The sequence below is a fragment of the Bradyrhizobium sp. 2S1 genome (genome assembly GCF_011516625.5).
In the GTDB taxonomy this organism is placed as follows: Bacteria; Pseudomonadota; Alphaproteobacteria; order Rhizobiales; family Xanthobacteraceae; genus Bradyrhizobium; species Bradyrhizobium septentrionale.
The window spans coordinates 4636758-4694428 of record NZ_CP147717.1 but is presented as its reverse complement, the minus strand read 5'-3'; the positions used below and the strand labels follow the sequence as shown (position 1 = coordinate 4694428).

Genomic DNA, 57671 nt, shown 5'->3' with positions numbered 1-57671 from the left:
TGCCGGCGAGCGCGATCCTGAGGCGCTGGCGTGCTTGCGCCATTATAGTTGCCGCTCCAGCGCCGAGACGATCGCGAAGGCGCTCACCGGAAGCTACCGCGCCGAGCATCTGTTTGCGCTCGAGCAGGCACTTGCGCTTTACGACGCCTACCACGAGAAGGCATCTGCCTGCGACGCCCGAATTGAAGCCGTGTTGAAGGAACTGAGCTTCCATCGGGGGCATGGCCACGGATCAGCGCCGCGGGTCTCGCGGCGTCGGAATCGAACCGATCAGGCGAACGCTCCAGCTTTCGATGTCCGCGAGGCGCTGTTCGCGTTGCTCGGAAAGGACCTCACCGCGATCGACGGCCTCGGTCCTTACCTCTCGCTGAAGCTGATCGCTGAATGCGGCGACGACCTCTCCTCGTGGCCAAGTGCAAAGCATTTTACCTCCTGGCTGGGACTGGCGCCGAGCAACAAGGTCTCCGGCGGCAAAATGCTCTCGTCCCGAACGCGCCGATCCGGCGGCCGAGCGGCGGCACTTCTGCGCCTTGCTGCCGTGACCGTGGGTCGTACAGACACTGCGCTCGGCGCCTTTTATAGACGGCTCTCAGCGCGCATCGGCAAGGCCAAGGCCGTGACCGCCACGGCCCGGAAGATCGCAGTTCTGTTCTACAATGCTGTGCGATACGGAATGGACTATGTCGATCCCGGGGCCTCGTCCTACGAGACGCGTTACCGGACGCGAGTGGTCAACAATTTGCATCGGCGTGCCAAGGCATTCGGCTTTGTTCTCCATCCCTTGGAGCCAAAAGTAGATGCTGCCGTTTCTTAGGAATCGTTCTCCAGCGTCAGTTCGCCGATCTTGGCGTGCAGCGACTTCACGTCGATGGCTGCTTGCTCCGCTCCGGAGCCGCCGCCGGGACCGAACGCATCGGCGGCCTTGCTTTCAAGCTGAGCCTTCCACGCCGTGATCTGATTGGGGTGGACGTCGAACTGCTCGGCAAGCTGAGCCAGCGTTCGATCGCCCTTCACGGCGGCGAGCGCCACCTTCGCCTTGAAGGCCGGTGTGTGGTTCCGGCGTGTTCTTCTGCTCATTGTCGCTCCTGATTCGCAGGCACAGCGTGCCCGCTGTCAGCCAGAAACTCCACTTATCGCCCTGTGCAGAATTCCGGGGCCGGCTCTGGCCCCAGCAACCTTGGGGCCTGTAGGGGCAGGCGGTTGCTGGGGCCATCTACCAGCCCGTTTGGTGCGGGCGGGCTAGCCCGTCCTATTCGTGAGAGTGCTTTTTTTAGTCCGATTGATGTGGCCGCACATCTGCTCTGACGAGGCGCGCGGGATTGCCTTCGGCTTTTCACCGCCTGACCGACCCGTACTTTGCAACGCGCTTGAGGTGTAGGTTGGGCGAACGGGGGGCGGACGCCCCGCCGGTCAAGGACCGAGAGGCAGCAGCGCGCCTGGCAAGCCGCGGATCAGGTCGGCTTCGGGACATGCCGCGGCAAACGCAAGGCGAATGCGGCTCGTGGTCTCGACCACACGGGCAGCGAGTTTCAAGAGACGAAGACGCAGCGTCGCGAACTCGGCTGTGGCCAATTCCCGGGCTTTGGGAATCGCGTCGCGCACGGTCAGCATCAGCCAATAAGCGGCGGTGTGGAGAACGAGGCGGACTTGATTGGCGAGCGCCGAACGGCAGCTGGTGCGATCGGAGGCGAGCTGTGTCTTATGCAGCTTGATCAGATTCTCGGCTTGGCCGCGCGCGCAATACAGGCTGTCGTAGATCCACTCGGCCGAGCCGACATCGAGGCTGGTGACGACGAAACGGATGTCGAGGCCGAGCATCGTCGCCTCAATACGGGCGACGGTACGCCGTTCGCGATCCCAGGACTTGGCCTTGTGGCGCGTCTCGGTATAGCCACGCAGAACCGGCAGGTTCTCGATGGCGCGTCGCGTGCGGATGTCGTCGGCGGCCTCGTCGACTTTTCTGGCGAGCGGCTTGGTGCCGGACAGACCGAAGATGTAGTCGATGCCGTTGGTCTCGCACCACGCCATGGCCTCCGGCCGGGCATAGTGCCCGTCGCCACGGAACGTGATTCGCGTGTTGTGCCACCGCGTCCGGATATGCCGTATCAGGCGGCGCAGATGGGCACGCACCTCGACGCCGCCCGGCGTCTTGCCGGGCCGCAGCACGACCGCCACGGGCCGGCTCTTCTCCGTGTCGTAGACGTGGATCGGCAGGAAGCAGCGTTCGTCATAATGAGCGTTGAACAGCGAGAGCTGCTGATGGCCGTGGACGACATCGCAGGTATCATCGATGTCGAGCGTGACGGATGCCGGCTCGCGCGGGTAGCTATCCATCCATGCGTCGACCAAAGTGTAGGTCAGTCGGATCACGTCGCGCAGGCGCGGAGCATTCTCCAGCCGCGACAGCGTCGGTTGGGAACACAGATCGCGACCCGTGTCCGGCAGCCGTCCGCAGGCCAGCTTGAATGCGGGATCGGACCGCAGATGATCGAGGTCGTCGGCGTCCTCGTAGCCGCAGCAGATCGCGAACATGCGCGCGCGGAACATATCGACAAGGCTGTGCACGACCCGCGTCGGATCGCGCCGATCCGGGAACACCCGGGCCAAATTGTCGGCCAAGCCGAGACGCCGCTCGGCCATCGCCAGAAGCATCACGCCCCCGTTCGAGGTCAGCCGACCGCCATCGAAGGCAGCTGTGACTTTCTTGGCGTGAACGGCTGGAAACGAGAAGGGCAGAAAGTATCATCGGTCATGGCGGGCCTGGCGTTCGCGGTTGAGGTGATGGGGTTGGCTTTGCAACCGAATCCTACGCCGCATCAGCGCTTTACACCACGCTCGCCAGCCTCTCAGGCGCACTCTGACGAATAAGACGGGCTAGGTAGTCAGATGAACAAAGCAAATGCAGCAAGGGCGACCGGGCAAATTCCCAGCACGACAATGCCGATGCGAAAGAAAATCTCTGGCATAGAGCAATCCTCCGGTGCTTGCTAAATCAGCACACGGCTCAGCTCTCGTCTGAGCAAAATTGCTCACTTCCTCTTGCAGAGGGGCGCTCGACTACATCGTCAGGATGAAAACTAAGATCAGCACGGAAAGTGCAATTGTGGCGCAACCGGCTATCGTTATCCCGTCCCATTTCATGCCGTGAACGCTGAAGGCGTTGCCGCGCCGCTCGTTGATCTACTAGGCCCACGGACAGCCTGCACCTGATTTGCTAAAAAATCCATCCCCTCCCTTCCAGGGAGGAATTGCGTTCGCCTGCCCGTTGGGGTTGAGTCCGATGGGAGGCCGCAATGGGGCAAAAGAAGATTCGAAAAGCGCGGTTTCTGGCGCTTCATCCGCGCTGCTGTTTTTGCGGGGGCAACGAGCGTACGGCTGACATTGATCACCAGCCGGCACGCGCCTTGTTTAACGGTCGGGTTGGTCCGGAAGATTTCGAATTTCCTGCCTGTGCCGCGTGCAATCAGAGCAGCCGCCATCATGAGAATGCCATGGCCGTTCTGGTTAGGCTGCGCGACACGCGAGATGACCTCGAAGTTTACCAAGAGGATCTACGGAAATATTTCACCTCGATGGGCAACAACTTCCCAAGCCTGGTGCGCCCGATGACCAGCAACGAGAAGCGCTCGTTTCTGAAAGATGAAGGTGTCCAAAGACCGCCAGGGTATGTGCTCAGCGACCTGAAGATGGTTACTGGCAGCGACTTTGCCATTGACGCCATTGAGAACGTCTTCAGGAAATTGTTAGTCGCCTTGCACTACAAGCATTCTGGCAGGATCGCGGCTGCGGGAGCAGCAGTGACTCTTGTCTGGTTTACGAATGCCTATGCTGACCGGGCGAAAGAAATCGAGCAGTTCATCTCGGCGTTAAATGGCCGAGGAATCGTCAAAAGAGGCAATCAAGATCTCTCTGATCAGTTCATATTCAAATATGGCGTTGACCACGCGGAGGAGTTCTCAGCCTTCGCTTTTGCGTTTCGAAACTCGCTCATTGCAATGGGTTCTGTCTGGAGCAGCAGCGAGGCCGTCGCTAAGGTCGAAAACCTGGGATCAAATATAGATGCAACGTTGAGTTCGACGAAATGATCAGCAAACCACTCGTCCTCGTTGTAGGCGCCGGCGCCAGCTACGATCAATACAAATTACCACTTGGCGGCGAACTCGCCGCTGGGATTGCTCGTGATACCGGCATGAATTGGGACAGCGATGATGTGCTGATTCGAGGAAGCCGTGAACTCTTGGACGATTTTTTCCGCCCATCCTCCGACAGTGAAGCGATCATAGCAGCAGCCAAGAAGCTGTCGTACGTGATTGCCTCTACAGCCTCGATCGACGATGCGTTGTACCTCCTGGGAGAACATCCCGAATGCGTGAAGGTCGGAAAACTTTGCATCATGCGCGCTATTCTCATGGCAGAGGCATCATCTCCACTGCGGGTTCAATCGCGCTAGGGCTTAGAACATGATGCAGGGCGAGACGGATGGATAGAACAGATCTTCTCCATGGCAATCACTGGCTATAAGCTAAGTCAGATCGTCGAGCATGCCTTTAAGAATATCACGTTTGTCATTTTCAACTATGACCGGTGCATCGAGCATTATCTCTTCTGGTCACTTCGGCGACTTGAGGTCACGTTACCCGATGCACAAGCTGCGATAGAGAATCTGAACATCATTCGGCCTTATGGAGGGCTAGGACCAATATTTCGGGATTCAGGAAGCAATCTCGTCTTCGGCGCGGCGCCGCAAAACAACTTATGGGGTCAAATTGATAGAATTCGTACTCTCACCGACATTGAGGTGATGCATGACCCGCAAAAGTTTTCTGCAGCGTGGGAAGCTGCTCAGCTGGTGATTTATCTTGGGTTTGGATTTCATCCACAGAACATGAGCCTACTGGCAAACCACAGTTTACAGCAGCGACGCGCCGTTAAAGTGCTCGCCACTACGGTCGGCATGCCTCCGTCTTCAGAGCTACGGACATCCCTCGCTAACGTCGCGATGACGACTGAACCAAAGGTCGAATTGCACGATATGACAGCCTCAAAGCTTTTGTCCGATCTTCGTTGGAGAATTAACTCGTTCGTCGGGTAAAGCGTGCAAGAAGGCACGCGTTTGCCGTCCGGCCCGGTCAGCAGATTCCCATGTCCTGATACTCGAGCGGCCGATTGAAGTTGCTGTTACTCACCACCGGGGCCCCCACCAGGCTCCGAGAACGTCAGCGCCACTGCGTCACCCTCGTCCGGGCTAGGCATCCCGCGCTTGCGCATGTCATCCTTGCTCTCGAGCATCAGGCGGCCGTCGCTGGTACTCGCGCTTGAAGTAATCGCCTCGATCTACGCAGATATTGCATCAAGGAGATCTGGCCTCCTCGATCCGTCACAATCCGACTATCGATCAGCTTGTAGTGGAAAAGCGGCACAGGACTGGCGCTGCAATTCCGGTGCCGACCTAGCCTGCAAAGCCTGGAGAGTCCGAGAGTCCCCGACCTAGGAGCTTGTCTGGATAGTCGCTGTTCAAATCTGGTCGGGTCTGATTCAACATTGGGCGATGAGCAAGTATTTTCGGCCTTGGAACATCGATCAGACGCTGCTTCTGCCGCCGAATGTGCAGGACTTCGTGCCGAAAGGCCATGTCTCGCGGTTTATGGTTGATCTGGTGCGGGAGAGCCTCGATCTCAGGGAGATCATGGGCAGCTATGTGAGCGGGCTTGGGCAGCCGCCGTTTGATCCGCGGATGATGGTGGCGCTGCTGCTGCATAGCTATGCGAGTGGGCTGTATTCGTCGCGTCGGATTGCCAAGGCCTGCCGGGAGCGGAACGATTTTGTGATGATCGTGGCGCTGGATGCGCCGGATTTTCGGACGATCTGCGACTTTCGCAAGCGACATTTGAAGGCGCTCGGCGCGCTATTCGTGCAGGTTCTGAAGTTGTGCGAGACGGCCGGGCTGGTCAAGCTCGGTCATGTCGCGCTGGATGGTACGAAGATCAAGGCGAACGCGTCGAAACACAAGGCGATGAGTTATGAGCGCATGAAGAAGCGCGAGGCGGAATTGAAGGCCGAGGTCGCTTGCATATTTCAGTGATGGTGAGCAGCGATTTCGCGCGATCATGAGCGGCGAATTCAGACGATCGTGAGCAGCCCGCTCCGGCCGAGGCGGTGATAGAGTCAGCGTTCTGGCTGCTCGTCAAGGGTGATGGTTCTGGCGTTGCGTTTTCGCATGCTTTCGCCGGCAAGCTGGAGGCGGTGAGCGTTATGGACGAGGCGATCGAGGACAGCGTCGGCGTAGGTTGGGTCTCCGATAACTTCGTGCCATGTGTCCACAGGGAGTTGGCTGGTTACGATGGTGGAGGCGCGGCCATGGCGGTCCTCAAGGACTTCCAGTAGATCGCGCCGTTCGGCAGCGGTGAGCACTGACAATCCCCAATCGTCCAAAATCAGAAGCTGGGCGCGGCCAAGGGTTTTGAGCAAGCGGGCATAACGTCCATCCCCCCGCGCGAGTGCCAACGCTTCGAACAATCTTGGGACGCGATGATAGAGAACCGAGCGATTGTCGCGGCAGGCCTTGTGGCCGAGGGCACAGGCTAACCAACTTTTGCCCAATCCGGTCGCTCCGGTTATGAGCAAATTCTCGTGGCGATCGATCCAGTCGCCGCTGACCAGCTTGGCGAAGACGGCCCGGTCGATACCCCGCGGCGTGCGCAAATCGACGTCCTCCAAGCAAGCATTCTGGCGGAGCGCGGCCAGCTTGAGGCGCGTAGTGAGCCGCCTGGTGTCGCGTTCCGCGGCTTCCCGGTCGACCAGCAGGCCGATGCGATCTTCGAACGGCAAGGCTTCGAGATCAGGTGATCGTCGCTGCTCCTCGAAGGCCTTGGCCATGCCGCTCAAGCCGAGCTCGATCAGGCGTTCGTGGGTGGGATGGGTGAGCATACAGGTCTCCTTGGCTTCAGTGGAAATAATCCCGGCCGCGGATGTTGCCGTGGCGCAGGGGTTGGGGTTCGGAGGGCTCGTCGAGAAAGGTGCGATCCAGGCCGTTCTGGAGGATGGAGCGGATCGAGGCGACGGATCGCGCCTTGATCAGAATGCCGCGCCGGCAGGCCGCGTCGACGCGCTCGGCGCTGTAGCTTTTGGCCAGCGACAGAATGCCGAGGCAGGTGCGAAAGCCTTGCTCGGGATGCGGCCGGGCCGCGATCACGGCCTGGAAGAAGGCGGCGGTCGACGGACCGATCCGCTCGCCGGCGGCGATCACTCCGGCGGGCGTCCATTGGCCGTAGCGCCGATGGGCGCTGGGCATGTGGTCGGCGGTGGTGGTGTGGCCCCGCCGGTTGGGCGCGCGGGCGTGGCTGGCGATCCTGCGGCCGTTGTGGAAGATCTCGACCGTCCTGTCGTCGATGCGGGCATCGACAAGCTCACGGATGAGCCGATATGGCGTGGAATACCAGTGTCCATCGATCTCGATATGATAGTCGGGGCCGACCCGGCATCGCTTCCAGCGCGCGAAAGCGTAAGCCTGATCCGGCAGCTTTGTGAGCTTGGGCTTGTCGAGTTCGGAGAACAGTTCGGCGCGGCTGGCGCCAAAGTCGCGCATCTGCCGGGCATTGAGTTCGACGACGAGTATTTTGATGGCTGCGTTCAGCTCCGCCAACGAAAAGAAGCGTTGGTTGCGCAGCCGCGCCAAAATCCATCTCTGGGCGACTTGCACCGCAACTTCGACCTTTGCCTTATCTTTTGGGCGCCGCGGCCGGGCTGCGAGAATGGCCGTGCCGTAATGGCTCGCCATCTCGGCATAGGTTCGGTTGAGGCCAGGATCGTGGCGGTCGGGATTGGTGACGGCGGCCTTGAGATTGTCGCAGACCACGAATGTCGGCGCGCCGCCGAGGAAGGCGAAAAGGTTGATGTGGACCCGGATCCAGTCGGCGAGCCCCTCGCTTGGGCAGGCCTCGGCGTAGGTATAGTTGGAGGCGCCCATCGCTGCGACGAACAGCTTCATCGACTGCACTTCCCCACTTGAGGGGGCGATGACGTCGATGGTGTCGCCGGCGAAATCCACGAAAACCTTCTCGCCGCCCAGATGGGTCTGCCGCATCGAAGGCCGGGCTCGCCCCTTCCAGGCCTCGTAGGTCGTGCAGAACCATGTGTAGCCGAATCCATCGGGATGGCTGGCGCTATACTCGTCCCACAGCAGCCGGCGGGTCACGTTGCGCCGGCGCAGCTCCTTGTCGACATAGCCCCAGTCGGGAACGGGCCGCTGTGGGCTCTGTGACGCAGGCCTCGGCGCAGGGAAAAGCAGCAGCTCCAGGTCTTCGTCGGTCATTCCGACCGGCAACGGCCAGTTCAGTCCGGCAGCCCCGGCTCGGCGCAGATAGCTGTGCACGGCTCCGTTGCTGATGCCCAGGGTGCGCGCGATGGCTCGCTCCGGCAAGCCTTGAACATGTTTTAAGCGGAGAACCTCTTTGATCCGGCGCATCGACAATCTCTGGGTGGGCATCGGCCTTCCTCGTTCACTGACGAGGCAGTTCCTAAGCCGGTTGAGTTGTCGGCCGAAGCGGGCTGAGCCGCTGAAAAGCTGCTCACGATCCCGCGAAATCCGTGCTCACGATCGTCTGAAATCTCTGCTCACGATCCCCTGAAATCCGTGCTCACGATCCCGCGAAACATGCAGTCGCTCGCATGCTGGCGGCCGCCGAGGCGGCGGATGCCTCGGAGGATGAGACTTTCGGCAACAGCGACGAACTGCCGGACTGGACCGTCGACAAGCAGAAACGGCTGGCGAAGATCCAGCGTATCCGTCCGAGGGCGGCCGTCTTGCGAGTTTTTCCGATCTGTAGCTGACTGTCCTTATGGACGGACATAAGGACAGTGCGGTGCTGAGCCGCATGGATTTGGTGGAGACCGGTCGGCGGCGACGCTGGACGCGTGCGGAGAAGCTCAGAATCGTAGAGGAGAGCTTCTCGGGGCCACGACTGGTGTCGGCGACGGCTCGCCGGTATGGGATATCACGTCAGCTTCTGCTGAGCTGGCGCAAGGCTTGGACCTGTCATGATCCGGCCGAAGAGGATTCGATCGGCCCGACATTCGTCCCTGCGATAGTTGCGGCAAGTACGCCGCCAACGACGGAAGCTGTCGAGACAGGTCAGATCGAAATCGTGAGCCCTCAGGGGCTGCGCGTGGTCTTCGGCCCCGGTGCGGATATCGAGGCGGTCGTTCGAATTGCTCGGGGCCTGGCGCGCCGATGATCCCGATCCCGACGGGCGTGCGGGTGTGGCTGGCGACGGGCCATACCGACATGCGGTGCGGCTTTCCGAGCCTGGCTCTGCGCGTGCAGGAAGTGCTCAAGCGCGACGCCATGGGCGGCGGTCTTTTCTGCTTCCGGGGCAAACGCGGTGATCTATTGAAGGTCATTTGGCACGATGGCCAGGGCGCCTGCTTGTTCACCAAAAGACTCGAGAGAGGCAGGTTCATCTGGCCATCGGTTGCTGGTGAATCGGTAACGATCTCTCCGGCGCAGTTGAGCTATCTGTTGTCCGGGATCGATTGGCGCAACCCTCAAGAAACCCAGCGTCCGACGCGGGTCGGATAGTCGTTTTACGGTTTGAATCTGCTGCTTGATCTGATTCAATGGCTCCATGATATCGAAGCCGGATGATCTTCCATCGGACCTTGTCAGTGCCCTGGCGGCGCTGCAGGCCGAGCGTGAGGCGCGACAGAAAGCCGAGGCGAAGGCCGCCAACTGGCAGGCGCAAGCCGCGAATGCGCAGGCGAAACTGTCGGATACCGAGGCGCTGATCGCTCATCTCGAGTTGCGCATCGAGAAGCTGAAACGCGAACTGCACGGGCAGCGATCCGAGCGCTCGGCACGGCTGCTCGAGCAGTTGGAGTTGGAGCTCGAAGAACTCGTCACCACGGCGAGCGAGGATGAGCTTGCCGCACAGGCCGCAGCGGCGAAGACGCAGAACGTCCGCCCCTTCATGCGCAAGCGGCCGGTGCGCAAGCCATGGCCTGACGATATCGAACGCGAGCGCGTCGTCATTGAGACTCCAACGACCTGCGCCTGCTGCGGTGGATCGCGGCTGGCGAAGATCGGTGAGGATGTGACCAAGACGCTGGAGGAGATTCCGCGCCGCTTCAAGCTGATCGAGACGGTACGCGAGAAGTTCACCTGCCGCGATTGCGAGAAGATCAGCCAGCCGCCCGCGCCGTTCCATGCCACGCCGCGCGGCTTCATCGGCCCACAATTGCTGGCGACGATCCTGTTCGACAAGTTCGGCATGCATATCCCGCTCAACCGCCAGAGTGCGCGCTTTAAGGCCGAGGGGATCGACCTGCCGTTGTCGACGCTGGCCGACCAGGTCGGCCACGGGACCTTCGCCGTCATGCCGCTCTTCCACTTGATCGAACGCCACGTGCTCGCTGCCGAGCGCCTTCATGGCGACGACACCACCATCCGTATTCTGGCGAAGGGCAAGTGCACGACCGGGCGGATCTGGACTTATGTGCGGGATGACCGGCCGTTCGCCGGGCCTGCGCCGCCGGCAGCGGTCTATTACGCCTCGAGCGACCGACGAGGCGAGCATCCACAGAGACATCTGGCCGCCTTCGCCGGCATCTTGCAGGCGGATTGCTACAGCGGCTTCGAGCCGCTGTTCGACCCGCAGAAGAAGGCGCTGCCGATTACGCCGGCGTTTTGCGTGGCCCATGCGCGGCGGGGCTTCTTCGAGCTGGCTGATATCGAGAAAAATGCTCGGGAAGGCAAGAAAGGCAAACCGGTCTCCCCGATCGCGCTGGAGGCTGTCAGACGCCTCGATACGTTGTTCGAGATCGAGCGCGCCATCAACGGCCGCGGTGCCGGCGAGCGGCGTGCCGCTCGCCAGGAACAGAGTAAGTCACTTCTCGAGGACATGCATGCCTGGCTGCTCCGCGAGCGCGAAACCCTCTCGCGTTCCTCCGAGGTCCTGAAGCCGATTAACTACATGCTCAGGCGCTGGGACGGCTTCGCCCGCTTCCTCGACGACGGCAGGATCTGCTTGACCAACAATTGCGCTGAGCGCGCATTGAGAGGCATCGCCTTGGGAAGGCGCAACTGGACCTTCGCCGGCAGCCAGCGCGGCGCCGACCGTGCCGCCATCATGCTGACGATGATCACGACCTGTCGCCTCAACGACGTCGATCCCAAGGCCTGGCTCGCCGACGTCCTGGCCCGTATCGCCGATCATCCCGCATCGCGTCTGCACGAGCTCTTGCCCTGGGAATGGAAGCTCCTGCGCCAGGCCGACAAGCCAGCCAATCAGCAGGCCGCCTGACCTTCACCCTTCACCCAATGCCATCATAGACCTCGCCGTGCCCGCGCGCATGCGTCAATCAGGCGGCCTCCGTCGTATGCGTACGATCCAGCAAGCGATGGCGGCGCTGGAAGCGGACGCCAAACTGGCGGCGGAGGAAGAGCGCCGCATCGAGGCCGAAAAGGAACAGCAGCGCCAGGCCGAAGGCCGCAAGAAGCCGGGCAAACCGGCGGCGCTGCCATCGGAGGAACCCAATCCCAAGGCGCAACGCAACTTCACCGATCCGGAAAGCCGCATCATGAAGTCGAAGGATGGCTTCGTTCAGGCCTATAATGCCCAGGCGGCCGTCGATGCACATGCCCAGATCATTGTCGCGCAAGAACTGACCCAGCACGGCAGCGATCAGGGCCAGTTGGTGCCCCTGATCGAGGCCATCGAGAGCAATCTTGGCCGCAAGCCGCGGCAGGCCTCAGCGGATTCCGGCTACTGCAGCGAAGCCAATCTCGAAGCGCTCGACACACGCAGCATCGATGGCTATGTCGCGCCCGGTCGCGCCAAGCACCCGACAGTAGCGAACGGAAAAGTCGGCGGCCCGCTGACACAGGCCATGCGAAAGAAGATCGACGATGGCGGCTTCGAAACACCCTACCGATTGCGAAAGCAAGTGGTGGAGCCGGTGTTCGGGCAGATCAAACAGGCAAGAGGCTTCCGCCAGTTCCTGTTGCGGGGCATCGAGAAAGTGCGCGCCGAGTGGACAATGATCTGCACCGTCCATAACCTCCTCAAGCTGTTCAACCTCGCAAACGCAGCCTGAGCCTGCTACTCTACAACAAATGCCCGTCACGAAAACATATCTGGACGGGCTCCTAGCCCGTCTTATTCGTCAGAGGGCGCCTGAGAGGCTGGCGAGCGTGGTGTAAAGCGCTAATGCGGCGTAGGATTCGGTTGCAAAGCCAACCCCATCACCTTCAGCCGCGAACACCACGCCCGCCATGACCGATGATACGATTCCGCCCTTCTCGTTTCCAGCCGTTCACGCCAAGAAAGTCACAGCTGCCTTCGAAGGCGGTCGGCTGACCTCGAACGGGGGCGTGATGCTTCTGGCGATGGCCGAGCGGCGTCTCGGCTTGGCCGACAATTTGGCCCGGGTGTTCCCGGATCGGCGCGATCCGACGCGGGTCGTGCACAGCCTTGTCGATATGTTCCGCGCGCGCATGTTCGCGATCTGCTGCGGCTACGAGGACGCCGACGACCTCGATCATCTGCGGTCCGATCCCGCATTCAAGCTGGCCTGCGGACGGCTGCCGGACACGGGTCGCGATCTGTGTTCCCAACCGACGCTGTCGCGGCTGGAGAATGCTCCGCGCCTGCGCGACGTGATCCGACTGACCTACACTTTGGTCGACGCATGGATGGATAGCTACCCGCGCGAGCCGGCATCCGTCACGCTCGACATCGATGATACCTGCGATGTCGTCCACGGCCATCAGCAGCTCTCGCTGTTCAACGCTCATTATGACGAACGCTGCTTCCTGCCGATCCACGTCTACGACACGGAGAAGAGCCGGCCCGTGGCGGTCGTGCTGCGGCCCGGCAAGACGCCGGGCGGCGTCGAGGTGCGTGCCCATCTGCGCCGCCTGATACGGCATATCCGGACGCGGTGGCACAACACGCGAATTACGTTCCGTGGCGACGGGCACTATGCCCGGCCGGAGGCCATGACGTGGTGCGAGACCAACGGCATCGACTACATCTTCGGTCTGTCCGGCACCAAGCCGCTCGCCAGAAAAGTCGACGAGGCCGCCGACGACATCCGCACGCGACGCGCCATCGAGAACCTGCCGGTTCTGCGTGGCTATACCGAGACGCGCCACAAGGCAAAGTCCTGGGATCGCGAACGGCGCACCGTCGCCCGTATTGAGGCGACGATGCTCGGCCTCGACATCCGTTTGGTCGTCACCAGCCTCGATGTCGGCTCGGCCGAGTGGATCTACGACAGCCTGTATTGCGCGCGCGGCCAAGCCGAGAATCTGATCAAGCTGCATAAGACACAGCTCGCCTCCGATCGCACCAGCTGCCGTTCGGCGCTCGCCAATCAAGTCCGCCTCGTTCTCCACACCGCCGCTTATTGGCTGATGCTGACCGTGCACGACGCGATTCCCAAAGCCCGGGAATTGGCCACAGCCGAGTTCGCGACGCTGCGCTGGTTCCGGTCCTTCGTGCCCGGGGGCCCAGGCCGTCGGCGTGAGCCGCTCCAGCCTGAGCTATCCGCCCATGGCGACATCAGCCCCTGAGTCGGTTCTGCAGTGCCTGCCGATTGGCAACGAGGTTGCTGAGGTTCAGCAGGTCTGGTTCCCGTCCTTGCTCCAATTGCCTAACCAGCGCCCGCGTGCCGTCCACCACGAAGACGCCGCAATCATACCCGTTCCGCTGCCGGGCCATGCCGGCTGGCTCCAGGCGGAGGTCCAGCCGACCTGCGAGATGTTCTGCATCCTTGTGGTTGAGTCCCCCGTAGGAATCGTAGTGATAGGCGACCGGCCGCCCCCGGTCTCTGCGATCAACGAACAGCAGCGACCAATGGTTGCCGAGGCTATTAGGATCTTCAGGATCGGCATTAATCACGGGCAGGAACAGGAAGTCGGCTGTATCGTTACCATTATCGTAGACGATGCGCTGGAATTCGGTTCGCACGACGCCATCGTCGTTAGAGCGCAGATAATTTAGGACGATGAGGGGATTCACGAACCGCGTCCGGGCGGCGAGATCCGGATGGTTCCTCCGCAAATCCAGCTCCTGGAGCCGGTAATCCCTGTCGATATGCTCGTCGCCCAGCCATTCCGTGTCCTCGAGCACCAGCCCGCGGCCGTGGGAGGAGGCTGTCGGACCTAAAGCCCCGATCTGAGCATCAGCGGAGGTGCTCGGAAACGGCCGTACAGAATTAGCATCGTCGCGTGGTTCGGACGGCGTGGGCGCAGTCAGATCAACCAATGGAAAACCACGGTAGGTGTCTGAGCGAGCCCTGGCAGCGGGCGCCGGCTCAAAGTGAGCATCGTCGCGCAATTCGGACGGCGGGGGCGCATCCAGATCAACAAAAGACTCAAGACCGCCGTAGGTGTCTGAGCGAGACTTGGCAGCGGGCGCCGGCTCAAAGTGAGCATCGTCGCGTGATTCGGACGACGTGGGCGCATCCAGATCAACAAAAGACTCAAGACCGCCGTAGGTGTCTGACGGAGCCCTGCTGGTTGATGGTGAGGCCGGCTCTTGCATCTGCCGCCGCGCCAGCTCCTCGCGCAACCACGCCAAAGCTTCATCATCCGAGAAGGCTGGCGCCGGAGAAAGCCCCTGCGGCGAGCCGGGCTGTCGAACGCCCTGGTGATGACCCGGTACTGGCCCGGCAAACGGCGGCGGAAAGTCAGGCGCCGGGCTCCAAGCATTGTCACGCAACTCGAACGGTGCGGGCGGATTCGGATGAACCGCTGCCTCAAGACCGCCTTCGATGTCTGAAGGAGCCCTGGCAGAGTGCGCTGACGCTGCTTCCAGGGTCGGCCACATACTCCAATCAAAGTTGAGCGGCATCTGCGGCGACCAGGTTGAGGTGGACCTGGCAGGTTCCTGCTCTCGAGCTTGGACTATCTCCTGCGCCTGCTCAGGGGGAACCCCGGACCACGGTGGGCCGTCTTCCACCATCAAACGCAGATCCTGATCGTAACCTCCCTGCGGCGCGCTGTGCGCAGGGGCGCCTCCGACGTACGTCGCGACCGCATGCGGCGCCGTGGCATCTTCGTGCCCGCTCGCCTGCATCATCGGCTGCGCCTGCCATGGCGATGCACCCTGTTGATGGGTGGGGGCCACCGACGTCAGCAGGCGACCGCCTGAATTGGCGATCTCGCTCAGCTGCCGCTCGCTGGCAAGGCCGTGCAGATTGTCTAGGGGCCTCGGCCTCTTCGCTGGCCTCAACTCAGCTGTGTCATGCTCATCGTTGATGAGGACCTCCTCGCTTGGCAGGAGGTTGCTCCTGGCAAGTGCAGCCATCGGCTCGTCCAGGAACTGCTGGCGGTCGTAGCCCCAGTTCAAGGGACGAATGGTCTCTCCGGGATCCGATGACTGGTCATGGCGCGCGGCTGGCTCGAGAGATGACGACGGGCCGGGTTCGTCCATCAGCTCCCAAAGCAAATCCTGATCGTAGCCTTCCGGGAGGACCAATGGCCGACTGCCCGCGTCCTGCGACGCGCTGTGCTGCGCAGCGGCGTCGCCGACGCGCCACGGCTCCATCAGTACCGCGTCTTCGAGATCAGGAACGGGGGAAATATGGCGCTCGAACTCCATCGCTTTAGCGCCGGCCTGCGATTTTCGGAGATCGGCCAGCGCGGCACCGATACGCCGATTACCCCCGGCGTCCTTCCTATAGCGCTTAACATCTTCATCCAACGTGTTGCCGGAAAGCCGACCAGCAATGCCCTTCTTGTTGTTTTCACGCAGGTAGTCACTGAAACTGCGTAGAGCAACTGCATACGTCTTGCTGGTCCCTGTCGCTGCTTCGTTTTTGTACTCTTCGATGAGAGCCACGTCCTGGGGGGGAGGATTTAGCTCAGCGCGGCCTGTGATCGGCCCGACTCCGCCCGTCGACTGGAAGGTCCGGAGATGGTCTATTGCCGGACGGAGTCTCCTGTTATGACCCTTTTCGATGGCCTCGCGCGCATCATCGGTCAGCGACTGGTCGTCGAGCCGAGCAGCAATTGGATCTTTGTTATTTGCGAAGAGCCAGCGGCCAAAGCTGCGAAGAGAACTTACATAGGCGTAGGCGGTTTGGTTGGCGGCGTTGCCATTGCGGAGGGCCTCCTCAAGCCCCGAAATAAGGCGAGCGTCCTCGGAATAAAGAGGCTCCATGCTCCGCCCTATCAAAACCCCAGCTGACTGAGCCGGCTGCAGCGCCGAGGCGGCCGGCATTGCTCCACCACCTCCATTTGAATTGGCGATCTCGCTCAGCTGCCGCTCGCCGGCAAGGCCGTGCAGATTGTCTAGGGTCCTCGGCCTCTTCGCTGGCCGCAACTCAGCTGTGTCATGCTCATCGTTGATGAGGACCTCCTCGCTTGGCAGGAGGTTGCTCCTGGCAAGTGCAGCCATCGGCTCGTCCAGGAACTGCTGGCGGTCGTAGCCCCAGTTCAAGGGACGAATGGTCTCTCCGGGATCCGATGACTGGTCATGGCGCGCGGCTGGCTCGAGAGATGACGACGGGCCGGGTTCGTCCATCAGCTCCCAAAGCAAATCCTGATCGTAACCTTCCGGGAGGACCAATGGCTGACTGACAGCTCCCTGCGGCGCGCTGTGCTGCGCAGCGGCGTCGCCGACGCGCCACGGCTCCATCAGTGCCGCGTCTTCGGGATCAGGAACTGGGGAAATATGGCGCTCGAGCTCCATCGCTTTAGCGCCGGCCTGCGATTTTCGGAGATCAGCCAGTGCGGCACCGATATTCCGATTACCCCCGGCGTCCCTATAGCGCTTAACATCTTCATCCAACGTGTTGCCGGAAAGCCGACCAGCAATGCCCTTCTTGTTGTTTTCACGCAGGTAGTCACTGAAACTGCGAAGAAAACCTGCATAAATCTTGCTGGTCCTTGTCGCTGCTTCGTTTTTGTACTCTTTGATGAGGGCCACGTCCTGGGGGTGAGGATTTAGGTCAGCGCGGCCTGTGATCGGCGCGACTCCGCCCGTCGACTGGACGGTCCGGAGATGGCCTATTGCCGGACGGAGGTTCCTGTGATGACCCTTTTCGATGGCCTCGCGCGCATCATCGGTCAGCGACTGGTCGTCGAGCCGAGCAGCAATCGGATCTTTGTTATTTGCGAAGAGCCAGCGGCTGAAGCTGCGAAGAGAATATACATAGCTGTAGGCGGTTTGGTTGGGGACATTGCCCTTGATGAGGGCCTTCTTAAGCCCCGAAATAAGGCGAGCGTCCTCGGAATAAAGAGGCTCCATGCTCCGCCCTATCAAAACCCCAGCTGACTGAGCCGGCTGCAGCGCAGCGGCGGCGGGCATTGCTCCACCACCTCCACTTGAATTGGCGATCTCGCTCAGTTGCCGCTCGCCGGCAAGGCCGTGCAGATTGTCTAGGGTCCTCGGCCTCTTCGCTGGCCGCAACTCAGCTGTGTCATGCTCATCGTTGATGAGGACCTCCTCGCTTGGCAGGAGGTTGCTCCTGGCAAGTGCAGCCATCGGCTTGTCCAGGAACGGCTGGCGGTCGTAGCCCCAGTTCAAGGGACGAATGGTCTCTCCGGGATCCGATGACTGGTCATGGCGCGCGGCTGGCTCGAGAGATGACGACGGGCCGGGTTCGTCCATCAGCTCCCAAAGCAAATCCTGATCGTAGCCTTCCGGGAGGACCAATGGCCGACTGCCCGCGTCCTGCGACGCGCTGTGCTGCGCAGCGGCGTCGCCGACGCGCCACGGCTCCATCAGTACCGCGTCTTCGAGATCAGGAACGGGGGAAATATGGCGCTCGAACTCCATCGCTTTAGCGCCGGCCTGCGATTTTCGGAGATCGGCCAGCGCGGCACCGATACGCCGATTACCCCCGGCGTCCTTCCTATAGCGCTTAACATCTTCATCCAACGTGTTGCCGGAAAGCCGAGCAGCAATGCCCTTCTTGTTGTTTTCACGCAGGTAGTCACTGAAACTGCGAAGAAAACCTGCATAAATCTTGCTGGTCCTTGTCGCTGCTTCGTTTTTGTACTCTTTGATGAGAGCCACGTCCTGAGGGTGAGGATTTAGCTCAGCGCGGCCTGTGATCGGCGCGACTTCGCCCGTCGACTGGACGGTCCGGAGATGGTCTATTGCCGGACGGAGTCTCCTGTTATGACCCTTTTCGATGGCCTCGCGCGCATCATCGGTCAGCGACTGGTCGTCGAGCCGAGCAGCAATCGGATCTTTGTTATTTTCGAAGAGCCAGCGGCCGAAGCTGCGAAGAGAACCTACATAGCTGGAGGCGGTTTTGTAGGCGGCGTTGCCATTGCGGAGGAGGACCTCCTCAAGCCCCGAAATAAGGCGAGCGTCCTCGGAATAAAGAGGCTGCTTGCTCCGCCCTATCAAAACCCCCGTTGACTGAGCCGGCTGCAGCGCCGAGGCGGCCGGCATTGCTCCACCACCTCCATTTGAATTGGCGATCTCGCTCAGTTGCCGCTCAAAGGTCGCCGCATCTGCGGACGGCGCCGCGGGTGAACTCTCTTGCGGGCCCGTGCTGTCCGATTGTTCACGCACCCACTTGATCGAGGGGAAATCCATCCCTTCTCCCTTTCAAAATATGAACCTAGCCTTCGATCTGACATGCTGGGAATCAGCAACAAACCACCCTTTACAGCCCTCGACAGGCACGCACCGTGAGCATCGGCAGCCGATGTGCTTCCAGTGCGACCAACCCTGTTAAATGGGGAAGCTGTCGAGAAACTGATGACGACAACGTGCCGCGAGCATGGTGCATGACCTGCGCGCTTCGCCGTCAACAGCCGATAGACCGAAGATTCAGAGACAAAATACTGCTTCTCATCGGTGAGGCGTACGGCCAGCTTTCGCGGCGAGGACTATCTCCAGCCAACATCTTGACAGGATGCGCTGAACGCGCGAGTCAAAATCGAAACGCAACCAACTTTTGGTGCCTTACAATTCAGTATTAATCTTGAAACGCCTATTGCATCGGCGATGTCGTCTAGCCCGTCTTATTCGTCAGAGGGCGCCTGAGAGGCTGGCGAGCGTGGTGTAAAGCGCTGATGCGGCGTAGGATTCGGTTGCAAAGCCACCCCATCACCTTCAGCCGCGAACACCACGCCCGCCATGACCGATGATACGATTCCGCCCTTCTCGTTTCCAGCCGTTCACGCCAAGAAAGTCACAGCTGCCTTCGAAGGCGGTCGGCTGACCTCGAACGGGGGCGTGATGCTTCTGGCGATGGCCGAGCGGCGTCTCGGCTTGGCCGACAATTTGGCCCGGGTGTTCCCGGATCGGCGCGATCCGACGCGGGTCGTGCACAGCCTTGTCGATATGTTCCGCGCGCGCATGTTCGCGATCTGCTGCGGCTACGAGGACGCCGACGACCTCGATCATCTGCGGTCCGATCCCGCATTCAAGCTGGCCTGCGGACGGCTGCCGGACACGGGTCGCGATCTGTGTTCCCAACCGACGCTGTCGCGGCTGGAGAATGCTCCGCGCCTGCGCGACGTGATCCGACTGACCTACACTTTGGTCGACGCATGGATGGATAGCTACCCGCGCGAGCCGGCATCCGTCACGCTCGACATCGATGATACCTGCGATGTCGTCCACGGCCATCAGCAGCTCTCGCTGTTCAACGCTCATTATGACGAACGCTGCTTCCTGCCGATCCACGTCTACGACACGGAGAAGAGCCGGCCCGTGGCGGTCGTGTTGCGGCCCGGCAAGACGCCGGGCGGCGTCGAGGTGCGTGCCCATCTGCGCCGCCTGATACGGCATATCCGGACGCGGTGGCACAACACGCGAATTACGTTCCGTGGCGACGGGCACTATGCCCGGCCGGAGGCAATGGCGTGGTGCGAGACCAACGGCATCGACTACATCTTCGGTCTGTCCGGCACCAAGCCGCTCGCCAGAAAACTCGACGAGGCCGCCGACGACATCCGCACGCGACGCGCCATCGAGAACCTGCCGGTTCTGCGTGGCTATACCGAGACGCGCCACAAGGCCAAGTCCTGGGATCGCGAACGGCGTACCGTCGCCCGTATTGAGGCGACGATGCTCGGCCTCGACATCCGTTTGGTCGTCACCAGCCTCGATGTCGGCTCGGCCGAGTGGATCTACGACAGCCTGTATTGCGCGCGCGGCCAAGCCGAGAATCTGATCAAGCTGCATAAGACACAGCTCGCCTCCGATCGCACCAGCTGCCGTTCGGCGCTCGCCAATCAAGTCCGCCTCGTTCTCCACACCGCCGCTTATTGGCTGATGCTGACCGTGCACGACGCGATTCCCAAAGCCCGGGAATTGGCCACAGCCGAGTTCGCGACGCTGCGCTGGTTCCGGTCCTTCGTGCCCGGGGGCCCAGGCCGTCGGCGTGAGCCGCTCCAGCCTGAGCTATCCGCCCATGCGACATCAGCCCCTGAGTCGGTTCTGCAGTGCCTGCCGATTGGCAACGAGGTTGCTGAGGTTCAGCAGGTCTGGTTCCCGTCCTTGCTCCAATTGCCTAACCAGCGCCCGCGTGCCGTCCACCACGAAGACGCCGCAATCATACCCGTTCCGCTGCCGGGCCATGCCGGCTGGCTCCAGGCGGAGGTCCAGCCGACCTGCGAGATGTTCTGCATCCTTGTGGTTGAGTCCCCCGTAGGAATCGTAGTGATAGGCGACCGGCCGCCCCCGGTCTCTGCGATCAACGAACAGCAGCGACCAATGGTTGCCGAGGCTATTAGGATCTTCAGGATCGGCATTAATCACGGGCAGGAACAGGAAGTCGGCTGTATCGTTACCATTATCGTAGACGATGCGCTGGAATTCGGTTCGCACGACGCCATCGTCGTTAGAGCGCAGATAATTTAGGACGATGAGGGGATTCACGAACCGCGTCCGGGCGGCGAGATCCGGATGGTTCCTCCGCAAATCCAGCTCCTGGAGCCGGTAATCCCTGTCGATATGCTCGTCGCCCAGCCATTCCGTGTCCTCGAGCACCAGCCCGCGGCCGTGGGAGGAGGCTGTCGGACCTAAAGCCCCGATCTGAGCATCAGCGGAGGTGCTCGGAAACGGCCGTACAGAATTAGCATCGTCGCGTGGTTCGGACGGCGTGGGCGCAGTCAGATCAACCAATGGAAAACCACGGTAGGTGTCTGAGCGAGCCCTGGCAGCGGGCGCCGGCGCTGCTTCCAGGGTCGGCCACATACTCCAATCAAAGTTGAGCGGCATCTGCGGCGACCAGGTTGAGGTGGACCTGGCAGGTTCCTGCTGTCCAGCTTGGACTATGTCCTGCGCCTGCTCAGGGGGAACCCCGGACCACGGTGGGCCGTCTTCCACCATCAAACGCAGGTCCTGATCGTAACCTTCCGGGAGGACCAATGGCCGAGCTCCCTGCGGCGCGCTGTGCTGCGCAGCGGCGCCTCCGACGTACGTCGCGACCACATGCGGCGCCGTGGCATCTTCGTGCCCGCTCGCCTGCATCATCGGCTGCGCCTGCCATGGCGATGCACCCTGTTGATGGGTGGGGGACGCCGACGTCAGCAGGCGACCGCCTGAATTGGCGATCTCGCTCAGCTGCCGCTCGCCGGCAAGGCCGTGCAGATTGTCTAGGGGCCTCGGCCTCTTCGCTGGCCTCAACTCAGCTGTGTCATGCTCATCGTTGATGAGGACCTCCTCGCTTGGCAGGAGGTTGCTCCTGGCAAGTGCACCCATCGACTCGTCCGGGAACTGCTGGCGGTCGTAGCCCCAGTTCAAGGGACGAATGGTCTCTCCGGGATCCGATGACTGGTCATGGCGCGCGGCTGGCTCGAGAGATGACGACGGGCCGGGTTCGTCCATCAGCTCCCAAAGCAAATCCTGATCGTAGCCTTCTACAGGAAGCACCTCCTCTGGCCAACTGCCCGCGTCCTGCGACGCGCTGTGCTGCGCAGCGGCGTCGCCGACGCGCCACGGCTCCATCAGTGCCGCGTCTTCGGGATCAGGAACGGGGGAAATATAGCGCTCGAACTCCATCGCTTTAGCGCCGGCCTGCGATTTTCGGAGATCAGCCAGTGCGGCACCGATAGTCCGATTACCCCCGGCGTCCTTCCTATAGCGCTTAACATCTTCATCCAACGTGTTGCCGGAAAGCCGACCAGCAATGCCCTTCTTGTTGTTTTCACGCAGGTAGTCACTGAAACTGCGTAGAGATACTGCATACGTCTTGCTGGTCGCTCCTTCGTTACTATACTCTGTGATGAGGGCCACGTCCTGGGGGTGAGGCTTCAGCTGCGCGCGTCCTACGATCGGCACGACCCCGCCCGTCGAATGGAAGGTCCGGAGATGGTCTATTGCCTTTAGGAGGAGACCGGACTTACCGTTTCCGGCGAACTCGCGCGCATCATCGATCAGCGACTGGTCGTCGAGCCGAGCAGCAATCGGATCTTTGTTATTTGCGAAGAGCCAACGGCCAAAGCTGAGAAGAGTATTTACATTGTTCTTGGCGGTGCCCTTGGCGCCGTTGCCCTTGATGAGGCCCTTCTCAAGCCCCGAAATAAGGCGAGCGTCCTCCGAATAAAGAGGCTGCTTGCTCCGCCCCATCAAAACCCCAGCTGACTGAGCCGGCTGCAGCGCCGAGGCGGCCGGCATTGCTCCACCACCTCCACTTGAATTGGCGATCTCGCTCAGTTGCCGCTCGCCGGCAAGGCCGTGCAGATTGTCTAGGGTCCTCGGCCTCTTCGCTGGCCGCAACTCAGCTGTGTCATGCTCATCGTTGATGAGGACCACCTCGCTTGGCAGGAGGTTGCTCCTGACAAGTGCAGCCATCGGCTCGTCCGGGAACTGCTGGCGGTCGTAGCCCCAGTTCAAGGGACGAATGGTCTCTCCGGGATCCGATGACTGGTCATGGCGCGCGGCTGGCTCGAGAGATGACGACGGGCCGGGTTCGTCCATCAGCTCCCAAAGCAAATCCTGATCGTAGCCTTCTACAGGAAGCACCTCCTCTGGCCAACTGAAAGCTCGCTGCGACGCGCTGTGCTGCGCAGCGGCGCCGCCGGCGCCCCACGGCTCCATCAGTGCCGCGTCTTCGGGATCAGGAACGGGGGAAATATAGCGCTCGAACTCCATCGCTTTAGCGCCGGCCTGCGATTTTCGGAGATCAGCCAGTGCGGCACCGATATTCCGATCCCCACCGGCGTCTTTCCTATAGCGCTTAACATCTTCATCCAACGTGTTGCCGGAAAGCCGACCAGCAATGCCCGGCTTGCTGCTTTTACGCAGGTAGTCACTGAAACTGCGAAGAACACTTGCATACATCCTGCCGGTCCCTGTCGCTGCTTCGTTTTTGTACTCTTCGATGAGAGCCACGTCCTGGGGGTGAGGATTCAGCTCAGCGCGGCCTGAGATCGGCCCGACTCCGCCCGTCGACTGGAAGGTCCGGAGATGGTCTATTGCCGGACGGAGTGCCCTGTTATGACCCTTTTCGATGGCCTCGCGCGCATCATCGGTCAGCGACTGGTCGTCGAGCCGAGCAGCAATTGGATCTTTGTTATTTGCGAAGAGCCAGCGGCCAAAGCTGCGAAGAGAACTTACATAGGCGTAGGCGGTTTGGTTGGCGGCGTTGCCATTGCGGAGGGCCTCCTCAAGCCCCGAAATAAGGCGAGCGTCCTCGGAATAAAGAGGCTCCATGCTCCGCCCTATCAAAACCCCAGCTGACTGAGCCGGCTGCAGCGCCGAGGCGGCCGGCATTGCTCCACCACCTCCATTTGAATTGGCGATCTCGCTCAGCTGCCGCTCGCCGGCAAGGCCGTGCAGATTGTCTAGGGTCCTCGGCCTCTTCGCTGGCCGCAACTCAGCTGTGTCATGCTCATCGTTGATGAGGACCTCCTCGCTTGGCAGGAGGTTGCTCCTGGCAAGTGCAGCCATCGGCTCGTCCAGGAACTGCTGGCGGTCGTAGCCCCAGTTCAAGGGATGAATGGACTCTCCGGGATCCGATGACTGGTCATGGCGCGCGGCTGGCTCGAGAGATGACGAAGGGCCGGGTTCGTCCATCAGCTCCCAAAGCAAATCCTGATCGTAGCCTTCTGCAGGAAGCCGCTCCTTTGGCCAACTGCCCGCGTCCTGCGACGCGCTGTGCTGCGCAGCGGCGCCGCCGGCGGGCATCGGCTCCATCAGTGCCGCGTTTTCGGGATCAGGAACGGGGGAAATATGGCGCTCGAGCTCCATCGCTTTAGCGCCGGCCTGCGATTTTCGGAGATCAGCCAGTGCGGCACCGATATTCGGATCCCCACCGGCGTCCTTCCTATAGCGCTTAACATCTTCATCCAACGTGTTGCCGGAAAGCCGAGCAGCAATGCCCGGCTTGCTGCTTTTACGCAGGTAGTCACTGAAACTGCGAAGAACACTTGCATGCCTCTTGCCGGTCCCTGTCGCTGCTTCGTTTTTGTACTCTTTGATGAGAGCCACGTCCTGGGGGTGAGGATTTAGCTCAGAGCGGCCTGTGATCGGCACGACTCCGCCCGTCGACTGGAAGGTCCGGAGATGGTCTATTGCCGGACGGAGTGCCCTGTTATGACCCTTTTCGATGGCCTCGCGCGCATCATCGGTCAGCGACTGGTCGTCGAGCCGAGCAGCAATCGGATCTTTGTTATTTGCGACGAGCCAGCGGCCGAAGCTGCGAAGAGAATATATATAGCGGTAGGCGGTTTCGTTGGCGGCGCTGCCATTGCGGAGGGCCTCCTCAAGCCCCGAAATAAGGCGAGCATCCTCGGAATAAAGAGGCTGCTTGCTGCGCCCTTTCAAAACCCCAGCTGACTGAACCGGCTGCAGCGCCGAGGCGGCCGGCATTGCTCCACCACCTCCATTTGAATTGGCGATCTCGCTCAGCTGCCGCTCGCTGGCAAGGCCGTGCAGATTGTCTAGGGTCCTCGGCCTCTTCGCTGGCCGCAACTCAGCTGTGTCATGCTCATCGTTGATGAGGACCTCCTCGCTTGGCAGGAGGCTGCTCCTGGCAAGTGCAGCCATCGGCTCGTGCAGGAACTGCTGGCGGTCGTAGCCCCAGTTCAAGGGATGAATGGACTCTCCGGGATCCGATGACTGGTCATGGCGCGCGGCTGGCTCGAGAGATGACGACGGGCCGGGTTCGTCCATCAGCTCCCAAAGCAAATCCTGATCGTAGCTTTCTGCAGGAAGCCGCTCCTTTGGCCAACTGCCCGCGTCCTGCGACGCGCTGTGCTGCGCAGCGGCGCCGCCGGCGGGCATCGGCTCCATCAGTGCCGCGTCTTCGGGATCTGGAACGGGGGAAATATGGCGCTCGCGCTCCATCGCTTTAGCGCCGGCCTGCGATTTTCGGAGATCAGCCAGTGCGGCACCGATAGTCGGATTACCCCCGGCGTCCTTCCTATAGCGCTCAACATCTTCATCCAACGTGTTGCCGGAAAGCCGAGCAGCAATGCCCTTCTTGTTGTTTTCACGCAGGTAGTCACTGAAACTGCGTAGAGCAGTTGCATGCCTCTTGCCGGTCCCTGTCGCTGCTTCGTTTTTGTATTCTTTGATGAGGGCCACGTCCTGGGGGTGAGGATTCAGCTCAGCGCGGCCTGCGATCGGCCCGACTCCGCCCGTCGACTGGAAGGTCCGGAGACGATCTATTGCCGGACGGAGTGCCCTGTTATGACCCTTTTCGATGGCCTCGCGCGCATCATCGGTCAGCGACTGGTCGTCGAGCCGAGCAGCAATCGGATCTTTGTTATTTGCGACGAGCCAGCGGCCGAAGCTGCGAAGAGAATATATATAGCGGTAGGCGGTGTGGTTGGCGGCGTTGCCATTGCGGAGGGCCTCCTCAAGCCCCGAAATAAGGCGAGCATCCTCGGAATAAAGAGGCTGCTTGCTGCGCCCTTTCAAAACCCCAGCTGACTGAACCGGCTGCAGCGCCGAGGCGACCGGCATTGCTCCACCACCTCCATTTGAATTGGCGATCTCGCTCAGTTGCCGCTCAAAGGTCGCCGCATCTGCGGACGGCGCCGCGGGTGAACTCTCTTGCGGGCCCGTGCTGTCCGATTGTTCACGCACCCACTTGATCGAGGGGAAATCCATCCCTTCTCCCTTTCAAAATATGAACCTAGCCTTCGATCTGACATGCTGGGAATCAGCAACAAACCACCCTTTACAGCCCTCGACAGGCACGCACCGTGAGCATCGGCAGCCGATGTGCTTCCAGTGCGACCAACCCTGTTAAATGGGGAAGCTGTCGAGAACCTGATGACCAACGTGCCGCGCCAAGACAGCATGGTGCATGTGCCTGCGCGCTTCGCCGTCAACAGCCGATAGACCGAAGATTCAGAGACAAAATACTGCTTCTCAATTCCCAAAGTCCGGGAATTGGCCACTGCCGAGTTAGCGACGCTGCGTCTTCGGCTCTTGAAAATCGCCGCCCGTGTGGTCGAGACCACGCGCCGCACTCGCCTTGCATTCGCCGCGGCATGTCCCGAAGCCGACCTGATCCGCGGCTTGCCCGGCGCGCTGCTGCCGCTCGGTCCTTGACCGGCGGGGCGTCCGCCCCCCGTTCGCCCAACCTACACCTCAAGCGCGTTGCAAAGTACGGGTCGTCAGGCGGTGAAAAGCCGAAGGCAATCCCGCGCGCCTCGTCAGAGCAGATGTGCGGCCACATCAATCGGACTAAAAAAACGCACTCTCACGAATAGGACGGGCTAGCGCATCCCCTGACGTCCAGATTCCAATAAGTTCTTTGAAAAACTCTTCGATTAATCCTGGAACATCTCCTGAAGGCGGAGCCTGATAAATAACCTGCCCAGTTTGAATATTGGCGACTTGAACGGGAACGTCGCGATATTCGCCCGGCTTGTCCAAAAGAAATAGCGTCCCGCACCGATGCAGTTCTCGAAGCGCCATTTCATTTGGAGCGTTAGGGACCTCGTTAGGTTTGTTGAAACTAATGAGAAGTGTAACCAGTGCTTCTAGGAGCTTGTCTGGATAGTCGCTGTTCAAATCTGGTCGGGTCTGATTCAACATTGGGCGATGAGCAAGTATTTTCGGCCTTGGAACATCGATCAGACGCTGCTTCTGCCGCCGAATGTGCAGGACTTCGTGCCGAAAGGCCATGTCTCGCGGTTTATGGTTGATCTGGTGCGGGAGAGCCTCGATCTCAGGGAGATCATGGGCAGCTATGTGAGCGGGCTTGGGCAGCCGCCGTTTGATCCGCGGATGATGGTGGCGCTGCTGCTACATAGCTATGCGAGTGGGCTGTATTCGTCGCGTCGGATTGCCAAGGCCTGCCGGGAGCGGAACGATTTTGTGATGATCGTGGCGCTGGATGCGCCGGATTTTCGGACGATCCGCGACTTTCGCAAGCGACATTTGAAGGCGCTCGGCGCGCTATTCGTGCAGGTTCTGAAGTTGTGCGAGACGGCCGGGCTGGTCAAGCTCGGTCATGTCGCGCTGGATGGTACGAAGATCGTAAGCGCGCATTTTACTGCACAGGCTGCGCGCGCGGCTGGCCGCGGCGTCGCGTGGCGCCGGGGCCCAGCGGGATCATCGGAACGGCTTGATTGATCCTGAGCGTTTGACGGTCAGCCGCTGTCGTTGTCAGCTGGCAGGTTTTTTTGAGCGGTGCAATTGAACGGCAACAGATCTTCGATATCGGCGTCTGGCGCGCGTTGGGGCAATTCGGTGAGCGCGTGACGTAGCCATGCATAGGGATCGACGCCGCATGCCCGGCATGTCAGCACCAAACTGTAGATCACGGCGCTTGCCTTGGCGCCGGCAACGGTGTCGCTGAACAGCCAACTTTTTCGTCCGGTGCAAAACGGCCTGATGTCGCGCTCCAGAACATTGTTATCGATCGGGGCGAGACCGTCACTGGTGTAACGGGTCAGATAATCCCATTGGTTGCGTGCATAGGCGATCGCCTTGCCGGTCAAGCTTTCGGGTAGCACCTTCGGCGCCTGGTCGTCGAGCCAGGTCCGGAAGGCGGCCAATACCGGCAGGCTATGCTGCTGGCGCAGCCGCAAGGTGTATGCGGCGCGCGTTTCGCCGTCGGGCGGCGTCTGGCGCGCCACCCTCTCGACCTCGTACAACGCCTCGAAGAACTTGAGCGCCTGCAATGGCGGACCGCCAGGCTTTGTCCTGGCCTTGAGCGCATCGGTAAATTTCCTGCGCGCATGCGCCATACAGCCGAGATGGGTCGCGCCTGTCAGCGTGCGCCAGGCGTCATAGCCGTCGCTCATCAACAAGCCGCGATAGCCGGCCAGGAAGGCCTGAGGATGTTGCTGGCCGCGACCGGGCTGGTAATCGAACAGCACGACCGGCTGCGCGCAGTCCTGGCCGCTGCGATAGGCCCACATGAAGGATTTGGCCTGCGCATCACGGCCGTCCTCTTTAAGAACCTGGACCCAGGTTTCGTCGCCGTGGACCAGGGGCTGCGACATGAGCTTTTGCTGTAGCGCGTCATAGACCCGATGCAGATGCAACTCGCTCGCCCGGATCACCCAGTTGCCCAGCGTCCCGCGGCTGATGCTGACGTCGGCGCGCCCCAGCGCGTCCGCCACACGGTACAGCGGCGTGCCGTCGACGTATTTGTTGGCGAGCACCAGCGCCAGCGTCGATGGCGTGGCGACGCTACCCGGCAGCGGCTGCGCCGGCATCGGCGCGGTCACAATCGGGGTGTTCAGCGCGGTGCGCTCGCAGTGACGGCAGGCATATTTGAACCGCACATGTTGCAGCACCGACGCCTTGACCTCGACGTGCAACTGCTCGGTGACGGTCTCGCCCATCCGATGCATCCGATTATGGCAGCACGGACAGTCCTTTTGATCCTCACCCAGATCGTGTTCGACGCGTTGGCGCGGCAGATCGTCAGGCAGCGGCTTGCGGCCGCGTGCCTTCGGCGCCGGCTTTGGAGCCTCCGGCAATCCCGTGTCCGGCACGGCGACCGCCTCGACATCGTCGTCGTCCCGGCTTTCAGCGGCGGCCTGCTCGGCTTCGTTGAAGATGCGCTCCTTGAGCTTTTCGCTCTTCGGCGCATACCGGTGCAGGCGCTCCAGGCGCAACTGCTCCTCTAGCCCGTCTTATTCGTCAGAGTGCGCCTGAGAGGCTGGCGAGCGTGGTGTAAAGCGCTGATGCGGCGTAGGATTCGGTTGCAAAGCCAACCCCATCACCTTCAGCCGCGAACACCAGGCCCGCCATGACCGATGATACGATTCTGCCCTTCTCGTTTCCAGCCGTTCACGCCAAGAAAGTCACAGCTGCCTTCGATGGCGGTCGGCTGGCCTCGAACGGGGGCGTGATGCTTCTGGCGATGGCCGAGCGGCGTCTCGGCTTGGCCGACAATTTGGCCCGGGTGTTCCCGGATCGGCGCGATCCGACGCGGGTCGTGCACAGCCTTGTCGATATGTTCCGCGCGCGCATGTTCGCGATCTGCTGCGGCTACGAGGACGCCGACGACCTCGATCATCTGCGGTCCGATCCCGCATTCAAGCTGGCCTGCGGACGGCTGCCGGACACGGGTCGCGATCTGTGTTCCCAACCGACGCTGTCGCGGCTGGAGAATGCTCCGCGCCTGCGCGACGTGATCCGACTGACCTACACTTTGGTCGACGCATGGATGGATAGCTACCCGCGCGAGCCGGCATCCGTCACGCTCGACATCGATGATACCTGCGATGTCGTCCACGGCCATCAGCAGCTCTCGCTGTTCAACGCTCATTATGACGAACGCTGCTTCCTGCCGATCCACGTCTACGACACGGAGAAGAGCCGGCCCGTGGCGGTCGTGCTGCGGCCCGGCAAGACGCCGGGCGGCGTCGAGGTGCGGGCCCACCTGCGCCGCCTGATACGGCATATCCGGACGCGGTGGCACAACACGCGAATTACGTTCCGTGGCGACGGGCACTATGCCCGGCCGGAGGCAATGGCGTGGTGCGAGACCAACGGCATCGACTACATCTTCGGTCTGTCCGGCACCAAGCCGCTCGCCAGAAAACTCGACGAGGCCGCCGACGACATCCGCACGCGACGCGCCATCGAGAACCTGCCGGTTCTGCGTGGCTATACCGAGACGCGCCACAAGGCCAAGTCCTGGGATCGCGAACGGCGTACCGTCGCCCGTATTGAGGCGACGATGCTCGGCCTCGACATCCGTTTCGTCGTCACCAGCCTCGATGTCGGCTCGGCCGAGTGGATCTACGACAGCCTGTATTGCGCGCGCGGCCAAGCCGAGAATCTGATCAAGCTGCATAAGACACAGCTCGCCTCCGATCGCACCAGCTGCCGTTCGGCGCTCGCCAATCAAGTCCGCCTCGTTCTCCACACCGCCGCTTATTGGCTGATGCTGACCGTGCGCGACGCGATTCCCAAAGCCCGGGAATTGGCCACAGCCGAGTTCGCGACGCTGCGTCTTCGTCTCTTGAAACTCGCTGCCCGTGTCGTCGAGACCACGAGCCGCATTCGCCTTGCGTTTGCCGCGGCATGTCCCGAAGCCGACCTGATCCGCGGCTTGCCAAGCGCGCTGCTGCCGCTCGGTCCTTGACCGGCGGGGCGTCCGCCCCCCGTTCGCCCAACCTACACCTCAAGCGCGTTGCAAAGTACCGGTCGTCAGGCGGTGAAAAGCCGAAGGCAATCCCGCGCGCCTCGTCAGAGCAGATGTGCGGCCACATCAATCGGACTAAAAAAACGCACTCTCACGAATAGGACGGGCTAGATGCAGCACGCGTTGTGCGAGTTTCTCGTTTTCGGCCTTCAGCGCCGCGATCTCGGCCGCGTGCGCCGCGATCAAGGCTTCCAGTTCGTGCGTCGTGGGCTTGCGACTCATCGGAGTCTTGAATCGAAGTCATGCCGCCGCGTCAACCGGGCTCCCATGTCTTCGTCATGTCTTCGGCCGCGTCATCTGAGAACGGCCACGCCGAAGCCCGATGACGCCGCCCGCATCGAACACGCTCAGCCCACGCTCTGATATTGCCGCACCGGATGACGACGCACCGCCGCGATGTTGATGCCGTCAAGCAGCCAGTGCAGCTCCTCCGTCGTCAGCGTCAGCACCGCCTCCTGACTTCGGGGCCAGTGGAATCTGTCGGCCTCCAGCCGCTTCAGCAGCATCCAAAATCCTGACCGATCATAAATCAGCAGCTTGATCCGGTCGCGGCGACGATTGCAGAACGCGAACACCGCGCGCTGGAACGGATCCAGCCCCATCGACTGCTCGACCACGATCGCCAGGCTGTTGATGCCCGCCCGGAAGTCAATCGGTTCGCGGTGAAGGTAGACCCGAAGATCAGACGCCAGTCGGAACATCGCAACGCCCCAGCGCTTCAATCACCGCCGACAGCAACTGCGCGTCGCCGCCTTCCAGCGAAAGCGTCACGCCGTTGGGCATCGATGCCGTCAGCCGCCCTGCACAGGATCGCTCCGTCGCGCAAACCGCAATCGCGCCAGCAGATCGAGTTGGCGACGGCGACGGCGCGCGAACCGGAATAAAGGCTGGCGCAATCGGCGCCCGCGCCTCCGGCTGGCCATCCCCGTTCTGAAGTTGTCGCTTGGCCACCCACTTGCGCAGCAGGTTCGCGTTCACGCCGTGTTGCAGCGCAAGCCCCGCCAGCGACACGCCAGACTGCAGACAGGCCTCGACCAGCCGCTGTTTGCTGGCCGGATCATAGCGACGCCGGCCATTGCGCAACACGCCGACCGTCTCAAGTCTCAAAGGTTCTTCTGGAGTGATCATCGATCGTGTCCACCTCGCTCATGGTGGACACCTCATCCCATCCCCGCGCTCAACTGCATAGGTGCGTAGAAAGGAGCGCTTACCGAAGATCAAGGCGAACGCGTCGAAACACAAGGCGATGAGTTATGAGCGCATGAAGAAGCGCGAGGCGGAATTGAAGGCCGAGGTCGCTCGCATGCTGGCGGCCGCCGAGGCGGCGGATGCCTCGGAGGATGAGACTTTCGGCAACAGCGACGAACTGCCGGACTGGACCGTCGACAAGCAGAAACGGCTGGCGAAGATCCAGCAAGCGATGGCGGCGCTGGAAGCGGACGCCAAACTGGCGGCGGAGGAAGAGCGCCGCATCGAGGCCGAAAAGGAACAGCAGCGCCAGGCCGAAGGCCGCAAGAAGCCGGGCAAACCGGCGGCGCTGCCATCGGAGGAACCCAATCCCAAGGCGCAACGCAACTTCACCGATCCGGAAAGCCGCATCATGAAGTCGAAGGATGGCTTCGTTCAGGCCTATAATGCCCAGGCGGCCGTCGATGCACATGCCCAGATCATTGTCGCGCAAGAACTGACCCAGCACGGCAGCGATCAGGGCCAGTTGGTGCCCCTGATCGAGGCCATCGAGAGCAATCTTGGCCGCAAGCCGCGCACGCACGCGACGCGCCATCGAGAACCTGCCGGTTCTGCGCGGCTATACCGAGACGCGCCACAAGGCCAAGTCCTGGGATCGCGAACGGCGTACCGTCGCCCGTATTGAGGCGACGATGCTCGGCCTCGACATCCGTTTCGTCGTCACCAGCCTCGATGTCGGCTCGGCCGAGTGGATCTACGACAGCCTGTATTGCGCGCGCGGCCAAGCCGAGAATCTGATCAAGCTGCATAAGACACAGCTCGCCTCCGATCGCACCAGCTGCCGTTCGGCGCTCGCCAATCAAGTCCGCCTCGTTCTCCACACCGCCGCTTATTGGCTGATGCTGACCGTGCGCGACGCGATTCCCAAAGCCCGGGAATTGGCCACAGCCGAGTTCGCGACGCTGCGCTGGTTCCGGTCCTTCGTGCCCGGGGGCCCAGGCCGTCGGCGTGAGCCGCTCCAGCCTGAGCTACCGCCCATGGCGACATCAGCCCCTGAGTCGGTTCTGCAGTGCCTGCCGATTGGCAACGAGGTTGCTGAGGTTCAGCAGGTGTGGTTCCCGTCCTTGCTCCAATTGCCTAACCAGCGCCCGCGTGCCGTCCACCACGAAGACACCGCAATCATACCCGTTCCGCTGCCGGGCCATGCCGGCTGGCTCCAGGTGGAGGTCCAGCCGACCTGCGAGATGTTCTGCATCCGTGTCGTTGAGTCCGCCATAGGAATCGTAGTGATAGGCGACCGGCCGCCCCCGGTCGCTGCGATCAACGAACAGCAGCGACCAATGGTTGCCGAGGCTATTAGGATCTTCAGGATCGGCATTAATCACGGGCAGGAACAGGAAGTCGGCTGTATCGTTACCATTATCGTAGACGATGCGCTGGAATTCGGTTCGCACGACGCCATCGTCGTTAGAGCGCAGATAATTTAGGACGATGAGGGGATTCACGAACCGCGTCCGGGCGGCGAGATCCGGATGGTACCTCTGCAAATCCTGCTCCTGGAGCCGGTAATCCCTGTCGATATGCTCGTCGCCCAGCCATTCCGTGTCCTCGAGCACCAGCCCGCGGCCGTGGGAGGAGGCTGTCGGACCTAAAGCCCCGATCTGAGCATCAGCGGAGGTGCTCGGAAACGGCCGTACAGAATTAGCATCGTCGCGTGGTTCGGACGGCGTGGGCGCAGTCAGATCAACCAATGGAAAACCACGGTAGGTGTCTGAGCGAGCCCTGGCAGCGGGCGCCGGCTCAAAGTGAGCATCGTCGCGCAATTCGGTCGGCGTGGGCGCATCCAGATCAACAAAAGACTCAAGACCGCCGTAGGTGTCTGAGCGAGACTTGGCAGCGGGCGCCGGCTCAAAGTGAGCATCGTCGCGTGATTCGGACGACGTGGGCGCATCCAGATCAACAAAAGACTCAAGACCGCCGTAGGTGTCTGACGGAGCCCTGCTGGTTGATGGTGAGGCCGGCTCTTGCATCTGCCGCCGCGCCAGCTCCTCGCGCAACCACGCCAAAGCTTCATCATCCGAGAAGGCTGGCGCCGGAGAAAGCCCCTGCGGCGAGCCGGGCTGTCGAACGCCCTGGTGATGACCCGGTACTGGCCCGGCAAACGGCGGCGGAAAGTCAGGCGCCGGGCTCCAAGCATTGTCACGCAACTCGAACGGTGCGGGCGGATTCGGATGAACCGCGGCCTCAAGACCGCCTTCGATGTCTGAAGGAGCCCTGGCAGAGTGCGCTGACGCTGCTTCCAGGGTCGGCCACATACTCCAATCAAAGTTGAGCGGCATCTGCGGCGACCAGGTCGAGGTGGACCTGGCAGGTTCCTGCTGTCCAGCTTGGACTATGTCCTGCGCCTGCTCAGGGGGAACCCCGGACCACGGTGGGCCGTCTTCCACCATCAAACGGAGATCCTGATCGTAACCTTCCGGGAGGACCAATGGCCGACTGACAGCTCCCTGCGGCGCGCTGTGCTGCGCAGCGGCGCCCCCGACGTACGTCGCGACCGCATGCGGCGCCGTGGCATCTTCGTACCCGCTCGCCTGCATCATCGGCTGCGCCTGCCATGGCGATGCACCCTGTTGATGGGTGGGGGCCGCCGACGTCAGCAGGCGACCGCCTGAATTGGCGATCTCGCTCAGCTGCCGCTCGCTGGCAAGGCCGTGCAGATTGTCTAGGGGCCTCGGCCTCTTCGCTGGCCTCAACTCAGCTGTGTCATGCTCATCGTTGATGAGGACCTCCTCGCTTGGCGGGAGGTTGCTCCTGGCAAGTGCAGCCATCGACTCGTCCGGGAACGGCTGGCGGTCGTAGCCCCAGTTCAAGGGACGAATGGTCTCTCCGGGATCCGATGACTGGTCATGGCGCGCGGCTGGCTCGAGAGATGACGACGGGCCGGGTTCGTCCATCAGCTCCCAAAGCAAATCCTGATCGTAGCCTTCTACAGGAAGCAGCTCCTTTGGCCAACTGCCCGCGTCCTGCGACGCGCTGTGCTGCGCAGCGGCGCCGCCGACGCGCCACGGCTCCATCAGTACCGCGTTTTCGGGATCAGGAACGGGGGAAATATGGCGCTCGAGCTCCATCGCTTTAGCGCCGGCCTGCGATTTTCGGAGATCAGCCAGTGCGGCGCCGATAGTCCGATTACCCCCGGCGTCCTTCCTATAGCGCTTAACATCTTCATCCAACGTGTTGCCGGAAAGCCGACCAGCAATGCCCTTCTTGTTGTTTTCACGCAGGTAGTCACTGAAACTGCGTAGAGCAGTTGCATACGTCTTGCTGGTCCCTGTCGCTGTCGCTGCTTCGTTTTTGTACTCTTCGATGAGAGCCACGTCCTGGGGGTGAGGATTTAGCTCAGCGCGGCCTTTGATCGGCACGACTCCGCCCGTCGACTGGAAGGTCCGGAGATGGTCAATTGCCGGAAGGAGTCCCCTGTTATCACCCTTTTCGATGGCCTCGCGCGCATCATCGGTCAGCGACTGGTCGTCGAGCCGAGCAGCAATCGGATCTTTGTTATTTGCGACGAGCCAGCGGCCGAAGCGGCGAAGAGAATATATATAGCCGTGGGCGGTGGGATTGGCGGCGTTGCCATTGCGGAGGACCTCCTCAAGCCCCGAAATAAGGCGAGCGTCCTCGGAATAAAGAGGCTGCTTGCTCCGCCCTTTCAAAACCCCAGCTGACTGAGCCGGCTGCAGCGCCGAGGCGGCCGGCATTGCTCCACCACCTCCATTTGAATTGGCGATCTCGCTCAGCTGCCGCTCGCTGGCAAGGCCGTGCAGATTGTCTAGGGGCCTCGGCCTCTTCGCTGGCCTCAACTCAGCTGTGTCATGCTCATCGTTGATGAGGACCTCCTCGCTTGGCAGGAGGTTGCTCCTGGCAAGTGCACCCATCGGCTCGTCCAGGAACTGCTGGCGGTCGTAGCCCCAGTTCAAGGGACGAATGGTCTCTCCGGGATCCGATGACTGGTCATGGCGCGCGGCTGGCTCGAGAGATGACGACGGGCCGGGTTCGTCCATCAGCTCCCAAAGCAAATCCTGATCGTAGCCTTCCGCAGGAAGCAGCTCCTTTGGCCAACTGCCCGCGTCCTGCGACGCGCTGTGCTGCGCAGCGGCGCCGCCGGCGGGCATCGGCTCCATCAGTGCCGCGTCTTCGGGATCAGGAACGGGGGAAATATGGCGCTCGCGCTCCATCGCTTTAGCGCCGGCCTGCGATTTTCGGAGATCAGCCAGTGCGGCACCGATAGTCGGATTACCCCCGGCGTCCTTCCTATAGCGCTTAACATCTTCATCCAACGTGTTGCCGGAAAGCCGACCAGCAATGCCCTTCTTGTTGTTTTCACGCAGGTAGTCACTGAAACTGCGTAGAGCAGTTGCATGCCTCTTGCCGGTCCCTGTCGCTGCTTCGTTTTTGTATTCTTTGATGAGGGCCACGTCCTGGGGGTGAGGATTCAGCTCAGCGCGGCCTGCGATCGGCCCGACTCCGCCCGTCGACTGGAAGGTCCGGAGACGATCTATTGCCCTAAGGAGGAGACCGGGCTTACCGTTTCCGGCGAACTCGCGCGCATCATCGGTCAGTGACTCGTTGTCGAGCCGAGCAACAATGCCCTTTTTGTGATTTGCGAAGAGCCAGCGGCCAAAGCCGCGAAGCGAATATACATAGTCCTTGGCGGTGCGCTCGGCGCCGGTGCCCTTGATGAGGCCCTTCTCAAGCCCCGAAATAAGGCGAGCGTCCTCGGAATAAAGAGGCTTGTTCCGCCCCATTAAAACCCGAGTTGACTGAGCCGGCTGCGGCGCCGAGGACGACGGGCCGGGTTCGTCCATCCGGCCCAAATCCTGATCGTAGCCTTCCGCAGGAAGCAGCTCCTCTGGCAAACTGCCCGCGCCCTGCGACGCGCTGTGCTGCGCAGCGGCGGCGCCGACCCGCCTCGACTCCGTCAGTGCGGCGTCTTCGGGAGCAGGAACGGGGGGAATATGGCGCTCGCGCTCCATCGCTTTAGCGCCGGCCTGCGATTTTCGGAGATGGGCCAGCGCGGCACCGATCCTCGAATCAGCACCGGCGACCTTCCTATAGCTCTCGACATCTCCATCCAGCGCATTGCCGGAAAGCCGACCAGCAATGCCCTTCTTGTTGTTTTCACGCAGGTAGTCACTGAAACTGCGTAGAGAAACTGCATACGTCTTGCTGGTCCCTGTCGCTGCTTCGTTTTTGTACTCTTTGATGAGAGCCACGTCCTGGGGGTGAGGATTTAGCTCAGCGCGGCCTGTGATCGGCACGACTCCGCCCGTCGACTGGAAGGTCCGGAGATGGTCAATTGCCAGACGGAGTCCCCTGTTATGACCCTTTTCGATGGCCTCGCGCGCATCATCGGTCAGCGACTGGTCGTCGAGCCGAGCAGCAATCGGATCTTTGTTATTTGCGAAGAGCCAGCGGCCGAAGCTGCGAAGAGAACTTACATAGCCGTAGGCGGTTTGGTTGGCGGCGTTGCCATTGCGGAGGAGGACCTCCTCAAGCCCCGAAATAAGGCGAGCGTCCTCGGAATAAAGAGGCTGCTTGCTCCGCCCTATCAAAACCCCAGCTGACTGAGCCGGCTGCAGCGCAGCGGCGGCGGGCATTGCTCCACCACCTCCACTTGAATTGGCGATCTCGCTCAGTTGCCGCTCAAAGGTCGCCGCATCTGCGGACGGCGCCGCGGGTGAACTCTCTTGCGGGCCCGTGCTGTCCGATTGTTCACGCACCCACTTGATCGAGGGGAAATCCATCCCTTCTCCCTTTCAAAATATGAACCGAGCCTTCGATCTGACATGCTGGGAATCAGCAACAAACCACCCTTTACAGCCCTCGACAGGCACGCACCGTGAGCATCGGCAGCCGATGTGCTTCCAGTGCGACCAACCCTGTTAAATGGGGAAGCTGTCGAGAAACTGATGACCGACAACGTGCCGCGAGCATGGTGCATGACCTGCGCGCTTCGCCGTCAACAGCCGATAGACCGAAGATTCAGAGACAAAATACTGCTTCTCAATTCCCAAAGTCCGGGAATTGGCCACTGCCGAGTTCGCGACGCTGCGTCTTCGGCTCTTGAAACTCGCTGTCCGTGTCGTCGAGACCACGAGCCGCATTCGCCTTGCGTTTGCCGCGGCATGTCCCGAAGCCGACCTGATCCGCGGCTTGCCAGGCGCGCTGCTGCCGCTCGGTCCTTGACCGGCGGGGCGTCCGCCCCCCGTTCGCCCAACCTACACCTCAAGCGCGTTGCAAAGTACCGGTCGTCAGGCGGTGAAAAGCCGAAGGCAATCCCGCGCGCCTCGTCAGAGCAGATGCGCGGCCACATCAATCGGACTAAAAAAACGCACTCTCACGAATAGGACGGGCTATTAAGGCTCAGTTGATGTGGATCCTTCGGTGGAACGCTCATCATCAGCGTGCCAGCAAGGTTTTGCCAACCATTCACGCTTTCCACTCTGGCCGCTAACGGATCGAAAATAATTCTGCCGCAAGTTCGCACACGTGAAAGACATGGGGGATCCACACATGACCGGGCTGGCCGTTGAAGAAAATGTGCGCCGCTATCGTGCGATAGCTTCGCTATGCCGTCAGGCCGCGGCATTTCGGCCCCTTCAGCGGTGTTCATTGCTCGCCCAGGCTAATGAGTGGGAGCACAGAGCAGTTGCCGAGCTCGAGGGGCATTTCAGCGGTTCGGTAACGCCGTTTGAGCGTCCCTGCGCTGAGCGCCTTCAAGGGACGACTGGGCGAGAGTCGATCCGACGGGAGGCTTATTCGGAAGAGTGACTGGCTCTGGAACCTTTTGGGACCAGCGGGCGGAGAGAGGGATGGAAAATCCATCAGGTGGAGGGAAGCCGCGTCACCCCAACTTTATTCTTGGTGCCTGAGACGCAATAAGAAGACTCTGGAGAGGCCATTCCCAGCGGCCCAGCCCCCCTTCGATCCGGAAGCGAGCAAACGAATCCTGTTCGCGACGACCGCACCCGATTTGCCGCCAAGCCCGGCGTCCACGCAACCTTCGCGCGGGATTAATCTCCAGGTGACGGAAATCAATCCGGCGAAGCCATCCTTCCTACTAGACAATCGATTTCATGAAACCTGCATCGTGGAACCTATGGGCTGATGTCGGATTTCTGTTTTGCGGTTGGCGAAACGAGGAGCGGCATCGACGCCAACAGGTTCAACGATCGTGCAATGGGCCGTCCACCGCAAACGCATCGCGCAGACCAAGTTCCTTGCCGACCGAGGTATAAGCAGCTTAACTCTGTCCACTCTTTTGTGAGAAGAGCACTTCGTTCCTCCCTTCTTCGCCTTCTTCAACAGCTGTAGCGGGCACTATCGGAACCAAGGCCGCATCCGAAGCCTCGACCGTAGGCACCAATGGAAGACAGTGACTATTTGAAATGGCCTTCAGGTCGCATCTCGGCAAAGATCCGAGAGCGAGAGCCTCGCGTGTTAGATAAGTCGCCGCCAATCCATTCCAGGATTTCGCAACACGATACCAGTGCTCTTTTCGGGTTGGCAACAGTTGAAGCTTTCTTTGCGCCTTGCGCGCAGCCGCAAGCTTTCCGTCGCGCTTAGCTAGTTCCAGACTCTTACGCTCTAGTTCTTCGGTTCGTTTCCATCCATCCCCTCTGATTCTGCCCTCGGCAAAGTACTCGAAGGCGAGCCGGAAGGTCAGAGCACGACCTGCGGCGGCCCTTGGATCCAACTCTGGTTCGGTCAACCAACGCTGAAGAGTGTCGAGCTCCTCCGGCCCGCCAAGCGTGAGAACGTCACTCTTCCTAAAGATCGAGAATGTCACGTATGCAGCGACCTCAAGTTGAGTGTCTAAGTCCTGTGATTCCAGCCAGCGGCTGATTGCTTCTAAAGGAGACATGGCTTTAGCTCTGCTTCCTCGCAGTCGCGCTCAGAGCCCTCGCGACTGGCAAAAGGTGGTTTGACCGCGATTTGGCTCAGAGAACGCTGCGCTGGTCAACTACAAGAATCCACAGTTCATGCGGATAGCCGTGCTCCTTGGCCTTGTCGCACGCCAGCGACACCAACCAGGCTTTGGCTTCCGGCGTGATGATCGGTTGCCCGCCGTGGCCGATCCTCGATCGCCGCTGGCGGCCTAGTGGCTCTGCACAGTGATTTCGACAGGTTGGGTTCGGCGATCAGATTAGCTCCGGCAGGAGTTTCGGATCAACGAGGACCTCGATGCTGCGAGGTGTCCTGGGCTGCCGTCTGATAAGGCCGGCGCTTCCAGCGTCAGCACCATCTGGTGGACCGAAGGCGGGCTGACGCGGAAATATTCTTGCATGTCGGTTTCAGCCGGGGGCCTGCGATGCAGCCGGGTATAGAGGTGGATAAAAGCCAGATACTGCCCCTGCGTGGGCGTGAAGGGTTTTGTCGAAGGACTCACGCCGGCCATCCGATTCAGTTGTTCGTGCGTGCCTCGAACGAGGAGGCACGCCATGAATGTACGCTATCGGGTCGAACTCAGCCAAATCGAACGCACCGAACTGAGGGCGCTACTCAGCGGCGGCAAGCATGCGTCCCGCAAGCTCAAGCGAGCGCAGATTTTGCTGGCTGCCGATGCCGGGGCCGGCGACGAAGAGATCGCCAGGAGCGTTGGCGTGAGCGGTTCGACCGTGTATCGGACCAAGCGACGCTTCGTGGAAGGCAATCTGGAGCCGGCGCTGAGCGAAGAGCCGCGTCCCGGAGCGGAGCGCAAACTCACCGGCAAGGAAGAGGCGTTGCTGGTGGCGGACCGCCTGTGCCAGCCCCCCCAAAGGGCCGTGCCCGCTGGACGCTCAAGCTGCTGGCAGGCGCGATGGTCAAACTCACCGAACACAAGAGCCTGTCGCACGAGACGGTTCGGCGGCGCCTGGCCGAAAATGACCTCAAACCCTGGCGCAAAGACATGTGGTGCATTCCGCAGGTCGACGGCGAATACGTCGCCCGCATGGAGGATGTGCTCGACCTCTATGCCGAGGCGCCCGACTCCAGACGGCCAGTGGTGTGCTTCGACGAAAGCCCGGTGCAACTCATCGGCGAAACGCGTCAGCCCATTCTGGCCAAGCCCGGCAGGCTCGAACGTTACGATTATGAGTAAGGCGCCTATCCCGCCACTTCCAAAGAGTCATAATCACTGTGACGAGGGTACTAGTACAACATCACCTTCATTCGTGGACGCTCGAATGATTCTCGCCAACAGACCCATCAGCTTCTGAGTTGGGTATCCGATCTTTCGCCCTTCTTACCGGTTGCTCGCTTCTCAAGCCACTGAACTGCGGTTTCAGTGCGCGGCCTTTTCAGACTGTGTCGCTTGGTGCGAGCCGGTAACACTGGGCTTTGGAGTCACGAGGTTAAAAGTGTGGTTGGTGAAGGCGCCTTGTGGGCACAAGAAGTGTGGCGCGACCTGCATGCCGAAAGCGGTCTCTCCGCCGGTGACGCCGACCCTTAACGCTCCGTCGCGGTCGACATCACATCGCGCCGCCCGACGCTTCCTCGCGCTCTCGCGGCTCAGCAGTTCCAGAACGAATTGTCGGCGCCATGGATGCCATGGATGACGCAGCGATGCTCTGAATGCGCCCTTTATTGCAGGCGAGTTTGGAGCGGGACATGGAAGCGTAGCGCAGGATGACGCCGATCGTTAACCCTCTTGATTTCCACCTGGATGATCCGTCCTGTACGGATTCGGTTGGCTGGCCGTCCGATACTTTTCCAGATCGCCGCCGAGAAACAAGACTTCGGTCTCCTCGGTCGGTGTTCCGCTCACCCACCTTCGCAAATCGTGGTCTACAGGATCCCTCGAGCGGGCAAGAATGCCATCGATGCGATCGGCCGGCCAAGCGGCAACACGCGGTACCCTGTAGGTGTGCAACTCCCTAGCGCTTTCAGCGATTGCCCTCGCGGAGTCCGTGTCCTCTGAAAGGAGCAGTCGCGAAGGGTCCTGGGCCAACGACACGAAAGAAGATTGTTCGGTGTAGCCGTTCGTGTGAAGTGCAGCACTGCGCGCCCTATCAATTTCATCAAGGTCGTCAGTGCAGAACGCCTCAGAGACATGCCGGATGCCGCGGGAACGCAAATCGGCGAGGGAGCGTACGTGGCTCATGGCATTCACATCGTCGTCCATGCGCGGCTTGCAATGACTGATCTCGTCCTGAAAGCGGTGCAGCTGCAGATACGACGACGTTAACACCTCATCGAAAACGCGGTCGCCATCGACGCGGGCGGAAGGTCCGGCTGTGCTTGGCCACTGTGCCGATCGCTGCTCGGCCCGCTCGATCTCGTTCCTGAGCGACTCAACGTTCGCTCCGGCCAGCGATGCGGCAAGTTCGGCGCGGCCCCTGACATAGGATGCGGCGGGGCACCGTTCGTAGTCTAGCGGCAACTCAGTTAGCTGCCGCTCAAAGCTCGCTTGATGCGGGGGCGAGTGTACTTGTGAGTTGGCCTGTGCGCTCACTTCTTTCGACTGTTCCTGCAGCAGGATACTGTAAGACTCCATAAAGCTTTCTGTGTCCCATGGGTCGATATTCATCGCGTTGCCTCGTTGAATAGCGCTCTCTTAGTGCTTTGTATCTAATAATACTTTGATATCTAACCCAGCTTTCGAGAAGCTGACGAGCCCCGCGGTCGGCTACAGCGACAACCACCATACCCTTTATAGTAGAAGGAAAAAAAACGGCCCCAGAGCGGTACGAGCCGGGGCCGTTGGAGTATTTGTGTATCTAAACATTTCCAGCTGACATCAGGCTTACGCCATCCCGAAAACTTTCGTTCACCCACGGTAAAATCCCAGATTGCGCTCGGCTATAGGGCGGGCCGCATGGGCCCGGGGCATGGCTATTCGTTCTCGACCCGAGCGTTCCTTGCGCTAATGCGGCACCGGCTTTCCCACCCTGCCAGACCCCAAGCTTCCGCAGGCTTCCAATCTCGACTGACGCGGGACCGGTCATGTGGCCCCAGCAATCGCCCCTGGGCCTCCAAGGGTGGCTGGGGCCACATCGTGCTGTGATGTCTCAAGACGCGACGAAATGAAGAATAATGATGGCACCTATGACGCAGGTCGCTATGGCAACGATCGCGCCGGTACGCCTATTCGGGAAACGCCAAAAGCCAGGATCGCAACGGCTAACAATATGGCGATCCTGATGAAGATCGAGGCCAATGGGATTGCTTCCTGGGTAAATCATCCGCAATTATGGGACGTCTACAGTCAACGTTCCAGCCCGAAACCTGCCGATCGTTCGTCGGAATATAACGAATGGAACTGTTCCTCCGCCCACGGTCAGTCGGTTACAAGCTCGAGAACGACCACGTCGTAATCCACGAGGAGCGCGAGGTCGGCCGGCTATCCTCTTTAGGATGAGCGGTCGCTCAGGATGATTTGTTTATATACGAGAACGCAGGTTGCGCCATCGGACTTGGGCCTGATCGACAGCGTGATGGTGTCGCCCGCCGCGACACCATCGGGCAGATCAAAGTCCTTCTCAGTGCCCGGAGACACTATCTCATTGACAGCCTCGCGTCCGTTCACGGCCGCGACGAGGACGTTCGATCCGACGCAGCCGCGGCCGATCTCGTCGATCCGGCCGTGAACCACATGGGCCGCGGCGCGCAATCCTACCGAGGCGTTTCCGACATGCGAGGTCGAGTAATCGGCGCTCACTCCGATGTGGTTCGGTACCCCGTCGGACGAGTAGACCCAAGCGCCGCCGTTACTTCGCGGCGCCGCAAGAGTTATGTTCCCGCTCTTGCCGCGCAGGTAGCCATCCGCCTTCGTGAAGTAGTCGAACGGATCAAGGCTGTTGATGAGCTGAAGTCGAAAAGAAAGTTCCGACTCATTGGTGACGGCGTGAGCTGCCCGATCAGGCACAGCTTTCGCCTCATCGAAAGACAGGATTTCGAGCAGAGATGCCTGTCCCGAAGCGGTGGGATCACGCCTGAAATAGGTTCCCCAAGTCACATCGAAGAAGGCCCATTTGCCGCTAATTTTCACTTCTGCCGCGATATGCGAGTGACGAACGTCGGCTTCATCCGGCCAGTAGAATTCGAGGCTGCGTGCCTCGAGGCCAACTCGTGTCGCGATGTTGAGAAATGCAGAAACCTGATTCCCGCAAATGCCGATCCCGCGCGACAGGGCCTCTTCATCGTTGGCGGGCAGATCCTCGGGGGATGTATTCGCGACAGCGCCATATCGCGTCGAGCTGACCTGCTGCTGGACGAGGTTCATAGCCGTGAGCGCCAGCCCAAATTGCCGCACGCGGTCCAAGTCGACATCTTTATCCCAGGTCAAACGCTTAGTGAGATAATCAGCATCTACGCGAACCTGTTCGACTACTTTCGAGATGGCTGGCTCCGTAACCGTTTGCGCCTGAACACTCGAACTCGCGATCAAAACTAGAACGGCCAACGATGGCGCGCATCGCATTCGGAACTCCGTCAAGACCTGAACAACAGCAGCGGACTCGGGAATTCACGCTAGCCAAACAACAGGGCCAAAGTGAGTTAAACGAAAGCCATGGACCTCTTCCTCCGCCCCAGCCGGGTCTTTGCCCTCTTCCTCTGGCGTAGGATCGCGGTCGGGCGTCTCGCCAGTGGCGATATCAATGATTCGCTTGGCGAGCTGGTTCGGGTCCCTAGGGCGTTCGGGGGGCATTTCGCATAACCCTGCGATCTTAGCCAAATTATCTTGCGGTTCCCATCTATCAACCGCGGGCGTCCTCGCGCTCCTTTCCCTCTGCGCTCTCTACGTGCCCCAGGCGACTGCTTTTCCTCCCTCACTGCAAAAGACTCATCAGCTTATGCAGGCACCAGCTCCATTGCCTTGCCGTACATCGTCTGCAGCTCGGCGACGGCATCAGGCCCGTCGCGCTCGGCCATCTCGCGCAGGACCGGCAGGCCGCTATCGATGCTGGCGATCACTTCGGCGCGGGTCGCGGCGCGGCCCTCGGCGAAGAACTCGACGCGCTCGGGATCGCCGACATTGAACAGCGCGCCACCGTGACCATCCTTGAAGATCGTGTAGCGCAGCGTCGTCCAGATCAGCGTCACGCCCGGATTCCTGCGCAGCATCAGGCCAGCAGGTTCAAGATGCTCGGGCACGTCCTTCTCGTTGCGGCGCATCTTCGGCTGCGTCAGGAATGGACAGGCCCGCACCGCATAGAGCGCGCAGTCCCGATGGCCCCCGTTGAAACTCTACTGTTTTCAATAAGTTGCGTCGAACATACCGCTCCGAACCTGACGCAGTTAGCCGATGCCCGCCCCCGCCAACTTACTGATCAAAACGGCCCTATCGATCCCTCTCGGTCGGTATCTCGTTGCCGGGTGGAAGATCCTTCTCAGCGCCAAAATCGCAGCATTTGCAGGTACTTGACCAGGGAGCTGGCATGCAGCAGCCCAGCGAAAAGGCCGTTTCTCCCGACAAAAACAGGCATTTCGGGCTGTCCGAAATCGCCCAAAACTGGCCTGCGGATCAGGTATCGCGCTGCCCGATCCGCGAGCTGGTGCCCAATGCCCGCAACGCGCGACTGCATTCCGAGGAGCAGATCGAGCAGATCGCGGCCTCGATCAGCGAGTGGGGCTGGACCATCCCGGTGCTGGTCGATGAAGCCGGGACGATCATAGCTGGCCACGGGAGAGTGCTGGCTGCCGAGCAGATGGGCATCGATCAGGTGCCGACGATGGTAGCTCGCGGCTGGTCGGACGAGCAAAAGCGCGCCTATCTGATCGCCGACAACAAGCTGACCGAGAACGGCCAGTGGGATCGCGCGCTGCTGCGCATCGAATTGAACGACCTTGCGCGGCTGGGCCTCGATAGCCTGACCGGCTTTTCCGAGACCGAGCTGCGCGAGATGGGCGTGGGCGTCGAGGCGCTGGGCGGCATGCCTGTGCTTGCCGATGGCGAGCGCTCGCCCTTCCAGCAGATGACCTTCATCCTGCACGAGACGCAGGCCGAGACCGTGAGCACGGCGATTGAGCGGGCATCGCAGGCGCTGGGGCCGCCGAGCGAGGCCTCGGAAAACAAGAGCCGGAACGGCAACGCGCTGGCGGAAATTTGCCGCGCGTACCTGGCGCAATGACCAGCGCGAAGGAGATCGAGGTCCGCCCCATCGCCAAGCGCGATGCTGATGCGCTGATCCGGCGCGTGCATTACAGCGGCAAGGTAGTCCGCAACTCGACGCTATCGCTTGGCGTCTTCCTGCACGGCATGCTGGAGGGCGCGATGCAATTCGGCCCCAGCCTGCAGAAGTCGAACATCGTACATCTGGTCCGCGACACCGGCTGGAACGGCTTCCTCGAATTGAACAGGCTGGCCTTCACCGATGCGCTGCCGCGCAATTCGGAAAGCCGCGCGCTCGGCATCGCGCTGCGCATGATCAGGAAGAACTACCCGCATATCGAATGGATCATCTCCTTCGCCGACGCCTGCCAATGCGGCGACGGCACGATCTATCGGGCGGCGGGCTTTCTGCTCACGATGATCAAGACCAACAAGGACCTGCACATCGCCGAGGACGGCAGCATCTGGCGGCGACGGGCGGCCGATGGCGCGGCACTGGCCCGACGCTCGAAGGCTACACGCTGCGCTACATCTATTTCACCAATCCAGCAGCGCGCTCGCGCCTGATCGGCGAGCCGCTGCCGTACAGCGCCATCGAGGCGCGCGGCGCAACCATGTATCGCGGCGTGCGTGGGAAGCAGGCGATGGCTGGCACCAACCAGCACAGCGACGGCGCAGCACCGATCCCCACGCTCCAGCGGAAAGACGAGAGGAAGAAAGATGAAACCCGGAAAGCGGCCACTGCCGACGCACCTGAAGCTACTGCGCGGGAATCCAGGCCAGCGAAGATTGCCTGACGAGCCGCAGCCCGAGCAGCTGCCGGATGTCCCCGAGCCGCCGCCCTTCATCACCGGCTATGCCGCCGATGAATGGTGGCGCACCGCCCCCGAGCTGCATCGGCTCGGCCTGCTTACGGTGGTCGATATCCCGGCGCTCGCGACCTATTGCCATGCCTTCGGGCAATGGCGGCTGGCGTCTGAAGCGCTGGCGCGGATGCAGTCAGGCGATCCGGTCATGCATGGCCTGATCATCAAATCGAAAATTGGCGACGCCGTACAGAACCCGCTAGCCCGTCCTATTCGTGAGAGTGCGTTTTTTTGGTCCGATTGATGTGGCCGCACATCTGCTCTGACGAGGCGCGCGGGATTGCCTTCGGCTTTTCACCGCCTGACGACCGGTACTTTGCAACGCGCTTGAGGTGTAGGTTGGGCGAACGGGGGGCGGACGCCCCGCCGGTCAAGGACCGAGCGGCAGCAGCGCGCTTGGCAAGCCGCGGATCAGGTCGGCTTCGGGACATGCCGCGGCAAACGCAAGGCGAATGCGGCTCGTGGTCTCGACGACACGGGCAGCGAGTTTCAAGAGACGAAGACGCAGCGTCGCGAACTCGGCTGTGGCCAATTCCCGGGCTTTGGGAATCGCGTCGCGCACGGTCAGCATCAGCCAATAAGCGGCGGTGTGGAGAACGAGGCGGACTTGATTGGCGAGCGCCGAACGGCAGCTGGTGCGATCGGAGGCGAGCTGTGTCTTATGCAGCTTGATCAGATTCTCGGCTTGGCCGCGCGCGCAATACAGGCTGTCGTAGATCCACTCGGCCGAGCCGACATCGAGGCTGGTGACGACGAAACGGATGTCGAGGCCGAGCATCGTCGCCTCAATACGGGCGACGGTACGCCGTTCGCGATCCCAGGACTTGGCCTTGTGGCGCGTCTCGGTATAGCCACGCAGAACCGGCAGGTTCTCGATGGCGCGTCGCGTGCGGATGTCGTCGGCGGCCTCGTCGAGTTTTCTGGCGAGCGGCTTGGTGCCGGACAGACCGAAGATGTAGTCGATGCCGTTGGTCTCGCACCACGCCATTGCCTCCGGCCGGGCATAGTGCCCGTCGCCACGGAACGTAATTCGCGTGTTGTGCCACCGCGTCCGGATATGCCGTATCAGGCGGCGCAGGTGGGCACGCACCTCGACGCCGCCCGGCGTCTTGCCGGGCCGCAGCACGACCGCCACGGGCCGGCTCTTCTCCGTGTCGTAGACGTGGATCGGCAGGAAGCAGCGTTCGTCATAATGAGCGTTGAACAGCGAGAGCTGCTGATGGCCGTGGACGACATCGCAGGTATCATCGATGTCGAGCGTGACGGATGCCGGCTCGCGCGGGTAGCTATCCATCCATGCGTCGACCAAAGTGTAGGTCAGTCGGATCACGTCGCGCAGGCGCGGAGCATTCTCCAGCCGCGACAGCGTCGGTTGGGAACACAGATCGCGACCCGTGTCCGGCAGCCGTCCGCAGGCCAGCTTGAATGCGGGATCGGACCGCAGATGATCGAGGTCGTCGGCGTCCTCGTAGCCGCAACAGATCGCGAACATGCGCGCGCGGAACATATCGACAAGGCTGTGCACGACCCGCGTCGGATCGCGCCGATCCGGGAACACCCGGGCCAAATTGTCGGCCAAGCCGAGACGCCGCTCGGCCATCGCCAGAAGCATCACGCCCCCGTTCGAGGTCAGCCGACCGCCATCGAAGGCAGCTGTGACTTTCTTGGCGTGAACGGCTGGAAACGAGAAGGGCAGAATCGTATCGTCGGTCATGGCGGGCGTGGCGTTCGCGGTTGAGGTGATGGGGTTGGCTTCGCAACCGAATCCTACGCCGCATCAGCGCTTTACACCACGCTCGCCAGCCTCTCAGGCGCACTCTGACGAATAAGACGGGCTAGTCTCCATCGTCCGCAAGCATGCAGGCGATGTGGTCCGCTTCGCCGCCGAGTTCGGCCTCACGCCAGCTGCGCGCAGCCGCATCAGCGCGGGCATTCATGGCGACAATTCGCAGAGCAAGTTTGCCGGACTCCTCGCCGGTTAAGCGCACGCCTGACGGCAGGCGGCGCGCACTGGCCGTTATCAAATTCATCGAGCGCCTGACCGTGCCCTCGGGGCACGGCATGGGGAAGCCCTTCAAGCTGCAGCCTTTCCAGAAGCTATTCATCCGCGCGATCTATGAGCCGCATCTCGGCCTGCGCCGCGCGGTGCGCCGCGCCATCCTCTCGATGGCGCGCAAGAACGGCAAGACCGCGCTGATCGCGGCAATCGTGCTCGCGCATCTGGTCGGCCCCGAGGCCGTGGTGCATGGCGAAATCTATTCCGCCGCCAATGATCGCGATCAGGCCGCCATCGTCTACAAATTCGCTCGCCAGATGGTCGAGCTGGAGCCCGAGCTGGCGAAGGAGATCGAGCTGGTGCCATCGACCAAGACCATGGTCGCGCGCCGCACTGCCTCGGTCTACCGCGCGATCAGCGCCGAGGCAGGCACCAAGCACGGCTATCTGCCGAGCCTCGTGATCTATGATGAGCTGGCCCAGGCGAAGAACCGCGACCTCTATGACGTGCTCGATACCTCCTTCGGCGCGCGGGATGAACCGCTCTTCATCGTGATCTCAACGCAGAGCAACGATCCTGAGCACATCATGTCGAAGCTGATCGATGACGGGCTTTCCGGCGTCGATCCCGCCATCGTCTGCCATCTCTACGCCGCCGCCGAGGACTGCGAGCTGGCCGATGAGAAGCAATGGCACAAGGCGAATCCTGCGCTCGGCAAATTCCGCGACTATGAGGACCTCGCGACCGCGATCCGCAAGGCGATCCGGATGCCCGCCGAGGAGCCGAAGGTCCGCAATCTATTCCTGAATCAGCGCGTTTCGTCCATCGCCTCGCAGATCTCGCGAGCGGAATGGATGGCCTGCGCTGGCGACGCCCCGCTGGCGCAGGGCGAGGAAGTCTATCTCGCGCTCGATCTTTCGAGCACCGTCGATCTCACCGCGCTGATGATCGGCTCCGTCGATGATCCCTGCCGCATCGAGCCGCATTTCTGGAAGCCGCGCGATCATCTCACCGAGCATTCGAGCCGCGACTTCGGCTCGGGATCGCATCGCTACCGCGAGTGGGCCGAAGCTGGCCATCTCAAGATCAGCCCCGGCAAATCGATCAACCCGGAGGTGATCGCGCTCTTCATCGCCGAGATGACGCAGCGCTACAAGGTCAAGGGCATGGCCTATGACCGCTGGCGCATCAACGACATCCTGCGCGAGTTCGACCGCATCGGCCTGCAGGCTTACGAGGACGGCGAGAAGGGCGGCGACGGCCTGCGGCTGGTGCCATGGGGCCAAGGCTTCAAGGACATGGGGCCTGCCATCGATGCGCTGGAGCTGGCGATCATCGAGCGCAAGCTGATCCATCCCGGCAATCCGGTGCTGAACTGGAACATGGCGAACGCTGTGGCGACCACGGACCCGGCAGGCAATCGCAAGCTGGACAAGGACAAGGCGCGCTTTCGCATCGACGGCGCGGTCTCCATCGCCATGCTGCTCGGGCTGCGCGCTCGGGATCGCGGCAATGAGAAGCCCATCGATATCGCGGCGCTGATCGGATGAGCCGCGAGGACTGGAAGCATTTCTACGACACCGCCTTCTGGCAGCGCCGCCGCAGGCAGCAGCTGCTCGCGCATCCGCTCTGCAAGTTCTGCGCAGCGGACGGCATCGTCACCCCGGCCACCCATGTTCGATCACGTCGAGCCGCATCGCGGTGACTGGACTCTGTTCTGCCTGGGCGCGCTGCAAAGCCTTTGCTCGCCCTGCCATAGCTCGACCAAGCAGCGGATCGAGGCGCGCGGCTTCGATGTCGCGGTCGATGCCGATGGCTGGCCGACCGATCCGAACCATCCCGCCAACCGGCACCGCTGAAGGAGACGCATCATGCCGCTTCAGGTTATCGACGGACCCACTATCGCAGCTGGCGAATCCCTTTCCGATGGCATTGATTGCTCGGCTGGCGTGATCGTCCGCATCACCGTTCCGCAGGAATACACGGCAGCGAATCTGACGCTGCAAGTTTCCAGCGACGGCAACTTCTACAATGATCTGTACGGCAGCAACGGCGAGGAAGTGACCATCGTCGCAAAGCCGAACAGCGGGATCGTCATCGCCGAGCATTGGGCTCGCGCCATTGCCTTCCTGAAACTCCGCTCAGGCACGCGCGATCATCCGGTCGATCAGAAGGTCGATTGCAAGTTCGCCATCGCTGTCGAAACAGCGGCCTAGTACCAACTTTTCTTGGAACGTGAGTCGTGATTCAAGATATGGATGATCCCCGAAGCAAGAGAAGTCCACCTTTCGCGGAGAGACCGCAAGGTTCTTGAGGCGTGCTGTCGCTCGCCGGTGACGCTGCAGCGCGATTTGAAGCGGGCGCGGATAGTTCTGTTGGCGGCGGACGGGCGCAGCACCCGCTCGATCGCCAAAGAAGTCGGAGTCCAGCCGCGGATTGTCAGCCTTTGGCGACACCGCTATGCCGATCATGGCCTTGAAGGACTGCACGACAAGCCGCGGCCCGGCAAGCAGCCGATCTATACGAAGGCCACCGACAAGCGGATTCTGAAGCTGCTGGATAAGCCGCCACCGCAGGGGTTTGCGCGCTGGACTGGCCCGCTGCTGGCCGAGGCGCTGGGCGATGTTGATGTCCAATATGTCTGGCGGTTCCTGCGTAGCCACAAGATTGACCTTGCGGCTCGCAAGTCCTGGTGCAAGAGCAACGATCCGAACTTTACGGCCAAAGCCGCCGATGTTGTTGGCCTCTACGTCGTCCCGCCCGCGAAGGCCATTGTGCTATGCGTGGACGAGAAGCCCTCGATCCAAGCTTTAGAGCGAGCGCAGGGTTATCTGAAGTTGCCCAATGGCCGCGCCTTGACCGGCCAGAGCCACGATTACAAGCGGCATGGCACTACGACATTGTTTGCGGCGCTCGAAGTCGCCACCGGAAAGATCATCGCGGCTCATTCAAAACGCCGTCGCCGCGTCGAGTTCCTCGACTTCATGAACGGCGTTATCGCGGCCTTTCCGGGCCGAAAGCTTCACGTCATCCTCGACAACCTCAACACCCACAAGAAAAACGAGCACTGGCTCAAGGGCCACCCCAACGTGCAATTTCATTTCACGCCGACAAGCGCGTCCTGGCTCAATCAGGTTGAGGTCTGGTTCTCGATCTTGCAGGGGCAGTCACTTAGCGGCACCTCCTTCACAAGCCTCAAGCAGCTTCAGGAACACATCAATGCCTACAACGACAAAGCCGAGCCCTTCGTCTGGACCAAGAAAAAGGTTCGTCAACGCCCCTTCAAAGGCCGCCGTATCACTCAGCTCTGATTCCGGGTACTAGACGCAGATCTCACGCGGGCCCACACTAATATTCCGGCGGCACCACCGGCGGACGATCCTGATGGTCTAGGAGCCCAACCTGTTCCAGCACCGAGTGAATAAAATGCGGGGCGCCCGCCTCGTGGGGAGACAGCCCATAGAATTCCTGCGCCGCCATCGAGACCAACTGCTCCTGCTGTTCCCGCGGAATCTGCTCTAGGGCTTCCCTCGCTTTTGCGGCGAACTCGGCCGACACTACCTGAGTTTCCAAAAAGCGATCCTGTTGGGTCGGATTTCGGCGCAACTCCTCCAGCCACCCTGCTGTGTATTCGTCTTCGTCCGGGTGGACGAGAGGTATCAGTCGCTCGACGCGATCTTTCAACCACAGGGCGCCGTCCTTGTCGATACTCAGGTCCTCTCCCTCCACCTGGACGTTCGCCCACGCGCTGTCTTTCAGCCGCACCGCCGGGCCGTTCGACCAGCCGTCCTGCACGATGGTCGTCTCTCCATCGCGTCCGTTGCCGCGGCGTAGCTCGTTCCATGCGTGTCCAGTTCGCGTGGCCGAGATGGTGTGATCGGCGTTCAATTCCATAATTTCCACCTCGCCGCCTGCATTCACGACCGATTCACCATCGCGCAAATGCGGCGCGTGCGAGACTGCAGCGAGGCGCGCGAATTGATCGCAAAAGCCTGCGCCCAGCGCGCCCGCCAATGCCATCTGGTTGTCGCGATCGAGGCCGCGGTAGGCCAGACGTGCGCCTACGACGTTGTGCCCGTGGGACGGCTCGCCATCCGCATGAACGTTGCCGCGTCCGTGCCTGAGGAGCAGGCGAACGTCGTGCACTGTCTGACCGGCCGCGGTGATCCGAGCGGGGCTTCTGACCGGATCGCCAGTCATCATGGCCGCAATGAGGTAGGCGAGTTGCTGCATCTCATGTCGCTGTAGTGCCACACCGCGTCGTTGTTGCAACGTGTTCGGCGACGTTCCCAGAGCGACTCGGGGAGCCATCGCGGCCGGTTCCGATGCCGTCGCAGCCGGTCCCGATGCCGTCGAAATTAGCGCGGACCATTGGCGATCGCTGGCGCCGCTGTCGCTGCGGGCCGTTGAGTGCGAGGCGCCGTCGGCGCTCGAACTATCATAAGGCGAGCCTACTCCTGAAGGCTTTGAACAACAAATTCCCACAAGCAATCTCCTTTATGCTGATGAAATTTCACTGCACCAATGCCCCTACAGAGGAGCTCAGGCGGCACCGTTAAGCTAACGGATTGGAGCGGCCGGGATATCCCCTTCGCGCCCGGCACGCGGAAAACGGAACATGATAGCCTTCATGCACATTCCCTTTAGTCTATCTAGACTCTCATTCCGCCGGTCCTCCGCGGAAATTGAGCGCCCGCGCCACGTACCAAGAAAGATCATCGTCGGACGACTCTGACTCGACACATCCTTCGTCTTCGTCGCTACTTCGTTCAACGGGATCCTCGCTCTCGGCTTGAAGATACAGCCGGGGCTTGTCTGCCCGCTGCCATTCACCCTCGTTGTTCATCGTTATCGCCCAACTGATAGCTGAAGTACTTCGAACCCGCCTCGTCATCTACGGTCGCACCGACTCTAGCGACAATTGCGGTGCGCTCAGCTTTTGAGGACACGAAATCCAAGTACTCTTGAGGATTATTGGCTATGTGCCTGACGTCGACACCATAGAAGTCCCTCAACTCTTGCCTGAACTCATCACTGTCCATCTCGTAGATAGAAGGTTCAGCGGTAAGGGAACACGGCCGTGTCGCTGACGACGAACTAGTGCCGGTCAAGCGATTCCGTAAACCTCTGATTATCTGCTGCCTGCTCCGATTCATCGGCATGGCCTGCGCTTGTGGGTTGGCTGGATGAACCAGTGACTCCGCTAACCACGCGATTCGCTCCTATCGACTGATCTGCGCTGTAGTCAATATCGGTCTACTTAAGACTTGCCAGCAGGGTAAGCGAGCGATCTGACAACAAGCTGACGAGCCTTCCTTCGACGGCGCGGCAGTCTGACGCTGTGGCTGACGGAAGAAGCCTTGGCCGGCAGGCAGTCGCTTCGACGCACGACGCGTGGCGGCCGACCCGCTATTCCGATCTTGCCATCGAGACGGTCCTGACGCTAGCCCGTCCTATTCGTGAGAGTGCTTTTTTTAGTCCGATTGATGTGGCCGCACATCTGCTCTGACGAGGCGCGCGGGATTGCCTTCGGCTTTTCACCGCCTGACCGACCCGTACTTTGCAACGCGCTTGAGGTGTAGGTTGGGCGAACGGGGGGCGGACGCCCCGCCGGTCAAGGACCGAGAGGCAGCAGCGCGCCTGGCAAGCCGCGGATCAGGTCGGCTTCGGGACATGCCGCGGCAAACGCAAGGCGAATGCGGCTCGTGGTCTCGACGACACGGGCAGCGAGTTTCAAGAGACGAAGACGCAGCGTCGCGAACTCGGCTGTGGCCAATTCCCGGGCTTTGGGAATCGCGTCGCGCACGGTCAGCATCAGCCAATAAGCGGCGGTGTGGAGAACGAGGCGGACTTGATTGGCGAGCGCCGAACGGCAGCTGGTGCGATCGGAGGCGAGCTGTGTCTTATGCAGCTTGATCAGATTCTCGGCTTGGCCGCGCGCGCAATACAGGCTGTCGTAGATCCACTCGGCCGAGCCGACATCGAGGCTGGTGACGACGAAACGGATGTCGAGGCCGAGCATCGTCGCCTCAATACGGGCGACGGTACGCCGTTCGCGATCCCAGGACTTGGCCTTGTGGCGCGTCTCGGTATAGCCACGCAGAACCGGCAGGTTCTCGATGGCGCGTCGCGTGCGGATGTCGTCGGCGGCCTCGTCGAGTTTTCTGGCGAGCGGCTTGGTGCCGGACAGACCGAAGATGTAGTCGATGCCGTTGGTCTCGCACCACGCCATTGCCTCCGGCCGGGCATAGTGCCCGTCGCCACGGAACGTGATTCGCGTGTTGTGCCACCGCGTCCGGATATGCCGTATCAGGCGGCGCAGATGGGCACGCACCTCGACGCCGCCCGGCGTCTTGCCGGGCCGCAACACGACCGCCACGGGCCGGCTCTTCTCCGTGTCGTAGACGTGGATCGGCAGGAAGCAGCGTTCGTCATAATGAGCGTTGAACAGCGAGAGCTGCTGATGGCCGTGGACGACATCGCAGGTATCATCGATGTCGAGCGTGACGGATGCCGGCTCGCGCGGGTAGCTATCCATCCATGCGTCGACCAAAGTGTAGGTCAGTCGGATCACGTCGCGCAGGCGCGGAGCATTCTCCAGCCGCGACAGCGTCGGTTGGGAACACAGATCGCGACCCGTGTCCGGCAGCCGTCCGCAGGCCAGCTTGAATGCGGGATCGGACCGCAGATGATCGAGGTCGTCGGCGTCCTCGTAGCCGCAGCAGATCGCGAACATGCGCGCGCGGAACATATCGACAAGGCTGTGCACGACCCGCGTCGGATCGCGCCGATCCGGGAACACCCGGGCCAAATTGTCGGCCAAGCCGAGACGCCGCTCGGCCATCGCCAGAAGCATCACGCCCCCGTTCGAGGTCAGCCGACCGCCATCGAAGGCAGCTGTGACTTTCTTGGCGTGAACGGCTGGAAACGAGAAGGGCAGAATCGTATCATCGGTCATGGCGGGCCTGGCGTTCGCGGTTGAGGTGATGGGGTTGGCTTTGCAACCGAATCCTACGCCGCATCAGCGCTTTACACCACGCTCGCCAGCCTCTCAGGCGCACTCTGACGAATAAGACGGGCTAGTACCCACTCTTCTTGGAACGTGAGTCGTGATTCAAGATATGGATGATCCCCGAAGCAAGAGAAGTCCACCTTTCGCGGAGAGACCGCAAGGTTCTTGAGGCGTGCTGTCGCTCGCCGGTGACGCTGCAGCGCGATTTGAAGCGGGCGCGGATAGTTCTGTTGGCGGCGGACGGGCGCAGCACCCGCTCGATCGCCAAAGAAGTCGGAGTCCAGCCGCGGATTGTCAGCCTTTGGCGACACCGCTATGCCGATCATGGCCTTGAAGGACTGCACGACAAGCCGCGGCCCGGCAAGCAGCCGATCTATACGAAGGCCACCGACAAGCGGATTCTGAAGCTGCTGGATAAGCCGCCACCGCAGGGGTTTGCGCGCTGGACTGGCCCGCTGCTGGCCGAGGCGCTGGGCGATGTTGATGTCCAATATGTCTGGCGGTTCCTGCGTAGCCACAAGATTGACCTTGCGGCTCGCAAGTCCTGGTGCAAGAGCAACGATCCGAACTTTACGGCCAAAGCCGCCGATGTTGTTGGCCTCTACGTCGTCCCGCCCGCGAAGGCCATTGTGCTATGCGTGGACGAGAAGCCCTCGATCCAAGCTTTAGAGCGAGCGCAGGGTTATCTGAAGTTGCCCAATGGCCGCGCCTTGACCGGCCTCGCGGGAGCTGGCGGGGTTGCCTCGATCTGGCTGAGAGGCACCACCTGTTGCTGCACGCGCGGCTCGTCGCCATCCTTTGCTCGATCCAGACCTTCGAAGGCTCTGGCCTCATTGGGCGCATAGATGCCGCCCTGAACGCCGCGCGCCAGCGCTTCGATCCGATCCTTCAGCGCCGAACGCAGCAGCGCCGCAGTATCGAACTCGACATATTCGTCAGGCTGGCCCTTCAAGCCGAACAGCAGCCCGATGGATTCCTCGATGTGGTTGAGCGCGAAGCCGAGACCGGACGAAATCCAGCTCTGCATCAGCAGCTCGGTCGATGACAGATTGTTGCCGCCGATGCCGAGCACCTGCGGCGGGATGCGGAAGGCGAGCGCGATATGCTCGTTTGACAGCTTCAGCATCTCGGCAGTCGCGGCATCCTTGCCGCCCTGCGACCACGGCAGCACCTTCAGCCCTGCGGTAAGAATCGGCGTGCCGCCCTGATGCTGGCCCTTGGCCTGATCGTTCCAGCGATCCCGCAGCGCCTGGACCTGATCCTTGTCGAGCACCAGATCGGTCGAGAGCACCGCCGAGGGCCGCGCCTCATTCATGTAGAAGCACAGCTGCTGCTGCGCGATGGCCGCGCCCATGCCGACATCGCTGTAGGCCGCGACAACCGGCGACTCGCCGACCAGCGGAGTCGGGAAGCGCTGCCGCATGCTGTGCAGCCGGATGTGCAGCACATCGCGCTGCGGCACGATCAGGGTCTCGTCGCCGAGCCGCTTGGCGATGATGTCGTTGCCGCCGAGCTGATAGAAAATATCGCCGGTCTGCGCCAGCCGGGGATAGGAGAGCTTCGGCTGCATCAGATGCAGCTCATCGATCTCAAAGCGGTCATTGCGCAGCGCCAGCGCATAGCAGTTGCCGTCGAGATAGAGCGAGCGCGTGCCGTTCAGCAGGAAGTCGCTGATCGATTGATAATCATTCGGATGCCGAAGCAGGCGGGAGAGGGCCGAGGTTGTGACCCGATCTCTCCCGCCCTTATCGTTCAGCCGCCAGTGATCGCCGGGGCACATCGCAACGGTCTGCGCATAGGCAGAGACGCAAGCCTCGACCATTGCCGACTGTGCTGTTGCCGAGAGAACACTGTAGCCGTTCTGCCACCAGTTGATGCTATCGCCGACATCGGCGGGCAACCAGCCGCCGCTGACCGGCAGATACCATGGCCCCGCATGCGTCTCGCCCTCCTTTGAGACAAGCGCGTTGCTGCGGC

General features: G+C 61.4%; 39 protein-coding genes and 12 pseudogenes (1 of these 51 only partly in view). 31 read left to right on the top strand and 20 right to left on the bottom strand.

Translation table 11 applies throughout. The features are described 5' to 3' along the window. Positions 1-814, top strand: the 3' portion of a protein-coding gene (locus HAP54_RS22165) for an IS110 family transposase (protein WP_166298319.1). Its footprint begins 569 nt before the window's first position; only the last 814 of its 1383 coding nucleotides appear in the window; its start codon lies beyond the left edge, outside the window; its stop codon occupies positions 812-814. A 2-nt stretch (positions 815-816) separates the two neighbouring features. Here the strand turns inward: HAP54_RS22165 and HAP54_RS22160 are convergent. After that, positions 817-1077 (bottom strand): annotated as a pseudogene (locus HAP54_RS22160) (transposase); the annotation flags it as partial. Between the two features lie 333 nt (positions 1078-1410). Then, positions 1411-2753 (bottom strand): annotated as a pseudogene (locus HAP54_RS22155) (IS1380-like element ISBdi2 family transposase). 540 nt (positions 2754-3293) lie between these two features. Here HAP54_RS22155 and HAP54_RS22150 point away from each other — a divergent pair. From HAP54_RS22150 to HAP54_RS22135, 4 genes and pseudogenes are all read left to right on the top strand, one after another. Next, positions 3294-4085 (top strand): hypothetical protein, encoded by a 792-nt coding sequence (locus tag HAP54_RS22150; RefSeq protein ID WP_166303869.1) that lies wholly within the window; start codon positions 3294-3296, stop codon positions 4083-4085. Further along, positions 4082-4450, top strand: coding sequence for a hypothetical protein (locus HAP54_RS22145; protein WP_166303866.1), 369 nt, complete (start codon positions 4082-4084; stop codon positions 4448-4450). Before HAP54_RS22150 ends, HAP54_RS22145 begins: the two co-directional genes overlap by 4 nt. A gap of 51 nt (positions 4451-4501) precedes the next feature. Continuing rightward, complete coding sequence (locus HAP54_RS22140) at positions 4502-5092, top strand: hypothetical protein (RefSeq protein ID WP_166303863.1); 591 nt, start codon at positions 4502-4504, stop codon at positions 5090-5092. Between the two features lie 456 nt (positions 5093-5548). Continuing rightward, positions 5549-6064, top strand: a pseudogene (locus HAP54_RS22135) (transposase); the annotation flags it as partial. A gap of 101 nt (positions 6065-6165) precedes the next feature. Here HAP54_RS22135 and istB read toward each other — a convergent pair. Next, the gene (istB, locus tag HAP54_RS22130) at positions 6166-6927 is read right to left on the bottom strand and encodes an IS21-like element helper ATPase IstB (protein ID WP_029085260.1); all 762 of its coding nucleotides are present in this window, start codon (positions 6925-6927) and stop codon (positions 6166-6168) included. A gap of 16 nt (positions 6928-6943) precedes the next feature. Further along, the gene (gene istA, locus HAP54_RS22125; protein ID WP_166303857.1) at positions 6944-8485 is read right to left on the bottom strand and encodes an IS21 family transposase; all 1542 of its coding nucleotides are present in this window, start codon (positions 8483-8485) and stop codon (positions 6944-6946) included. Positions 8486-8667: 182 nt separating this feature from the next. Between istA and HAP54_RS22120 the strand changes: the two genes are divergently transcribed. The 6 genes and pseudogenes from HAP54_RS22120 to HAP54_RS22095 form a co-directional block, all read left to right on the top strand. After that, entirely contained in the window at positions 8668-8829 is a 162-nt protein-coding gene (locus tag HAP54_RS22120) for a hypothetical protein (RefSeq protein WP_166303854.1), read from the top strand. Positions 8830-8837: 8 nt separating this feature from the next. Then, a complete protein-coding gene (tnpA, locus tag HAP54_RS22115; protein WP_166202956.1) occupies positions 8838-9233 on the top strand; it encodes an IS66-like element accessory protein TnpA in 396 nt (131 codons plus the stop codon). Further along, on the top strand, positions 9230-9577 hold the full coding sequence (gene tnpB / locus HAP54_RS22110) for an IS66 family insertion sequence element accessory protein TnpB (RefSeq protein ID WP_063676425.1): 348 nt from the start codon (positions 9230-9232) through the stop codon (positions 9575-9577). Before tnpA (HAP54_RS22115) ends, tnpB (HAP54_RS22110) begins: the two co-directional genes overlap by 4 nt. Positions 9578-9623: 46 nt before the next feature. Beyond that, a complete protein-coding gene (gene tnpC / locus HAP54_RS22105; RefSeq protein WP_166205228.1) occupies positions 9624-11297 on the top strand; it encodes an IS66 family transposase in 1674 nt (557 codons plus the stop codon). A gap of 76 nt (positions 11298-11373) precedes the next feature. Further along, complete coding sequence (locus HAP54_RS22100; protein ID WP_166303851.1) at positions 11374-12090, top strand: transposase; 717 nt, start codon at positions 11374-11376, stop codon at positions 12088-12090. Between the two features lie 178 nt (positions 12091-12268). After that, positions 12269-13480: pseudogene (locus HAP54_RS22095) on the top strand (IS1380 family transposase); the annotation flags it as partial. A 79-nt stretch (positions 13481-13559) separates the two neighbouring features. On the opposite strand, the gene HAP54_RS22090 reads toward HAP54_RS22095, so the two are convergent. Continuing rightward, on the bottom strand, positions 13560-18554 hold the full coding sequence (locus HAP54_RS22090) for a Ulp1 family isopeptidase (RefSeq protein WP_224741832.1): 4995 nt from the start codon (positions 18552-18554) through the stop codon (positions 13560-13562). A 546-nt stretch (positions 18555-19100) separates the two neighbouring features. On the opposite strand from HAP54_RS22090, the pseudogene HAP54_RS22085 reads away from it, so the two are divergent. After that, positions 19101-20312: pseudogene (locus HAP54_RS22085) on the top strand (IS1380 family transposase); the annotation flags it as partial. 78 nt (positions 20313-20390) lie between these two features. Here HAP54_RS22085 and HAP54_RS22080 read toward each other — a convergent pair. Continuing rightward, positions 20391-26030: a Ulp1 family isopeptidase gene (locus tag HAP54_RS22080; RefSeq protein WP_224741833.1), complete on the bottom strand. Its 5640-nt coding sequence runs from the start codon at positions 26028-26030 to the stop codon at positions 20391-20393. A 264-nt stretch (positions 26031-26294) separates the two neighbouring features. Between HAP54_RS22080 and HAP54_RS22075 the strand changes: the two are divergent. Continuing rightward, positions 26295-26477: pseudogene (locus HAP54_RS22075) on the top strand (transposase); the annotation flags it as partial. A 135-nt stretch (positions 26478-26612) separates the two neighbouring features. Here HAP54_RS22075 and HAP54_RS22070 read toward each other — a convergent pair. After that, positions 26613-26966: a hypothetical protein gene (locus tag HAP54_RS22070; protein WP_165128085.1), complete on the bottom strand. Its 354-nt coding sequence runs from the start codon at positions 26964-26966 to the stop codon at positions 26613-26615. A gap of 6 nt (positions 26967-26972) precedes the next feature. Between HAP54_RS22070 and HAP54_RS22065 the strand changes: the two genes are divergently transcribed. Further along, complete coding sequence (locus tag HAP54_RS22065; protein WP_166303845.1) at positions 26973-27506, top strand: transposase; 534 nt, start codon at positions 26973-26975, stop codon at positions 27504-27506. A 17-nt stretch (positions 27507-27523) separates the two neighbouring features. Here HAP54_RS22065 and tnpC (HAP54_RS22060) read toward each other — a convergent pair. Next, a pseudogene (tnpC, locus tag HAP54_RS22060) lies at positions 27524-29014 on the bottom strand (IS66 family transposase); the annotation flags it as partial. 122 nt (positions 29015-29136) lie between these two features. Here tnpC (HAP54_RS22060) and HAP54_RS22055 point away from each other — a divergent pair. Then, positions 29137-30480: an IS1380 family transposase gene (locus HAP54_RS22055; RefSeq protein ID WP_166303842.1), complete on the top strand. Its 1344-nt coding sequence runs from the start codon at positions 29137-29139 to the stop codon at positions 30478-30480. Positions 30481-30615: 135 nt separating this feature from the next. Here HAP54_RS22055 and HAP54_RS22050 read toward each other — a convergent pair whose 3' ends face one another. The 3 genes from HAP54_RS22050 to tnpA (HAP54_RS22040) all read right to left on the bottom strand — a co-directional run bounded on the left by HAP54_RS22050 (position 30616) and on the right by tnpA (HAP54_RS22040) (position 31668). After that, positions 30616-30762, bottom strand: coding sequence for a hypothetical protein (locus tag HAP54_RS22050; RefSeq protein ID WP_166303840.1), 147 nt, complete (start codon positions 30760-30762; stop codon positions 30616-30618). Between the two features lie 125 nt (positions 30763-30887). Next, the gene (tnpB, locus tag HAP54_RS22045; protein ID WP_166205730.1) at positions 30888-31241 is read right to left on the bottom strand and encodes an IS66 family insertion sequence element accessory protein TnpB; all 354 of its coding nucleotides are present in this window, start codon (positions 31239-31241) and stop codon (positions 30888-30890) included. After that, positions 31222-31668, bottom strand: a complete 447-nt coding sequence (gene tnpA / locus HAP54_RS22040; RefSeq protein ID WP_166205731.1) for an IS66-like element accessory protein TnpA — start codon at positions 31666-31668, stop codon at positions 31222-31224. The genes tnpB (HAP54_RS22045) and tnpA (HAP54_RS22040) overlap by 20 nt, the downstream gene beginning before the upstream one ends. 61 nt (positions 31669-31729) lie before the next feature. Here tnpA (HAP54_RS22040) and HAP54_RS22035 point away from each other — a divergent pair, with 61 nt between their 5' ends. Together HAP54_RS22035 and HAP54_RS22030 are read left to right on the top strand one after the other, a co-directional pair. Then, positions 31730-32413 carry a hypothetical protein gene (locus tag HAP54_RS22035; RefSeq protein WP_166303837.1) on the top strand — a complete coding sequence of 228 codons (684 nt, stop codon included), beginning with the start codon at positions 31730-31732 and terminating at the stop codon, positions 32411-32413. Next, positions 32295-32696: pseudogene (locus tag HAP54_RS22030) on the top strand (transposase); the annotation flags it as partial. The gene HAP54_RS22035 and the pseudogene HAP54_RS22030, both read left to right, overlap by 119 nt. 78 nt (positions 32697-32774) lie before the next feature. On the opposite strand, the gene HAP54_RS22025 reads toward HAP54_RS22030, so the two are convergent. Further along, complete coding sequence (locus HAP54_RS22025) at positions 32775-37529, bottom strand: Ulp1 family isopeptidase (RefSeq protein WP_166303834.1); 4755 nt, start codon at positions 37527-37529, stop codon at positions 32775-32777. 259 nt (positions 37530-37788) lie between these two features. Here HAP54_RS22025 and HAP54_RS22020 point away from each other — a divergent pair. Both HAP54_RS22020 and HAP54_RS22015 read left to right on the top strand, forming a co-directional pair. Continuing rightward, positions 37789-37971: pseudogene (locus HAP54_RS22020) on the top strand (transposase); the annotation flags it as partial. Positions 37972-38298: 327 nt separating this feature from the next. After that, a complete protein-coding gene (locus HAP54_RS22015) occupies positions 38299-38556 on the top strand; it encodes a hypothetical protein (RefSeq protein WP_224496563.1) in 258 nt (85 codons plus the stop codon). A 472-nt stretch (positions 38557-39028) separates the two neighbouring features. Here HAP54_RS22015 and HAP54_RS22010 read toward each other — a convergent pair whose 3' ends face one another. After that, positions 39029-39649, bottom strand: a complete 621-nt coding sequence (locus HAP54_RS22010) for a hypothetical protein (RefSeq protein ID WP_063618996.1) — start codon at positions 39647-39649, stop codon at positions 39029-39031. A 577-nt stretch (positions 39650-40226) separates the two neighbouring features. Between HAP54_RS22010 and HAP54_RS22005 the strand changes: the two are divergent. Further along, positions 40227-40864: pseudogene (locus HAP54_RS22005) on the top strand (IS630 family transposase); the annotation flags it as partial. A gap of 543 nt (positions 40865-41407) precedes the next feature. On the opposite strand, the gene HAP54_RS22000 reads toward HAP54_RS22005, so the two are convergent. Beyond that, positions 41408-42295, bottom strand: a complete 888-nt coding sequence (locus HAP54_RS22000) for a hypothetical protein (protein ID WP_029084777.1) — start codon at positions 42293-42295, stop codon at positions 41408-41410. A 496-nt stretch (positions 42296-42791) separates the two neighbouring features. On the opposite strand from HAP54_RS22000, the gene HAP54_RS21995 reads away from it, so the two are divergent. After that, positions 42792-43082, top strand: coding sequence for a hypothetical protein (locus tag HAP54_RS21995; protein WP_166303831.1), 291 nt, complete (start codon positions 42792-42794; stop codon positions 43080-43082). Between the two features lie 35 nt (positions 43083-43117). On the opposite strand, the gene HAP54_RS21990 is transcribed toward HAP54_RS21995, so the two are convergent. Both HAP54_RS21990 and HAP54_RS21985 read right to left on the bottom strand, forming a co-directional pair. Next, positions 43118-44020, bottom strand: coding sequence for a transglutaminase domain-containing protein (locus HAP54_RS21990; protein WP_339156891.1), 903 nt, complete (start codon positions 44018-44020; stop codon positions 43118-43120). A gap of 539 nt (positions 44021-44559) precedes the next feature. Then, positions 44560-44883, bottom strand: a complete 324-nt coding sequence (locus tag HAP54_RS21985) for a hypothetical protein (protein WP_165128075.1) — start codon at positions 44881-44883, stop codon at positions 44560-44562. Between the two features lie 263 nt (positions 44884-45146). Here HAP54_RS21985 and HAP54_RS21980 point away from each other — a divergent pair, with 263 nt between their 5' ends. The 3 genes from HAP54_RS21980 (at position 45147) to HAP54_RS21970 (ending at position 46930) form a co-directional block, all read left to right on the top strand. Next, on the top strand, positions 45147-45839 hold the full coding sequence (locus HAP54_RS21980) for a ParB/Srx family N-terminal domain-containing protein (protein WP_165128073.1): 693 nt from the start codon (positions 45147-45149) through the stop codon (positions 45837-45839). Beyond that, positions 45836-46387, top strand: a complete 552-nt coding sequence (locus tag HAP54_RS21975) for a hypothetical protein (protein ID WP_175619471.1) — start codon at positions 45836-45838, stop codon at positions 46385-46387. Before HAP54_RS21980 ends, HAP54_RS21975 begins: the two co-directional genes overlap by 4 nt. Positions 46388-46609: 222 nt before the next feature. Further along, positions 46610-46930 (top strand): P27 family phage terminase small subunit, encoded by a 321-nt coding sequence (locus tag HAP54_RS21970; protein ID WP_166303825.1) that lies wholly within the window; start codon positions 46610-46612, stop codon positions 46928-46930. Positions 46931-47056: 126 nt separating this feature from the next. On the opposite strand, the gene HAP54_RS21965 is transcribed toward HAP54_RS21970, so the two are convergent. Then, positions 47057-48400, bottom strand: coding sequence for an IS1380-like element ISBdi2 family transposase (locus HAP54_RS21965; RefSeq protein WP_166295177.1), 1344 nt, complete (start codon positions 48398-48400; stop codon positions 47057-47059). Positions 48401-48621: 221 nt separating this feature from the next. On the opposite strand from HAP54_RS21965, the gene HAP54_RS21960 reads away from it, so the two are divergent. From HAP54_RS21960 to HAP54_RS21940, 5 genes are read left to right on the top strand one after another with little or no spacing between them, the layout of a single operon-like run. Continuing rightward, positions 48622-50232 carry a terminase large subunit gene (locus HAP54_RS21960; RefSeq protein ID WP_166303822.1) on the top strand — a complete coding sequence of 537 codons (1611 nt, stop codon included), beginning with the start codon at positions 48622-48624 and terminating at the stop codon, positions 50230-50232. Continuing rightward, complete coding sequence (locus HAP54_RS21955) at positions 50229-50387, top strand: hypothetical protein (RefSeq protein WP_224741837.1); 159 nt, start codon at positions 50229-50231, stop codon at positions 50385-50387. The genes HAP54_RS21960 and HAP54_RS21955 overlap by 4 nt, the downstream gene beginning before the upstream one ends. Next, positions 50356-50541 carry a hypothetical protein gene (locus tag HAP54_RS21950; RefSeq protein WP_224741838.1) on the top strand — a complete coding sequence of 62 codons (186 nt, stop codon included), beginning with the start codon at positions 50356-50358 and terminating at the stop codon, positions 50539-50541. Before HAP54_RS21955 ends, HAP54_RS21950 begins: the two co-directional genes overlap by 32 nt. Before the next feature lie 12 nt (positions 50542-50553). After that, positions 50554-50898 carry a hypothetical protein gene (locus tag HAP54_RS21945; protein WP_165128069.1) on the top strand — a complete coding sequence of 115 codons (345 nt, stop codon included), beginning with the start codon at positions 50554-50556 and terminating at the stop codon, positions 50896-50898. A gap of 42 nt (positions 50899-50940) precedes the next feature. Then, positions 50941-51993, top strand: coding sequence for an IS630 family transposase (locus HAP54_RS21940; protein ID WP_166303819.1), 1053 nt, complete (start codon positions 50941-50943; stop codon positions 51991-51993). Positions 51994-52030: 37 nt separating this feature from the next. Here the strand turns inward: HAP54_RS21940 and HAP54_RS21935 are convergent, their stop codons facing one another. Beyond that, entirely contained in the window at positions 52031-52915 is an 885-nt protein-coding gene (locus HAP54_RS21935) for a type III secretion protein (RefSeq protein ID WP_166303814.1), read from the bottom strand. Between the two features lie 1100 nt (positions 52916-54015). On the opposite strand from HAP54_RS21935, the pseudogene HAP54_RS21930 reads away from it, so the two are divergent. Continuing rightward, positions 54016-54128: pseudogene (locus tag HAP54_RS21930) on the top strand (IS5/IS1182 family transposase); the annotation flags it as partial. 168 nt (positions 54129-54296) lie between these two features. Here HAP54_RS21930 and HAP54_RS21925 read toward each other — a convergent pair. Then, the gene (locus tag HAP54_RS21925; RefSeq protein WP_166204320.1) at positions 54297-55640 is read right to left on the bottom strand and encodes an IS1380-like element ISBdi2 family transposase; all 1344 of its coding nucleotides are present in this window, start codon (positions 55638-55640) and stop codon (positions 54297-54299) included. A 167-nt stretch (positions 55641-55807) separates the two neighbouring features. Between HAP54_RS21925 and HAP54_RS21920 the strand changes: the two are divergent. Then, positions 55808-56413 (top strand): annotated as a pseudogene (locus tag HAP54_RS21920) (IS630 family transposase); the annotation flags it as partial. Here the strand turns inward: HAP54_RS21920 and HAP54_RS21915 are convergent. Beyond that, positions 56377-57474 (bottom strand): phage portal protein, encoded by a 1098-nt coding sequence (locus tag HAP54_RS21915; protein ID WP_234583992.1) that lies wholly within the window; start codon positions 57472-57474, stop codon positions 56377-56379. The pseudogene HAP54_RS21920 and the gene HAP54_RS21915 sit on opposite strands and share 37 nt — an antisense overlap. Positions 57475-57671: the final 197 nt, after the last annotated feature.

What these genes read in the sequence shown, in the direction of transcription:
- HAP54_RS22150 (WP_166303869.1), top strand. Translation starts at nt 3,294, where the DNA reads ATGGGGCAAAAGAAGATTCGAAAAGCGCGGTTTCTGGCGCTTCATCCG.
- HAP54_RS22145 (WP_166303866.1), top strand. Translation starts at nt 4,082, where the DNA reads ATGATCAGCAAACCACTCGTCCTCGTTGTAGGCGCCGGCGCCAGCTAC.
- HAP54_RS22140 (WP_166303863.1), top strand. Translation starts at nt 4,502, where the DNA reads ATGGCAATCACTGGCTATAAGCTAAGTCAGATCGTCGAGCATGCCTTT.
- istB (WP_029085260.1), bottom strand. Translation starts at nt 6,927, where the DNA reads ATGCTCACCCATCCCACCCACGAACGCCTGATCGAGCTCGGCTTGAGC.
- istA (WP_166303857.1), bottom strand. Translation starts at nt 8,485, where the DNA reads ATGCCCACCCAGAGATTGTCGATGCGCCGGATCAAAGAGGTTCTCCGC.
- HAP54_RS22120 (WP_166303854.1), top strand. Translation starts at nt 8,668, where the DNA reads ATGCTGGCGGCCGCCGAGGCGGCGGATGCCTCGGAGGATGAGACTTTC.
- tnpA (WP_166202956.1), top strand. Translation starts at nt 8,838, where the DNA reads ATGGACGGACATAAGGACAGTGCGGTGCTGAGCCGCATGGATTTGGTG.
- tnpB (WP_063676425.1), top strand. Translation starts at nt 9,230, where the DNA reads ATGATCCCGATCCCGACGGGCGTGCGGGTGTGGCTGGCGACGGGCCAT.
- tnpC (WP_166205228.1), top strand. Translation starts at nt 9,624, where the DNA reads ATGATATCGAAGCCGGATGATCTTCCATCGGACCTTGTCAGTGCCCTG.
- HAP54_RS22100 (WP_166303851.1), top strand. Translation starts at nt 11,374, where the DNA reads ATGCGTACGATCCAGCAAGCGATGGCGGCGCTGGAAGCGGACGCCAAA.
- HAP54_RS22090 (WP_224741832.1), bottom strand. Translation starts at nt 18,554, where the DNA reads ATGGATTTCCCCTCGATCAAGTGGGTGCGTGAACAATCGGACAGCACG.
- HAP54_RS22080 (WP_224741833.1), bottom strand. Translation starts at nt 26,030, where the DNA reads ATGGATTTCCCCTCGATCAAGTGGGTGCGTGAACAATCGGACAGCACG.
- HAP54_RS22070 (WP_165128085.1), bottom strand. Translation starts at nt 26,966, where the DNA reads ATGTTGAATCAGACCCGACCAGATTTGAACAGCGACTATCCAGACAAG.
- HAP54_RS22065 (WP_166303845.1), top strand. Translation starts at nt 26,973, where the DNA reads ATGAGCAAGTATTTTCGGCCTTGGAACATCGATCAGACGCTGCTTCTG.
- HAP54_RS22055 (WP_166303842.1), top strand. Translation starts at nt 29,137, where the DNA reads ATGACCGATGATACGATTCTGCCCTTCTCGTTTCCAGCCGTTCACGCC.
- HAP54_RS22050 (WP_166303840.1), bottom strand. Translation starts at nt 30,762, where the DNA reads ATGAGTCGCAAGCCCACGACGCACGAACTGGAAGCCTTGATCGCGGCG.
- tnpB (WP_166205730.1), bottom strand. Translation starts at nt 31,241, where the DNA reads ATGTTCCGACTGGCGTCTGATCTTCGGGTCTACCTTCACCGCGAACCG.
- tnpA (WP_166205731.1), bottom strand. Translation starts at nt 31,668, where the DNA reads ATGATCACTCCAGAAGAACCTTTGAGACTTGAGACGGTCGGCGTGTTG.
- HAP54_RS22025 (WP_166303834.1), bottom strand. Translation starts at nt 37,529, where the DNA reads ATGGATTTCCCCTCGATCAAGTGGGTGCGTGAACAATCGGACAGCACG.
- HAP54_RS22015 (WP_224496563.1), top strand. Translation starts at nt 38,299, where the DNA reads ATGACCGGGCTGGCCGTTGAAGAAAATGTGCGCCGCTATCGTGCGATA.
- HAP54_RS22010 (WP_063618996.1), bottom strand. Translation starts at nt 39,649, where the DNA reads ATGTCTCCTTTAGAAGCAATCAGCCGCTGGCTGGAATCACAGGACTTA.
- HAP54_RS22000 (WP_029084777.1), bottom strand. Translation starts at nt 42,295, where the DNA reads ATGAATATCGACCCATGGGACACAGAAAGCTTTATGGAGTCTTACAGT.
- HAP54_RS21995 (WP_166303831.1), top strand. Translation starts at nt 42,792, where the DNA reads ATGAAGAATAATGATGGCACCTATGACGCAGGTCGCTATGGCAACGAT.
- HAP54_RS21985 (WP_165128075.1), bottom strand. Translation starts at nt 44,883, where the DNA reads ATGCGCCGCAACGAGAAGGACGTGCCCGAGCATCTTGAACCTGCTGGC.
- HAP54_RS21980 (WP_165128073.1), top strand. Translation starts at nt 45,147, where the DNA reads ATGCAGCAGCCCAGCGAAAAGGCCGTTTCTCCCGACAAAAACAGGCAT.
- HAP54_RS21975 (WP_175619471.1), top strand. Translation starts at nt 45,836, where the DNA reads ATGACCAGCGCGAAGGAGATCGAGGTCCGCCCCATCGCCAAGCGCGAT.
- HAP54_RS21965 (WP_166295177.1), bottom strand. Translation starts at nt 48,400, where the DNA reads ATGACCGACGATACGATTCTGCCCTTCTCGTTTCCAGCCGTTCACGCC.
- HAP54_RS21960 (WP_166303822.1), top strand. Translation starts at nt 48,622, where the DNA reads ATGGCGACAATTCGCAGAGCAAGTTTGCCGGACTCCTCGCCGGTTAAG.
- HAP54_RS21955 (WP_224741837.1), top strand. Translation starts at nt 50,229, where the DNA reads ATGAGCCGCGAGGACTGGAAGCATTTCTACGACACCGCCTTCTGGCAG.
- HAP54_RS21950 (WP_224741838.1), top strand. Translation starts at nt 50,356, where the DNA reads ATGTTCGATCACGTCGAGCCGCATCGCGGTGACTGGACTCTGTTCTGC.
- HAP54_RS21945 (WP_165128069.1), top strand. Translation starts at nt 50,554, where the DNA reads ATGCCGCTTCAGGTTATCGACGGACCCACTATCGCAGCTGGCGAATCC.
- HAP54_RS21940 (WP_166303819.1), top strand. Translation starts at nt 50,941, where the DNA reads ATGATCCCCGAAGCAAGAGAAGTCCACCTTTCGCGGAGAGACCGCAAG.
- HAP54_RS21935 (WP_166303814.1), bottom strand. Translation starts at nt 52,915, where the DNA reads ATGCAGCAACTCGCCTACCTCATTGCGGCCATGATGACTGGCGATCCG.
- HAP54_RS21925 (WP_166204320.1), bottom strand. Translation starts at nt 55,640, where the DNA reads ATGACCGATGATACGATTCTGCCCTTCTCGTTTCCAGCCGTTCACGCC.
- HAP54_RS21915 (WP_234583992.1), bottom strand. Translation starts at nt 57,474, where the DNA reads ATGTGCCCCGGCGATCACTGGCGGCTGAACGATAAGGGCGGGAGAGAT.